Source organism: Pedobacter hiemivivus, assembly GCF_004331685.1.
Classification (GTDB): domain Bacteria; phylum Bacteroidota; class Bacteroidia; order Sphingobacteriales; family Sphingobacteriaceae; genus Pedobacter; species Pedobacter hiemivivus.
Map to the genome: position 1 here is coordinate 57,672 of NZ_SJSM01000008.1, position 57,671 is coordinate 115,342.

The window sequence follows — 57,671 nt, forward strand, 5'->3', positions numbered from 1 at the left end:
GTCAGTCTCGTTCTGAGCTCAATTGGCCTAAGTTTCTTTCGGGCTGCGATCTGGTATTTGACGATTTAAGTGCGAATTGGAACGAAGGTGTTTTTACAGGAAATGGATTGCTTGGCACAATGATCTATAGGGATACCGAAAACGGTTTGCGTATAGATATTGGACGCAGTGATGTGAGAGACCACCAGTCAGGAAATACCTCTCCGCTTTTAGCCAAGGCAAGGTTGCCCATTGGATACTTTCTGGTAAAACCTGTTGGAAAGATTACTAAGGTGAGTGCTAGACTGGATTTATGGAATGCAGAGATTAGAGGTGTTATTTATACCGATAAAGGAAGTATCGAGTTTAGAAATCTTACTTTTTCCGATTCCGATGTGATTTATTACAGTGCGGCCTATAAAGGTGAAGAGCGAGGTTTTACCTGGCAATGGGTACCAGAGGAATCGGTAAGTAGCAGGACTAAATATTCACATATTAAAGTCCCTGATAATTATAAAGGAAATCCGACAGGTCAGCTAGTTAAAAACGGAGAAACTCAGGTGTATGACCAATCATTGAATGCCGGAGGCGGCTATGCTACCGCATGGCAGCAGCAAAATACAGCATTGGGTACTGACTTTCTGATTACTGTTGCCTTTTCAAAGGAAGGCCAGCAATATGTAAATAAAGCAGTTCAAACGCTTAAAAACTTTAAGTCTGTACCAATCAGCAGCCATATTCAACAGCATCAGCAATGGTGGCATAGGTATTATCCTCAAAGCTTTCTGACTATTCCTGATTCAAGGATGCAGTCTTTTTATTGGATGCAGCAGTATAAATTAGCTTCGGGAACAAGAGCGGATAAGCCTGCTCTGGATTTAATGGGGCCGTGGTTTAAGCAAACTCCTTGGCCGGCATATTGGCTTAACTTAAATATACAGCTTACTTATAGTCCACTTTATACGGCCAACAGGTTAAACATCGCTACTTCTTTAATGCGTATTATTGATGAGCAGCAGGTTAACCTGATCAAGAATGTTCCTAAAGAATATCAACACGATGCCGCAGCTATAGCAAGGGCTTCAGGAGCAGATCTTGTAGCGCCGGTCAAATTGCTTGCCGGATCAACTGCCGATATTTCTAATGGTGAAGCTGAATTGAGTAACCTCACCTGGATTTTATATTATTATTGGCAGCATTATAGGTATAGCATGGATAAAACTGTGTTAAATAAGCTGTATCCATTATTAAAACGCAGTATCAACTACCCGCTTCACCTGTTGAAAAAGGAGAATGATGGTAAATGGCATTTTAGTGTTAAGACGCACTCTCCTGAATATCCGGTAGGAAAGGGGACCGACACAAACTATGATCTTGCACTGCTCAATTGGGGCTGTAAAACATTACTTCAGATTAATGATGAATTGAAATTGAATGACCCTCTGGCAGCTAAGTGGAAAGATGTATCAGATAATCTTGTCGCCTATCCACAGGATGAAAATGGATTTCGTATCGCTGCTGATGTGCCCTTTAGTCAATCACATCGCCATTATTCACATTTGTTGATGGTCTATCCGCTATATCTTGTGAACTGGGACCAGCCCGAAAACCAGAACTTAATTAAAAAGTCATTGGCACACTGGCATAGTTTTCCAACCGCTTTACAAGGATATTCATTCACAGGCGGGGCATCTATTTATGCCATGATGGGTAATGGAGATGCGGCCAGAGATTATCTGAACCAGCTTTTCGATAAGTTTGTAAAACCAAATACCATGTACCTCGAAAGTGGGCCGGTTATAGAAACCCCATTGGCTGCTGCGGCAAGTATTCAGGAGCTTTATCTTCAATATTGGAACAATACAGTAAGGGTATTTCCCGCTGTTCCTACAAACTGGGCAAATGCTTCGTTTGAGAATTTACGTACCGAGGGGGCTTTTTTGTTAACAGCGGTTCGTAAGTCTGGCACTACACGCTGGATTAAAATAGAAAGCTTAAACGGAGGAACACTCCACATTAAACCTGGGTTTACCAGCACTTCAAAGTTGAAAGCAAATCCTACTGTTAAAATCCTGGATATGGGTAATCAGGTTTATAGCTGTACCATTCCTAAAGGCGAAACTGCAGTTCTTTACCTCAATCCAGAAGATCTAAAGATCGGCGTGCAGGATGTGGTTACCTATAGCACAAATGACAACAGCTTCGGGAAATTGGCCAAGAAAAAGTAATTGAATATTAATATCTATTTAAAATAACACAAATGAAACTAAATCTCACGAAGAAAAGACGTAACCTGCTGCTGGTATCAGCATTAGCAGTTTCAGTGACCGCATCCTCATTCTTATTGCTATCGCCAAAAACTGAACTGATTAAAAAAGACTTTGCTGTTGCTGAAAACCAGTATAACCAATTGCTTAAAACTTCAACAGATTTGACCCAGTTTCCTCGTACAACGAACAAAGATGGGTCGGTGAGAAGTACAGATATTAAGGATTGGACACAAGGCTTTTTTGCGGGAGGCTTGTGGTATCTTTACGAGTATACTCAAAAACCAGAGTGGAAAGCTGCGGCTACCAAATGGACGGAAGCTTTAGAGCAAGCACAGTTTTTAACGGAACACCATGACGTGGGTTTTGTAATGTATTGTTCTTATGGTAATGCCATCAAATTTGAAAAAGACCCAAAGAAAATAGAATTGTATAATAAGATCCTGATCCAGTCGGCAGAGTCGGCATTGACGCGCTTTGATCCTAAAGTGGGTTTGATTAAATCATGGAATGCTAAAAAGTCATGGGACAATAAAACCATGTGGCAATATCCGGTAATCATCGATAATATGATGAACCTGGAAATGCTTTGCTATGTCTCTAAACTTACGGGTAATCCGAAGTATAAAGATGTGGCGATAAGCCATGCTTTAAATACGATGAAGAATCATTTTAGACCTGATTTTAGTACTTATCACGTGGTTGATTATGCGCCTGATGGTAAAGTGTTGCATCAGCAAACGAATCAAGGTTACGCAGATAATTCAACTTGGTCTAGGGGACAGGGATGGGCCATCTATGGTTTTACCATGATGTACAGAGAAACGAAAGACAAGCGCTTTTTAGAAGCTGCACAAAAGGCAGCAGATTTTTATATCAACCATCCGAATTTGCCAAAGGATAAAATTCCATTTTGGGACTTTAATGCGGAGCAAAAAGGTTACAAGCCAGATTTTGATTATGCTGCCAATAAAGTATCCTATATTCCTCGTGATGCTTCGGCAGGATCACTTACCGCATCAGGATTATTGGAGCTGAGCACCTTTGCTAAAGATGGTAAGAAATATTTTACTCAGGCAGAGCTGATGTTGAAGTCATTGTCGGGTGATAAGTATTTGGCGAAACCAGGTACAAATGCCGGGTTTATCTTAAAGCATTCTGTAGGAAGTCTTCCTCATAAATCTGAAATTGATGTGCCTTTAATCTACGCAGATTATTACTTTTTGGAGGCGTTGTTGAGATATCAAAAGCTAAAATAACCGTTCTCTTCAAGAGCTGCATTGCTTCGCTGAAGAAGCGAAGAACGCTAGGCTCTTTCTGAGAAGGTAATTTTAATCTCAAGCAGGGTAGCCAGGCATGTGTAAATGCTTGGCCACCTTTTTTTATGGTTTTCGTTCTTCTGAATTTATTTTAGGATCTCAGTATATTTCTAGCGCTTGCGTATCTTTAGCTGTTAGTTAAAGCAATGAAGAAACAAATTAGTGTGTTTAATTGGAGTGGTGGTAAGGATAGTACACTGGCCTTACATCATATCCTACAAGATGAAAGTTTTGATGTACGTTATCTGTTGACTACAGTTAATGACGCGTTTAATAGGGTGAGTATGCATGGTGTAAGGGAAAGCCTGTTGATTGCTCAAGCCAAAAGTATTGATATCCCGTTATATCAAATTCGTTTGCCTGAATCACCGGAGATGAAGGTTTATGAAGACCATATGCATAGACACTTAATGCAGCTTAAATCGGAGGGCATTACCCATTCTATTTTTGGAGATATATTTCTGGAAGATTTAAAGGCTTATAGGGAGGCCAAGTTGTCCGAAATAGGTTTGGGAGCTGTTTTTCCGCTTTGGAAAAGAGATACTACGGCTATTTTAAAAGAATTTATTGGCTTGGGCTATAAAACAATTGTGGTATGCGCTAAAGAAGGTCTGGAAGATTTCTGCGGAAGAGTGATTGATGAAACTTTTATTGCTGATCTGCCGACAGGTATAGACCCATGTGGTGAGAATGGCGAGTTCCATACTTTTGTCTTTGATGGCCCTATATTTAAGCAGCCTATAGATTTTACTATAGGTGAAAAGGTTTTTAGAACCTATCCATCTCCTGTTGGGGATGCGCTTGCCGGGTATTGGTATATTGATCTGATTTAATGATAACGGCATGTAAAAATAACTGATTCATTGGCCAATTTACGCTTGGCTTAAAAAGGTAATTTGGTAGCATCATATTTGCCGTAATTTTTTAACACATGATGAAATACAAGTCGCTTGCAGTTATTGCATTGACCCTTTTAGCAGATTCCGCTATTGCACAGCATAAGAATATCTACCATAAAGGCTGGGTAGATTTTAATAAAAATGGGAAGATGGATGTTTTTGAAGATTCTTCAAAACCTATTGATGCCCGGGTAAAGGATTTGTTGAGCCAGATGAATCTGGAGGAGAAAACTTGTCAGACTGCCACATTATATGGCTATGGCAGGGTACTGAAAGACGAAATGCCAACCCCAGAATGGAAAACGAAAATCTGGAAGGATGGTATTGCAAATATAGATGAAGAGTTAAACAGTCTCCCATATAATAAAAAAGCGGTAACCGAATATTCTTTCCCTTCCAGTAAACATGCGAATGCGATCAATACGGTGCAAAAATGGTTTGTTGAGGAAACACGTTTGGGCATCCCTGTAGATTTTAGTAATGAAGGAATTCATGGTTTGTGCCACGACCGTGCTACTCCTTTTCCTGCTCCTGTAAATATTGGCAGTACATGGAATAAAAAGCTGGTGTACCAAGCCGGAAGCATTGTAGGGCGTGAAGCCAGGGCTTTAGGCTATACCAATGTGTATGCGCCAATACTTGATGTGGCCAGAGATCCGCGTTGGGGCAGGGTAGTAGAATGCTATTCAGAAGATCCATTCCTGATTGCCGAAATGGGCAAGCAAATGACCTTGGGTATTCAAGATCAAGGAGCGGCAGCTACTTTAAAACATTATGCGGTATACAGTGTGCCTAAAGGCGGACGAGATGGGCAGGCACGTACCGATCCACATGTCGCCCCAAGAGAAATGCACGAAATGTTTCTTTACCCTTTTAGAAGAGTAATTCAGGAAGCTAAGCCAATGGGGATTATGAGCAGCTACAATGATTGGAATGGAGAACCGGTAACCGGTAGCTATTACTTCCTGACAGAACTATTGCGTAAACAATTTGGCTTTGATGGCTATGTGGTTTCGGATAGCGAGGCTGTAGAATTTCTTTCGGGTAAGCATCATGTTGCTGGAGACTATAAAGAGGCTGTACGACAGTCGATACAGGCCGGATTGAACGTGCGTACGCACTTCACTATGCCGGAAAACTTTATACTTCCATTAAGAGAGTTGGTAAAGGAAGGTTCTATCTCGATGAAAACACTGGATGAACGCGTTGGTGATGTGTTAAGGGTGAAATTTAGATTGGGTCTGTTTGATGATCCGTATGTAAAAGATCCGGCTACAACAGATAAAAAGGTTCACACCAAAGCTGATGAGGAATTAGCTGTTCAATTGAACCGAGAATCAATGGTTTTATTAAAAAATGAAAAGAACCTTCTCCCGCTAGACATCAATAAATACAAAAATATACTGGTTACAGGTCCATTGGCAACGGAAATAGATTACACGACAAGTAGATACGGACCTTCTAATAATCCCATAATCTCTATTTTGGATGGGATTAAAGCCTTTGTAGGTAATAACGCAAAAGTAAATTACAGTAAAGGCTGTGAGGTGATTGATGCCAAATGGCCTGAAAGTGAAATTATCCCTACAGAATTAACTACCGAAGAGCAAGCACAAATCGATAAAGCGGTTGCAGATGCAAAAGTATCAGACATCGTAATTGCAGTTGTGGGTGAAACAGATAATCAGGTTGGTGAAAGTAAATCAAGAACAGGTCTAAACTTACCCGGCCGTCAACTGCTATTATTACAGGCCCTATACGCTACGGGAAAACCTATTGTGATGGTGATGGTAAACGGTCGTCCACTAACCATCAACTGGGAGAACCGCTATTTACCAGCGATCCTTCAAGCTGGATTCCCGGGACCTTCGGCTGGGAAAGTGGTTGCAGAAACCCTATTTGGCGAAAACAATCCTGGCGGTAAGTTAACCATGACCTATCCAAAATCCATTGGTCAGATCGAATTAAACTTCCCTTTCAAACCGGGTTCTCAAGCTGGTCAGGGTAAAAATGATGACCCCAACGGTAATGGTAAAACACGTGTATTAGGGGCCTTATATCCCTTTGGATACGGATTAAGTTACACCACTTTTGAATTCAGCAATCTACAAATCAGCAAAACAGAAATCCACCAACAAGCAGACATCCAAATCAGTGTCCATGTAAAAAATACCGGAACCCGAAAAGGTGATGAAGTAGTACAGTTATATCTTAAAGATCTGGTAAGTAGTGTAACAACCTATGAATCTGTTCTGCGAGGTTTCGATAGAGTAAGTCTTGCTCCTGGTGAGACTAAAACCCTAAAATTTGTACTACACCCTGATGATCTGGCCCTGCTCGATAAAAACATGAACTGGACAGTTGAACCCGGTAAATTCCAAGTCATGATCGGCAACTCGTCAGAAGATATCAAATTGAAAAAGGAGTTTACAGTAATCAACTAAAAACCCTGCTTAGGCACGATCCTAAACCGCTCCAGTTAGCCACCATGCTGTCAGACAAAAATTACCTTCTCAGAAAGAGCCTCAGCGTTCTTCGCTTCTTCAGCGATTAATGCAGCTCTTGAAGAGAACGGTTATTTTTGAGTTGCCGCAGCCGCTTCAGCCTTCGCCTTCTTCTTAAAGAAGCCTCTCAGCAAGAAATTATGTTGAAGTGCTTCCAGATTTTCATCCAGCTTCTTGCTACTTGTTTCCATATTCTGCATAATCACTTTAACCTGGTCGGCAGTGTTTTGATCGTTGATCAACAAACCCACAGCATTATCTGTTTTATTAAATTTAGACGTTGCTTTGTTTAAGTTTTCTGTCATTGCCGAAGCCGATTGAGCGGTTTTCTGTAACTCAGTCACTGCTTGTTGAAGTCTGGCAAACACAGCCGTATCTGTCATTAACTTATCTGCTAAGCCACCCTTTGTATTCAAAGTTTTGCTAAACGTGTTCATTTGTTCAGCCATTCTGTTTGTCGACTCGGTAGTGGTTTTAAGGTTCTCTACAATTGCTTTAAAGTTCTTAGCAATTTGCTCATCAGTAAGTAAAGCCCCTACAGCACCTTTTCCTTCAACAAGACCGCTGGCCAATACCTTAAAATCTGAAGTTACATCTACCAGGTTTTTGTTGTTCACCTGAAAAGTTTTCATGATGTCGTCCGTAGATAGCGTACTCGCTACCTGTAACTGGTCACCATCTTCAACAAAAGGGAATTTCGGACTACCACCGGTAATGACAATAATTTTATTCCCAATCAATCCATCAGAACTGATACTTGCCGATGCATTTTTATGGATGTATTTGTGGGAGTCCTCCTCGATGCTCATAGACACCTGAACCTGTGAGGTGCCATAAAACTGGATTTTTTTGATCGTACCGATTTTAACCCCTGAAAACCAAACATTGCCTCCGGCTTTTAAACCTTGTATATCATTAAAAACAGCGTTTACAGTAAAGCTCTTTACAAATGCTTTTCTTTGGCTTCCTAAAGTGAATACCCCTAAAACGAATATGACTAAGCCGAGGAGTATAAATACACCTACTGTTATCTGTTTACGGTTGTCTGTTGCTTGCATATTTTTTACTGAATAAAATTATAATCGTAAAAAGGTTTAACCCTTTCATCGTTTGTGTTAAATACTTCTTCAAATGTTCCAATATGTTGGAATTGCCCGTCTAAAAGCATGGCTACTCTGTTGCCAACAGCTTTAGCACAGGTAAGATCATGCGTAATTACAATGGAGCTGGTATGGAATCTTTCTTGAACTTGATTGATCAGGCTGTTAATTTCCAGACAGGTAATAGGATCAAGACCTGCGGTTGGTTCATCATAAAGCATGATTTCTGGACGGAGGATCAATGTTCTTGCAATACCAATACGCTTTCTTTGTCCACCTGATAATTCAGAAGGCATTTGGTTGATGGTTTGTAGCAGACCCACGGCATCTAGCATTTCCTCCACAGCGAGGTTAACCTCTGCTTTGGTTAGGTTCCTTTGATTCCTTACCAATGGGAATTCAAGGTTTTGCCTTACCGTCATACTATCATACAATGCACTATTTTGAAAAGAGAAGCCTACTTTTAGTCTTAACGCTAGCAATTCTTTATAGGTAATCTGATCAACGTACTGATTCAATACTTTTACCTCGCCAACGTCGGGCGTAAGTAAGCCTACCAGGATTTTGATGAGTACTGATTTACCTGTACCAGATTTTCCCAAAACAACAAGGTTTTCGCCTTTGTAAAGGTCAAGATCAACTCCTTTAAGTACATGATAGTTGCCAAAGGATTTATATAATCCTTTGATCTCTATTACTTTTTCAGTGTTTTTAAGTGTCGGTTTTTGTTCCATCGTTAAAATTAGGTTCTAAACAGACTAAAAAATTGGACTGAAACTACCTCTTCAATAAAAATGAGGAACATGGCAATTACTACAGCAGAATTTGCTGCCTTACCCACACCTTCGGTTCCTTTTGATGAATTATACCCTTGGTAACAGCCAACCATTCCTATGGTAAAACCAAAAAGAATAGCTTTAATTGTTGAGGCAGTAAAATCAAGAAAGGTGATCTGCTCTAGTGAAGATTGAAAAAAGGCACGTGCACTTGTGTTTTCACTCATGGATACATTCAGTAATGCACCCAGCATCCCAACCATCGCTGTATAAAATGTAAGGATAGGGATGGTAATGGTGGCTGCCAGCACACGGGTAGATACTAAGAATTTGAATGGGTTGGTTGCCGAAACTTCCATCGCATCAATTTGTTCCGTAACCCGCATCGAACCCAATTCGGCACCTATGCTAGAACCTACTTTTCCGGCCGCAATAAGACCAGTAAGCAAAGGAGCAAGGGTTCTTAATAAGGCAATTCCCACTAGAGAAGGTAGCCATGAAGTTGCACCAAACTCTGATAAAGAGGGGCGCGACTGTTTGGTGAATACCACTCCAGTAATAAATCCTGTGGTAGAGATCAGCAGGGCCGAACGGTAACCAATTTCATAACACTGGCGAAATAGTTCTTTTAGCTCGTAGGGAGGCAGAAAGCCTTCTTTAAAGAAGCGAGCTATGAACTTGTAAACATCATATAAAGTTAAAAACATACGTGCTAATTTGCCCGGGCCTTTAACTTCTTCGTTAGGTATGGATGGATTTTCAGCTTTGTTCTCCATGAATAAGGCTTAATATCATAATTGTCTTAGTAGCGGTGCTTAAATGCAAAGGAAGATGTCTCATCTATAACGATGCTATCAAACCCTGAGCCATAATTTTGTAAAGTTACTCCTTGCATTATAAATACAATGTAATATTATGATTGCTAAGCTGCTTTTTTTTTATTTAGAACGATTATAAGTCAGGTGACCTGCAAATTCGGATGGATTGGCAGTAAATATGCGCATCGAAAAATAAAATTATAAAAATACTTCCTGTTGATTTGGAATAAATCTAAATAATAATCACCTTTGTATTAATCAATAGGTATTAATGCAAAATTTAACCATCCAGTCTTCAGTCGATTTTGTCGAGGTGTTTAGCACTAAGGCAGGTGCAATCTATCAATCTGATCTTGAAAATTGCTGGTACGTCGATTTTGCAGGAAAGCTAGCCCGCTTTGACTACCGTAATATTCTGAAGTTAAAAAAGGCTGTCTATCATATTGATATTGAGGATTTGTTGCTCAATAATACCAAATCTCCTGATGTAGAGATTCTCTTCATTTGCGCCTGCGATCATTGCTACGTTTTATCTTTAATAGAGATCATTGCTTTAAAGGAGTTGTTACAAGGGACATTTGTGATGCTGGAACTAAATCACATCATCTACGATCGTCTGCATCGTATAATTAGCTGATTAGGCTAGAATTAGATTCTTTCCATATTATTCTTATTTTGAGTATTGTGAATACTTAGCCGTATTTTTGTATTAGAAAATTGGAACTTAATACATACAATATATGAAAGACATTATGCGTGTTAAGTGTTTACTCTCATCAGATGTAGAGACACTTATAAACCAACAAATAAAAAAAGAAGCACATTCATCGGCAATTTATTTATCTATGGCTTCATGGTGTAATAGGAACGGTTACGATGGTTCTGCTGATTATTTCTTTGCACAAGCAGAAGAAGAAAGATTACATCAATTGAAATTCTTCAAATATGTTTTAGATATGGGTGGTAATGCAGTTTCTCCTGAAATCACTCAGGTTAAAGCTGAATACAACTCATTCCGTGAGGTTTTTGAAGAGGCTTTGGAGCAAGAAATCAGCGTAACACAATCTATCAAAAATATTGCTGCCCGTTGCCACAAAGAGCAGGACTTTGTAACGCTTGAATTCTTAAACTGGTTCTTTAAAGAACAAAGAGAAGAAGAGTACAAAGCTAGAAGAGCTGTTGAATTGTTTGATGTAATTGGTGAAGAAGGAACTGGCAGATGGCAGATCGACAAACATGTTGGTCAAATCACCTACAGCGAAGCTTAAGACACCTGTATTTCCGGTTTTCCGGGAAAAACTATATGAGGTACATACTATGCGAAAAGCAAAACAGTATGTACCTTTTTTTGTTTATTGATTATCCTATCAGGCCATGTCAAAGAAAAAAGATAAAAAGAAAGATAAAAAGAAGGATAAGAAAAAAAAGGTGTGCTGTGAAAAGTACCTCACGGGAAAACGATGCAAAAATTGTCCTAATGGTTGATCACATAAACCGTATTGCCAATAATAAGCTATTCTATGTCTCCAAGATGGTAACAATGCCTGCATCTTGGCTCGTAACTATCCTTTTCGCCTAAGAGCACCCTATTGGCGTTGGCAACAGTTCTGTATGAATAAACCGCAGGACTGCCACATCGCATACATACTGCATTTACTTTAGTGACCAGCTCGGCAATAGCCATGAGGGCAGGAACAGGGCCAAAAGGCTTGCCCATATAATCCATATCCAGGCCGGCGATGATTACTCTTATCCCTTTTTTTGCAAGCTGGTTACAAACTTCCGGTAAGTTGTCATCAAAAAACTGAGCTTCGTCAATACCCACAACTTGAGTGTCAGGTTTTAAGAGTAAGATTGCTGTTGAGGTTTCTACAGGTGTAGACTCCACCGAGTTCAGGTCGTGCGAAACAACAGCAGTCTCATCATAGCGGGTATCTGTTTTGGGTTTGAAGATTTCGACGTTTAATTTCGCGATCTGTGCCCTCCTTAATCTTCTCAATAATTCTTCGGTTTTTCCCGAAAACATAGAGCCGCAAATTACCTCAATACTGCCGCAGTACTCTCCTCGTCTGTAATTTTGTTCGCTGAATAACATTGCTTAATAGGATTTAAGAGCCCGCAATATCAGAATTTTGTAGTACTTTTGAACGTCAAGTTACCAACATAAAGGATCAATTCTTCCGTTATTACATTATGATGAACCAAGAGGATATTTTTAAAAAAGTAGGACAGATATTAATCGAACTTCAGGATCAATATGAGTTTTTAGCTCGAAATCCTAGTCAACTCAATGAGTTAGAATTGGAGCTCTTTCTGGCAAATGCAAACTTTTTATCAGATCATGTTCAGATTGTAAGAAAAATCAATAGCAATAAAGCTGTAAAAGCTATACCAGCACATACGGAAGATCAAAGCCCTGTTGTTGCTCAAGTGGTGGTTATCAAAGAATCGGAAGTAGCAAAAGAACCAGAAGTAGCGAAAGCGCCCGAAATAGCTAAGGAGCCTGAACTGGTTAAAGAACCTGAATTGCCTAAAGAAAAAACACTTGAGGAGCTTGAAGCTGAATATGCTGCCGCTAACGAGGAAGAGATAGCAGAAGAACCTGAACCTTTAAAGTTTGAGTTTTTGCTCAACAGTGAGCCCTTGACGGAGAAGTTTGAATTTGAAGAGCAATCTGTTAGCACGATTTTCGACAGGCCATTAAGCAAAGAGGAAGAAGAGATTATTGCTGCAAAGCAAAGGTTAAGAGACGGCCAGCTGCAACAAAAACCTATTGAAAAAATAGAACCAGAAAAGGAAACTCCCCAGATACAGGAAGCAGCCCCGCGTCCTACACTAAATGATATACTGGCAGGAAAAAGTAACTTTGCTACAAGTCTGAATGAAGAAAACAATAAAACTACCATAACGGATTTAAAACAGGCCATAAACCTAAATCAGAAATTGCTTTACATTAAGGATCTGTTTAACGGTTACAACCTTGCTTACGCAGAAGCGATCGATTTGATCAATAAAATGCCTGATTTTAAAACTGCCGATAATTTCTTGCAACAGAACTATGCTGTGAAAAATAATTGGACATCAAAGCAAAGTACTGTTGATCAATTTTATGAATTGTTAAACCAACGCTTCCCGGCTAAATAAAGCCCATCCGGTTAGAGTCTAACTTTAAAAAGATAAACAGCAATACGGTAAAGCTCCATAATGAAGATCCTCCGTAGCTGATAAATGGCAATGGGATACCGATTACAGGTATAATTCCTATGGTCATCCCTATATTGATAAATACGTGGAAGAAGATAATACAAGCCACACAGTAGCCATAAACCCTCGAGAACGAGGATCGTTGCCGTTCGGCAAGGTTAATCACTCTGAGGAGTAAAAATAGGTATAAGGCAATCACAACAAAACAGCCTACAAATCCCCATTCTTCTCCAATAGTAGAAAAGATGAAATCGGTACTTTGTTCCGGGACATAACCGTATTTGGTTTGTGTACCTTCTAAAAATCCACGACCGGTAAGTTGACCTGAGCCAATGGCTATTTTGGACTGATTTACATTGTATCCAGCACCTTTAGGATCAGTTTTAAGGCCAAGTATCAACTCAATACGCGTGCGCTGATGAGGTTGCAGTACATTTTCGAAGATAACCTTAGCAATAAACAGATAACCGATGGCAGCAAAAGTAATCACGCCAATCATAATCATCCGTTGCTGTTTCTTCTTATTAAAGTAGATAAACAATCCACCAATTGCCAAAATAGACGATATCAATACCCATGGCGCAAGAAAAAGGTTAAGGATGAACAAAAGTACCATTCCCCAAAATACAACCAGTAAATAGCCTGGTAAACCTTCCCTGTATAATGGGAACATAAAGGAAAGAAATACCAACATAGAACCTGCATCTGGTTGTAGCATGATCAGGCACATCGGAATCACAATGATTAGGGCGGCAATTAATACAGGCTTTAAAGTGTTTAGCTTTGGGTTAAAGGAGCTGATGTACCTTGCCAGCAAAAGAGCTGTACCAAATTTAGCGAGCTCGGAAGGTTGTAAACGAAAGGATCCTATAGGTATCCATGCCTGGTTCCCACCAACATTACGCCCAACAACGAGTACGACAATCAATAAGAGCATCGTAACACCATAAATGATGGGAGAAAATATGCTGAAAAATTTAGCGTCCAGTAATAATATAGATAAGCCCAGTACCAATCCAGTAATGATAAAAATTAGCTGCTTACCGTAATTGGTTGTGAAATTAAAGACTGTCGACTCCTCAGGATTATAGATAGAAGCATAAATATTCACAAAGCCAATGCCGCATAATGCAACATAGATCAGGATCGTAATCCAATCAACATTAAAGAAAAACCTGTTGCTGTTTTGCTGATTGATCATTGTGGAGGCGGAATAGGTGTGCTTGTTGTCGTTGTGTTATTTGTCGTAACCTGAGCTGGCGCAGGAGCTGCAGTTGCTGGTGCAACCGAATCTGTATCTTTCGCTTTTGGTTTAACTTTAGGCTTAGGTGGTGCCGGCAAAATTACTTGCTTCTTCATCCATTCAACCTCGGCAAGTTTGTTTTTAGGTAACTGACCTCTTAAATATTGTTCGGCAATATAGCTGGCCATAGGCGCAGCATATGTACTACCATAGCCAGCATTCTCTACAATTACGGCAATAGCGATTTTAGGATTGTCTCTTGGGGCAAAGCCAATAAACACAGAGTGGTTTTTACCACGTGGATTTTGTACAGTACCGGTTTTACCACACATCAGAATACCATCTATCCTGGATTGAATTGCTGTTCCCCATGGCGCATTTACAGCGTCCTGCATCCCATCAATCACTGATTCAAAATGTCTGGCTTCTACGTCAACATAATTCCTTTTAACGTATTCTTTTTTAATCACCCTGTTTTTACCAATGGCTTTTACCAGGTGGGGCTTAATATAATAGCCTCGATTGGCAATAATCGCCATGATATTGGCCATCTGCAATGGGGTAGCATCCATCTCACCTTGTCCAATGGCCAGGGAAATAACCGTACCATAATTCCAGTATTTACTGTATTTGCCAGAGTAGTAGGCTGCATCGTACAACCTGCCATTACGCTCAGAAGGAAGGTCGATTCCTAATTTTTCTCCAAGTCCAAATTTTTTGACCATCTTTTGCCAGGCATCATAAGCTACCCGTTGGTTTGGGAATTTACGCTGTGTAAGTAGTTTTTGAAACACATAACAAGCGTAAGTATTACAAGATCTGGCCAAGCCTTTCCGCAAGGCGATATTTCCATCTACGTGTTCGCATTTTACCGTATGGCCACCTACTTTGAAGTATCCTGGGCAGTTAAAGGTAGTGTTTGGATCAATTACACCTTCCTGAAGTCCCAGTAGCGCGTCTAAAGGTTTAAAGGATGAACCTGGTGAATAGTAACCCTGTATAGGCCTGATGTTGAACACCCTGTTAGGGTTTTTTAGCAGCTCCATATAGTTATTCCCTTGGTTTCTACCAACCATTAGGTTAGGATCGTAACTTGGGCTGCTTACAAAAGTAAGAATTTCTCCTGATGCAGGTTCTATGGCAACAATACTGCCTACCTTATTGTGCATCAATTCCTCTCCAAGTTTTTGTAGATTCAGGTCTAGTGACGAAATCAGCCGATCTCCAGAAACAGCTGCAGTATCAAATCGGCCTTCAGCATAACTTCCTTTAGGGACATTGCGGGCATCATAAAGCATATTCACTACACCTCGTTCACCTCTTAACAAAGTTTCGTAAGATTTTTCTACACCTGATTTACCAATATAATCGCCCGAACGGTAATAGCCTTCGGAGTTTTGTATGTCGAGCTTAGTTACCTCTTTAATATACCCAAGGAAATGAGCAGCTACACTATCAGGATAATGTCTAATGGTTCTACTTTGTACAAAAAAGCCCGGAAAGCGGGATAATTGCTCCGATAAGGTCGCATAAACTTGTATAGATAATTGACGCTCAAAAATACTTGGCTGATACCTTGACTGGGCACTGGCTTTATTGAAGTTTCGGTTAAAGCGTTCCATGTCGATGTTTATAATGCGACAAAGAGCAGCCGTATCAAAGCGCTTTACCTGGTTGGGAATAACCATGAGGTCATACACCGCTTCATTTTGAGCGAGCGCCTTTTCATTTCGGTCGAAGATAACACCACGGGCTGGAAAAGTATAAATCTTACGCAATACATTACTCTCCGCAGAGATGAAGTATTTATCGGTAGCTACCTGTATGTAAAAAAGTGTTCCAAGTAAAATTAAGCCAATAACAATGAATAATCCTTGTATAGTATATTTCCGATTAAACAGATTATCCATTAGCGCATTTTTCTATTATAGAATATAAACTCTATCAATACAACAGTAAACAAGGTAAATATAATGCTAAAAAAGCACCTCAACAAAGTGTAAGAAAACTCTGCTAATCTAAAAGTTTCTAGAAAGAAAAGTACCAGATGATGGGCTGTAGTACATAAAAGCGCATAAATGATAAACCATTTAAAGCCCATATTACCCAATGTAGGTTCGGGTTCATCAAAACCATCCCGGCTCATCGTTACCGAAATAAACAAAATCCTTACAAAGGCCAGTGCTACACAGGCGGCTGTATGTACACCAAGTGTATCATAAAAAGCATCCAGCGTTAATCCAGTCACAAAAGCAATTAGATATAACAACAGATTTGGGGTGCTAAACGGAACCAGTAAAAGGAAGATAATGTACACAAAAGGGGTGGCCATATTATAAAAACTCAAATTCCTTAGCAAAAGGATTTGAATCAAGAGTAGCACAAACCACCTAACTATATTTACCAATACTAATCTGCTATTCATGTGGCAACTTTGCTTCTAATTCTTTTTGTTCTACGGCGTATTTATCAAGAATAACGTACACATATTGCAAAGTACTGAAATCATTGAAAAGTTTTATTTCTATGGACATGAAATTGTCGCCGGTTGCTACCGCAGTATTGGTTACCACTCCCACAGGAATACCTGGAGGAAAGGAAGAAAAACCTGAAGTAATGATGGTGTCCTTAAGATTAATCTTAAAGTGATTTGGAATTTCTTTTACAAAGGCTTTTCTGTAATCTGAATTGCCAATACCCCATACCAAAGATCCCAGTGCATCGCTCTTTTTAATGTTCACACTGACTTTAGTGTCTTTATGCAATAAAGAGCGGATGGTGGAAAGATGTTCAGAAACATCCATCACAAAGCCTACAACACCTTTACCTGGTGATATGACAGGCATATCAGGTGCAATTCCATCTGCACTTCCCTTATTGATCGTGATGACATTATTGCGCAGCGTAATTGAGTTTTTGATTACCCGGGCGGATAAATAAGTGTACTGTGGATTATTAAGCGTGTCTTTAACTACAATTTTCTTCGCGCTATCAATATTTTTAAGGGTAAGCAGTTCCGTTTTCAGTTTGGCATTTTCAGCTGCGAGACTGTCGTTTACAGTTCCTAGCGTAATATATTTCTTTAAAACATTCAGGTTCTGATATACTTCACCTACGACCTCATTGGTAGAATTTACGGTTACACTGCGCTGATAGGCATTATTTTTTACAGTAAGGACAATGCCAATAGTGAAAAATATAATGAAAAAGAAAAATGCGTTATATCTGTTTAAGAAAATCCAAAGGTTACGCATATTCAGATAGATGTAAATAATGAAGGTTTCTAATATTCTTTAGAAACCTTCATTAAACTATTATTCATTTAATTATTGCATTAAAAATTTAAAACCGCCAATGTTCTTTAAGGCGATACCTGTTCCTCGAACAACAGCGCGAAGAGGATCTTCGGCCACATGCACAGGAAGCTTAGTTTTAGCAGCTACACGTTTATCTAATCCACGAAGTAACGCACCACCACCAGTTAAATAAATACCAGTTTGGTAAATATCAGCTGATAACTCAGGAGGAGTGATCTCTAGAGCTTTAAGGATTGCTTCTTCGATTTTCGAGATAGATTTATCCAGGCAATGTGCAATTTCAGTATAAGAAACGGTGATCTGTTTAGGAACACCTGTCATCAAATCCCTTCCTTGAACTGCAAAATCAGCAGGTGGATCAGCCAATTCAGGTAAGGCGGCGCCGACTTCAATTTTAATCTTTTCAGCTGTACGGTCACCAATCATGATGTTGTGCTGACGACGGATGTAGTTTACAATATCCGAATCGAAGTTATCTCCGGCAACGCGGATAGATTGATCACAAACAATACCAGACAAGGCAATTACTGCAATTTCAGTAGTACCACCGCCGATATCGATAATCATATTACCCATAGGCTCTTCCACATCAATTCCAATACCTACCGCAGCAGCCATTGGTTCGTGGATTAGGTATACTTCTTTCGCACCAGCAATTTCAGCTGAATCTCTTACTGCACGTTTTTCAACCTCAGTAATGCCTGAAGGAATACAAATCACCATTCTTAATGAAGGAAACATCCAACCTTTACCGCCGTTCAGCATCCGAATCATCCCTTTAATCATGGCTTCAGCAGCATTAAAATCTGCAATCACACCATCTTTCAAAGGTCTTACGGTACGAATATTATCATGGGTTTTACCTTCCATTTGCATGGCTTGCCTCCCAATCGCAATAATTTTATTTGTTTGTCTGTCAAAAGCAACGATTGACGGTTCATCAACTACTACTTTGTCATTATGTATAATCAAGGTGTTTGCCGTACCTAAATCGATAGCAACCTCCTGTGTAAACCAATTAAATAGACCCATCTATAGGTGATAATTTAAGTATTAATAATTCTATGTACTATATTAATGTAAAACTACGGCTTTTTATTGTATTCGTGGATAAATAAATTAGTGTTTGAAATGTCTAACACCAGTAGTAACCATGGCAATTCCTTTTTCATTAGCCATATTTATCGAGTCAGCATCTTTAATTGAACCACCTGGTTGTAAAACAGCAGTGATGCCAGCTTCGGCAGCAATTTCAACACAATCCGGGAAAGGGAAAAATGCATCAGAAGCCATAACTGAACCTTTTAAGTCGAAATTGAAAGCATCAGCTTTAACAATTGCTTGTTTTAAGGCATCAACTCTGGAAGTTTGACCAACACCACTTGATAATAACTGATCATTTTTAACAAAAACGATGGTGTTTGATTTGGTATGTTTTACAATTTTATTAGCGAAATATAGGTCTTGTAATTCTTGTGCGGTAGGTGCTTTTTCAGTTACAGCTGTCATTTGTTCAGGACCTTCGATAATTAAATCTTTATCCTGCTCAATTACACCATTTAATAAAGTTTTAAACTGTTTTTTGCTCAGCTCAATCTCGTTACGTTGTAAAATTACTCTGTTCTTTTTAGCGCGGAAAAGCTCAACAGCCTCTGGTTGATAAGAAGGAGCGATCAAAACTTCAAAGAATAATTTGTTGATCTCAGTAGCGGTAGCTAAATCAATCTCTCTGTTGGCAATCAATACACCGCCAAACGCTGAAACTGGGTCGCAAGCAAGTGCAACGTTCCAAGCTTCTAAAATGGTTGCTTTTGAAGCTACACCACAAGCATTGGTATGTTTTAATATCGCGAAAGTTGGTGCTTCAAACTCATCAATTAAAGCGACAGCAGCGTCCACATCAACCAAATTGTTGTATGAAAGTTCTTTTCCGTTTAATTTGGTAAACATGGCATCCAGATCACCATAAAATACACCTTGTTGGTGTGGGTTTTCACCGTATCTTAAAGATTGTGCCTGGTTGATACTGTGTTTAAATACGTTTAACGGCTCTTCATTGTTGAAGTAATTGAAGATCGCAGTATCGTAATGAGAAGAAGTATGGAATGCTTTTTTAGCAAAAGCTTTACGTTGTGCTAAAGTTGTTTCTCCATTTTGCGCCTCTAACTGTGCTTGTAAAGTCGAGTAATCATCTTTAGATGCCAAAATTACTACGTCATTAAAGTTTTTTGCAGCAGCTCTGATTAGAGAAATACCACCAATATCTATTTTTTCGATGATGTCTGATTCAGAACCACCGGCTTTAACAGTTTCTTCGAAAGGATACAAATCAACAATTACTAAGTCAATTTCAGGGATTTCATATTGTGCAATCTGCTCCTGATCTGATCCTAGCGCTCTACGGTTTAAAATACCACCAAAAACTTTAGGGTGTAATGTTTTTACTCTTCCACCTAAAATTGATGGGTAACCTGTAAGGTCTTCAACAGCTGTAACAGGAATATTCAAGTCTTTAATAAACTGTTCGGTACCTCCGGTAGAGAATAATTGTACACCTTGCTCGGCAAGTAAGCGAACTAATGGTTCTAAACCATCTTTGTAATAAACTGAAATTAAAGCGTTTTTGATCTTTATAGATTGACTCATTGGAGGAAAAAATTTGAGCCGCAAAGTTACCGGTTTTTCTTTTATTGTCAAATGTTTATTTATGGTATTGCTAACTAGGTTTTGTGGGGCCTAATTGTCCGACTAGTAGGCTTCTGTATCGGCTTTACTATGCTTTGTATACTCCTTTATTTTCATCCAACTTAAATATAGAATAACTTTATTTCAAGTCCATGTTTTTACGTAAATACATGGACTTGAAATGGACTCACTATGGACTTACTATGGAGTTTGATAAAAGCGTCTACGAACGATTTCCCATGTGTGTATAGCGAAACCCGTATTTGTCTTATACTTGTCTTATTCCTTTTTTACGTAAAAAATGATTAAATTCATGAAAGTATTTAATATCTGGATATAAATTGTGCACACTGTCATACTAAAGGCGGCGATGCTTACAATACAGGCTTGTTTTAGAATAGGAGCAAACTAATCCCAATCATTTGGGAATAGGAAAAGTTCCCGTTTCTGCTGGTGGTGGTGCAGGTGGACTTGATTATGATATTATACCAGGGGATGCCACTCATTCTATGTTATTTTATAGCATGAATAGTACTGAGCCTGGCACTGCAATGCCAGAACTGGCACGCACAGTAATTCATAAAGAGGGAGTTAAACTGATCCGCGACTGGATAAACAGTATGCCGAAGTAGTTTTTACTTCTTTATCTTTTTCAAAATGCTCTCTACCACCTTTGGGTAGTGGAGGTGCTCTAATTGTTGACCTTTAAATTTGATCATCTCCAGATTGTCGTCTTTATCGATGCGGTATTTAGCCTGATAAATGTATTCCCCTTCATCATAATGTTCGTTTACATAGTGAATGGTGATACCACCTTCCGTTTCTTTGGCTTCCAGTACCGCGTTGTGCACGTTGTCGCCGTACATGCCTTTACCACCAAATTTAGGTAAAATAGCAGGGTGGATGTTGACGATGCGACCAGGGTATTCAGCGATAAGATTTTTAGGGATCAACCATAAAAATCCTGCAAGTACAATTAGATCTATTTCCAGGTTTTTTAGCAGGTCGATGATGTTATCTGTCTGATAAAATTCATGCCTGTCAAACACATGAGAAGGAATTTCGAAGTTGTCGGCGCGTTGTAAAACATAAGCGTCAGGGTTATTGGTCAGCACCAAAGCGATTTCAACTTCCGTGCTTCGTTTAAAATGCTCCATTATTTTCTGGGCATTGGATCCTGATCCTGAGGCAAATATGGCGATGCGCTTCTTCATGAGGTTTTCAATTAGTATGATGTTTTTTGCAATAAAGCTATAATATGCCTTTTTATTGATGATCAAAGATAAAAATTTATCATTAGGTTCAAAGAGGTCGAGGGTATAGGAAAGCCTGAAGATATTGAGATTTATCAAGGTATTGTTGGGGTTTATTATTGTTGTTTTAGGTTTTGTTTTAAAAATAATTGGCTGTAATACAGGTGATTAAGTTAGGTTTTGCTTCTTTTTAAATAAATACTACTAAATTAGTAGATTATATTGTATGTTTGTATTGTAATAGTTCTTTAAGTTTTATTAAAACGACTACTATGATAGCTGAATATGAAATTACTTTATCGAATACCAGACCACTGTTGTGCCAGGGCGTAATGAACAAGGCATTTAATATAAATCCCGGATACCCTGATGCTTTAGATCAGAGAATATTATGGTGGTCGTGTATTCAAAAATCAAATGGCATCAGGCTATGCAGGAAAACATAAAATAAAAGATTAAGCTATTTCGTGTTTCAATCTAATTAATCACCACCATTAATTAGTTGATTTATAAAGGAGGATGAACGGAGTTCGGCATGAACCCGGTATCAGCCAGATTGAATATTATAAATTAACAGTATTAATTAAACCCAGGTGAGATGATTAACTCTACTTTTATCCTAACAGCTACGATAACTCATATGTGTGCTGTTCGATGTTGCCTTTTTATGGCTGCATAATTTTGCTCTGATCCAAATACCACCCCGGATCTTTTACCTCCACCGAGCAATACTTATTCATGAATAACCCCAAAAAAATTAACCTATTCACAATTAACTATTTTAAAAAATGGAGACTAAAAATTATTTGAAGGAGTTTAAGACCCTTACGGCTGCTCTTTTGTTTGGTGGTGCCGCCTTTGCAGGCACGGTAAAGCCCTTTCCTAAACAGGGGGTGTGGCGTGGTGTATTTAATGTGAGCGAATCGCAAGTCCCTTTTAATTTTGAACTTAAAGGGAAGGATACTAAAGATGCCGTATTTACTTTAATCAATGGCTCACGCCGTGATGACTTTCATGTAGAGCGTCGCGGGGTAGATTCTATCTACATTAAAATGAATACTTATGATGCCGCATTGGTTGCTAAAATAGAGACTGATGGTACATTAAGCGGTGAATACCGTAGCCTGGTTCCTGGTTTCAGAGGCAATTCTCTGCCTTTTACTGCAGAGCATGGTAAAACATACCGCTTTGTTGAGCCCGGTAAGGATGTTGCCCCTACACATAATATTTCGGGCAAATGGGAAATAAAAACTTATACAAAAGAGGCTGTTCCCGCTTCTATCGCTTTACTGAAACAGGTAGGGAATAAGTTAACCGGCGTAGTGATGACTGTAGTTGGTGATACCCGCGAATTGGAAGGCACTGTTCAGGGAAATGAATTTCAACTTTCAGGCTTTACAGGCCCAAGTCCTTTTATCATTAAAGGAATAATTAATGATGACAACAGTATTTCGGGTGAGCAGGGTTTCGGCATCTATAAAAACCTGAAGTTTGATGCCGTAAAAAATGAAAAGGTAGAACTGCCAGATCCTTATGCGCTTACCTTTCTGAAGCCTGGTGCCAAATTCGGATTCACTTTTCCTGACCTGAATGGTAAACAAGTGTCCTTAAGTGATGATAAATATAAAGGGAAAGTAGTCATCATCGAAACCATAGGTACCTGGTGCCCTAACTGTACGGACCAGACTGTATTTCTTTCTCCATGGTTTAAAAAGAATCAAAAACGTGGAGTTGAGGCTGTAGCCATAGGTTTTGAGCAGAAAGATGACCTTGAATATGCTAAATATACGCTGGGTAAGCTGAGAGATAAATATGAAATCACTTACGATATTCTGTTTGGTGGCATAGCCGATAAAAAAGTGGTTGCTGAAAAGCTACCGGCTTTAAATAAATTTATTGCCTTCCCTACTACGATTATCGTGGATAGAAAGGGAGAGGTAAGAGAAATTTATACCGGCTACACGGGGACAGTAACGGGAACTTATTACGCAGACTACGAGAAGAAATTTAATAAAGTACTGGATGAGCTGCTTGCGGAACCTGTACCAGCTGAATTTACCTCTTTATCTACTACTAAAAGCAAATAAATTATGAACTCAAAACTAATTAAACTGTCGGGCATTGCCATGGCGGGCCTGATCACTGTGTCTTCTTTTGGCGAAGAAAAACATTTCATCAAAAAACCGAAAGCTACATTTATTAAACAAGGCGTTTGGCGTGGTGTGTTTAAAGTAAGTGAATTTGAAGTGCCTTTCAACTTTGAGGTTAAAGGCAAAGATGCTGCGAGTGCCACTTTTACCTTACTGAATGGTACACGCCGGGATGATTTTCATGTGAAGCAGATAGCGCCAGATTCTATTTTTATCAAGATGAACACCTATGATGCGGCTTTGGTTGCTAAGATAGAAAGTGACGGGACTTTGTCTGGCGAATACCGTAGCCTGGTGCCGGGACTAAGAGGGAACTCCCTGCCTTTTACTGCGGAACAAGGAAAAACTTACCGGTTTGTAGCGCCAGGAAAGGACGTTGCACCAGTAACCGATCTTAGCGGGAAATGGGAGCTTAAAGGTTTTTCTAAAGAAGCCGTGCCTAATAAAATCGCGATTTTAAAACAAAAAGGGAATAAACTTACCGGTGTAATCTTGCAGGTTACAGGTGATAGCCGCGAACTTGAGGGGACTGTACAGGGCAATGAATTTGTACTTTCTGGATTTACCGGCCCAAGTCCGAAGATTTATCGTGGAAAGATCAATGAGGATGGAACACTTTCGGGTGAGATCAGTCAGGGTATTTATGACAACCTGAAATTTACAGGTGTAAAAGATCCCAATGCTGAACTGCCAGATCCCTATAAGCTGACTTTTTTAAAGGAAGGATACAAGAAACTGGACTTTACATTCCCGGATCTAACCGGTAAACCAGTTTCTTTAACAGATGATAAATATAAAGGTAAGGTGGTGATTGTGGAGCTGGTGGGTACCTGGTGCCCTAATTGCACGGATCAGACTATTTTTCTCTCTCCATGGTTTAACAAAAATAAACAGCGTGGTGTTGAAGCGATTGCTATAGGTTTTGAGCAAAAGGATGACCTCGAATATGGGAAATATACATTAGGTAAGCTGCGCGATAAGTATGATGTTAAATACGATATTTTATTTGGCGGACTGGCTGATAAAAGACTGGTGGCTGATAAACTCCCAGCATTGAACAAGTTTGTTGCTTATCCAACCACGATCATCATCGACCGCAAAGGCGAGGTGAGGGAAATTTATACCGGTTATACAGGGACTGTTACAGGTAAGTACTATGAGGATTACGAGAAGAAATTTAATAAGCTATTGGATGAGCTGATTGCGGAGCCTATTCCAACATCAACGGCTGCGGTATCACTAGGTAAATAACCATAAAATCACAATTAATCATAATTCAAACCACCAAAACAAAAAATCATGAATCGTTTACAGTATTTAGTTCTTATCGTTTTTGCAGTTTCATTAAGTGCGTTCCGCTTCAGTGCTGATCCGAAGCCTGCTAAAATTAACCGCGTGGCGGGCAAAGCCATTACCTATAAGGTAGATGAGCAGAATAGCAAGTTGACCTGGCTGGCTAAAAAGGTTACCGGCGAACATTCTGGCAATGTTAAAGTAACTGGGGGTTCGCTGGTGCTTGACAAGAATGTGTTAAAAGGCGGAAGTTTTGATATCGATACGCGAACCATTTCTGTTACGGATATTACCGATCCGGAAACAAATGGTAAGTTGTTGGGGCATTTAAAAAGTGATGATTTTTTTGCAGTAGAAAAATTCCCAGCTGCGAAATTTGTAATTACTTCCGTTACACCAACAGGGGCGGGGAAATACGATGTGAAAGGTAAACTGACCATTAAAGGTATTACCAATGATGTTGCTTTTCCGGCAACAGTTAAAGTTGATGGTAATAAAGTGCAGGCAGATGCAAAAATTACAATAGACCGCACTAAATATGGCATCAAGTTTAGATCGAAAAACTTCTTTGAAAATCTGGGCGATAAAACCATCTATGATGATTTTGACCTGAATGTAACATTGGCTGCCAATAAACAGTAAATATTGAGGAAGGGTATCTGAATTAAAACAGATACCCTTTTCAACTCAAACCACAAGAATGATGAAGAACAATAAAATACCTGTACTTCTTTTTTTAAGTCTATTGATCCTATTTCTGGTTGGTTTTCAGTCGGATGATCCTCGCGAATTGACAAGTAAAGAGAAGCTGGGAGAGAAGTTGTTTTTTGATCCCATTTTATCGAAGGACCACTCCATAAGCTGCGCTTCTTGTCACCGGCCAGAGTTTGCATTTGCGGATACTTCGGCAGTCAGCTTGGGGGTGTCGGGGACTAAAGGTGAACGCAATACGCCTAGTGTAACGAACCTGTCGGGCCGGCCAAACCTTTTTTGGGATGGCAGATCTGCATCACTCGAACATCAGGCGCTACAGCCCATTCAAAATCCTATAGAAATGAACTTGTCCATCGTTGAAGCGGTTAAGCGTTTAAATGACAATAACATTTATTCAGCAGCTTTTCAGCGAATTTTCAAAGGTCCTGCATCTGATAAAAATTTGTCTGCAGCCCTGGCGGCATACCAGCGTACATTAGAAACCGCCAATAGCCCTTATGACCATTATATTAATGGTGATGATCATGCCTTATCAGCTGCTGCCATTCGTGGCAGGATGTTGTTCATCGGCAAAGCCAACTGCAATACCTGTCATTCAGGTGAAGATTTTACGGCCGACAGGTTCAAGAGCATTGGTTTGTATAATGGTAAAGACCTTAATGACCCCGGCCGGTTTGCTGTAACTAAAGACAGTACTCACCTGGGGGATTTCAAAATACCAGGATTGCGTAATGTAGCACTTACAGCTCCATATATGCATAATGGGATGTTTAAGACACTAAAAGAAGTGATTACTTATTACAATGATCCTGATGCCATAGTGAAAAACGGTAAAAACCGTGACCTGGCACTGAGCAAGCCACTAGGTTTGAATGATCAGGAGATCTTGGATATTGAGGCTTTTCTTAGAACGCTTACCGATGATCGTTTTACCAAACTTAACTGATAATATATGCGCATAAACCTTTACATTTTCATGCTCCGCTTTATCTCTCAATACCTGTGTCCCCCTCAGGGGAAATCGTAAACTGACCGCCCGGCCATTTGTAATGGCTGATCATTAACACTTATTAAATCTTGTTGCATTGCCTGTATTGCAGGCAACGGCTACTCCTTTGCCTTTTTTTATTCCAACACTAAACCTCAATTAAAAGAAATGAAAATAAATATATATCTGCTCTTGCTGCTTGCCATCCTTATACCCGGAAGCCTGCTGGCACAGCAGCGAATCCTCACAGGAATCGTTACTTCGGCTGAAGATGGTCGGCCCATTCCAGGTGCATCTGTAATTATTAAAGGACTAAGCGGAGGTGCCATTACGAAGTCAGATGGTACATTTAAACTCATTGTCCGCAATGCAAAATACCTCGTTTTTTCCTTTGTTAGTTTTGAAACAAAGGAGGTGGAAATCGGTTCTGCCACTGATTTAAAGATCAGTCTGAAGCCAGTACACAGCGATCTTGATGAAGTGCAGATTGTCGGTTCACGTAATGCAGGGAGAACTAAATTGAACTCCGCAGTTCCTGTGGATGTGATCGATATTAAAAGTTTGCAGGAATCTGCACCTCAGGTAAGTATTACGCAGCTGCTGCAATATGTGTCGCCCTCTTTCCATTCTTCGGTCTCTGGAGGTGGCGATGCTGCTTCTGCAACTTCTACAGTACAGTTGAAAGGGCTGGGCGTTGATCAGGTGCTGGTGCTGATTAATGGTAAAAGGAGACATAAAAGTTCCAATATCAGTTGGGGTGGCCTGGGTAATGGTGCGACAGGATATGACCTGAATTCCATTCCGACTGGTTCCATTGATCGCATTGAGATTCTTCGTGATGGTGCCGCTGCGCAATACGGTTCTGATGCCATTGCAGGGGTAATCAATATTGTCCTTAAAAAAACTACAGACGAGCTCGCCTTTAATGCCACTGCAAGTACGCGCAGAAGGGGTGATGGTACAACTACCCGGACCAGCAGTAATTATGGCGTTAAGCTTGGTAGTAAGGGCGGCTTTTTAAATGTTACCGGTGAGTTTGCCACCCAGGCGGTTTCTCTGCCGGTAGGTAATGATGAGGCGGGACTATACATTGGGCCAGCTTATGGCGGTGGAGCAAATACAAGAGGTTTTGATCAGATCTACACGCGGGAAATAGATGATGTTATTTTGGCTGGCCGGGGTATTGATCGTCACTTTTTCGATCAGCGGGGTAGCACCAATAAAGCGATTGACGGTTTGCTCTTTTACAATGCTTCGGTTCCCCTGAAAGAAGGAGTTGAATTGTATTCGTTTGGAGGGATCAGTCATCGAAATTCACAGTTTACTGCGGTTTATCGCTTACCTGGCTGGACGGAGCGAAACAATACCTTCATCTATCCAGATGGTTTTTTGCCCGCGATGGATAATATCATCACCGATAAATCCTTTGCCTTTGGTTTAAAAGCGAAAGTGAAGGAATGGAATGTAGATCTTTCCAATGTATATGGAATCAATAGTTTCGGTAATGTGATCACCAATACGCTAAATGCCAGTCTGGGATTAAAAACACCCCGTAAATTTGATGCAGGAAGTTATAACGCCAGTCAGAATACCGCCAGTTTAGATTTTAGCCGCTATTTTGATAAAGTCCTAAAAGGCTTGAATGTCGCATTTGGTGGACAATACCGGGTGGAGACTTATCAGATCATTGCTGGCGAAGAAGGCTCGTATATCAAAGGCGACCTGCGGTCAATTTATGGTGTTGATTATACCACAGGTGGTATCCCGTATCTTACCAATCAGGGCAGTACACCACTTAATGGCCTTTCACCGGGATCCCAGGTTCATGCTGGTTTTAGACCAAGTAATGAAGTGAATGTAAATCGGTCTATCGCTGCTGGATATATTGATGTAGAATTAAATGTGACCAGTAAATGGTTGCTTTCGGGTGCTTTGCGTATAGAGAACTATTCTGAGTTTGGCAGTGTAACCACTTATAAAGGAGCAACACGGTATAGTTTTGCGAACTGGCTTGCGTTGAGGGGATCCATTAATACTGGTTTCAGGGCCCCGGATCTGGCGCAGTTTTATTATACAGAGACTTCGACTACATTCCAGAACGGAGTAGCTATAGATCAGGTAACCGCTAATAATGTTAACCCGGCCACAAGGGCCTTGGGCATCCCTGCGCTTAAGCCTGAGAAATCAAAAGGCTATACCGCTGGTTTTACTTCACAGCCCATCCCTAATGTGGGGCTGACCGTAGATGCTTATCAGATTGAGGTGGAAGATCGTGTGGGTAATACAGGTCGTTTTTCCGCTACGGATACCAATTTACCTGCTGATGTGAGAGCCTTATTTGTACAGACCGGAACAGTACAGGCTAAGTTTTTTTATAATTCGTTTAGTACAAGAACTAAAGGTGTAGAGCTTACTGGGAGTTATAAGTTTTTATTTGCCAATGGCGCCAATGCCAGTTTTGTGGCGGGGGCTAACTTTCAAAAGTCGGAGTTAACTAAAGTAAATACCCCAAAGGGGCTGGAGGCTTATCGTTATATCATTTTTGATGAATCTGAAAAGGCCAGGGTAACCAGTAACATCCCTGCTCAGAAGGTTACACTTCAGGGGACTTACAACTATAAGAAGTTTAATGCGCTGCTGCGGACAGTGTACTTTGGTAAAGTAACCAGTGTTTCGCAGCTGAATGCCAAATTCCCACAGCCGGATTATTATTATCAGACCTTCAGTCCGATATGGATTACAGATCTTTCTTTAGGGTATAAGATTACACCAACGCTGCTAGCTACTGTTGGTGCCAATAATTTATTCAATGTACTGGGAGATTACACCATTCCTGCACCAGGAAGTAACATTACCCGTAATCCTAGTCCAGGTGGTACACAGGCTGGTACAACTACAGGGATTCAGCCATTTGTAAGATTATCAGCAAGATTATAATAAAAACATAACCAGAGAAATGATGAAACTAAATTCTATAAAAACCGCATTGTTTGTTATTGCTTATTTGCCCTTGTTAATGGCTTGTGGCAAAAATGATTACCTCGATATTGATGCTTCGGAGAGGCCTGCACTAAGTGCGAAAGTTAAATTTGTAAATGCCCGCCCTTCAGCAAGCGCAGTGCATTTCTGGGATTTTACCAGACAGGTAACCAGCGCAGCGCTAGTCCGCAATGGTAGTACGGCATATCTGGATACCCAATATGGTAAGGTGCAATTTAACCTAACGGAAGGGACGGGGACGACTTATAAGGCTTCTTATTTGTTTGGCGGGAGTGCCAATTTTGTGCAGGAGAGTAATACTGCATCTTTTTCCGGGCCAAATGGTCCTATTGCTACATTTTATCATACGCTGTTTGCAGTAGCTAAATTAAAACCAAGCACCTTGAACCCTGGAAACACCGATAGTCTGATATTGGTATACGACGATCTTACTGCACCTTCGGCAGGAAAGGCCAAATTGAGGTTTGCGAATTTTGCTGTTCCGGCGCGCGCCGTTGATCTTGCTTATGCAGCGGGCACTTCAATCTTTACCGGTGTTGGCTATGGCTCATTTGGTGACCAGGTTATTATCCCCTATACTAATGGGAAATCGTCTGATAATATTCCCGGTTTAACCTGGAAAACTTTAGGGCCTTTCAAAGAGCTGAATGCAGGAACTAATCAAAATCTGGAAATCCGTAACACTACAGGAGGGGCGGTTGTCCCGGTGACAGGTTTAACTGGAATTAATCTGGAAGCTGGTAAGCTGTATACGATTTTTATCAATAATCCTGTTGGCGATTCCAATTTAAGTGCAACGGTAATTGTTCAGTCTTTGTAAAAATAGTATCAGCAAAGAACATTTTACTGTTAAATCAGTTAGTTTATTGAAAAGGTAGATGTACTTTTCATTATTAATTGTTTAAATCCCACAAATATCCGTAATCATGGAAACAAACACCCGAAGAGATTTTATTAAAACTACGTTGACGGCCTCATTGGCAGTTGCTATAGGTACCCCAGTTTTGTTAAACGGAGGGGCTGCATTGGCTGCTGCTGTAACTACTGAAGGGAGTACTGGTCTTTTGCACCATTGAAATTTACTCAAGTGCCTTTAAAATATGCTTTTAATGCATTAGAGCCTAATATAGATGCGCTTACCATGGAGATTCATTACACAAAGCACCATGCGGCCTATGTTAAAAATGTAAATGATGCAATTGCAGCCGAAAATATACCTTATAAAACAGAGGCTGAGTTTTTTAATAATGCCTCGAAACTTTCGGCCAAAGCCCGTAACAATGGTGGTGGTGCATGGAATCATAATTTCTTTTTTGAGACTTTAAAGCCAGGTGCTTCGGCTGGGCCACAAGGGAAGTTAAAAGAGGCTATTGTTAAATCATTTGGATCTGTTGATAAATTTAAAGAACAGTTTTCTGCTGCTGCGGCGTCACGCTTTGGTTCAGGATGGGCATGGTTGGTAAATGACAAGGGTACTTTGAAGATTTGTTCGACTGCCAATCAGGATAATCCTTTGTTTGATAATGCGGAAGTGAAGGGTGTGCCTTTGTTGGGACTTGATGTGTGGGAACATGCTTATTACCTTAAATATCAGAATAAACGTGCAGATTATATTGCCAACTGGTGGAATGTTGTAGATTGGGATGTGGTAAGCAAAAGGGCGTAGTCATCACGTTTGCATCTAAAACCTGGAGAAATTGACAACTGTTAATTGAAATAATTGGACAAAAAGCAATTATGTGAAAAATATTTGCATAATGCTTTTGTATTTTAAAAACATTAATTCTATATTTGCAGTCCGAAAAACAGAAAGAATAACAGAGCTTTGCTCTAACTATAAAATACTTTAATAACAAAAAATGGCAAATCATAAATCTTCATTAAAAAGAATTAGAGCAAACGCAACTAAACGTTTACGTAACAGATATCAGGCAAAAACAACTCGTACGTTTATCAAAAGATTGCGTGGTGCTGAAGATAAAAAAACTGGATTAGAATTACTTCCTAAAGTAATCTCTATGCTAGATCGTTTAGCCAAAAAGAGTGTTATCCACAAAAACAAAGCAGCTAACAACAAATCTAAGCTGACTAAATTTGTTAATGGCTTAAAATAACAATAGCTTTACAATATTATAGACGGGATATGCATTGCATATCCCGTTTTTTTTTGTCCAAAAAAAACGAACTGATCTTGTAAAAATGAACCCATACCAGGAAAAAATAGGCATAAAGATGTGGGCGGAAGCCGACAGGCCCCGCGAAAAACTATTGCTGAATGGCAGGAGGCATCTTACAGATGCAGAGCTGATTGCTATTTTAATAGGTTCGGGCAATAAGGATGAAACTGCGGTAGATCTAAGTAAGCGCATTCTTGGATTTTATAACAATGATCTGGATGCGCTCGGAAAAGTATCTGTTAAAGATCTTTCGAAGTTTAAGGGGATCGGAGAGGCTAAGGCGATTGCGATAGTAGCCGCATTGGAGCTTGGGAGGAGAAGGAAAGAGGCCGATGGTCCTGATGTGTTGAAGATCGTAACATCGGCAGATGCATTTGCTGTGCTGCAACCTGTTTTTGCTGATCTGAATCATGAAGAGTTTTGGATACTGATCTTGAATCAGGCCAATTATCTAATCGGGAAACAATTGATCAGTAAAGGTGGGATGGCTGGTACCGTGGCCGACCCGAAGATTATTTTTAAAACGGCATTGGAACACAATGCAGCTTATGTGATTCTGGCGCATAATCACCCCTCTGGGAGTTTAAGGCCAAGTCAGCAGGATATAAATATTACCAAAAAAATGGTTGAGGCAGGGAGGATGCTTGATCTGTATGTGCTGGATCACCTGATTGTAACAGATAAATTATTTTATAGTTTTGGTGATGAGGGGTTAATTTAACATTAGAATTTTAACTTGGCAGTATGAAAATAATGATTAAACTATCTATAGCAATGTTGTTGGTTGTGACAACAGCAAATGCCCAAAGAAAGCCTGCGAATTATATCAATGTAATGAGTTATAACATCCGTTATAACAATACTCATGATGGGGAGAATGCCTGGCCGAATAGAAAAGATAATGTAAAAGCTTTAATCAAATATCATGATGCAGATATTTTATGTGTACAAGAAGCGCTGGCTTTGCAAGTTGACCAATTATCTGAAAACACGAATTATGATCGAGTTGGTGTAGGGCGTACAGATGGGAAACGCGAAGGAGAGTTCTCTGCGATCTATTTCGATAAAACAAGGTTTGTTAAAAAGGACGGTGGTACCTTTTGGTTATCCGAAACGCCAGAAAAACCATCTAAAGGTTGGGATGCTGCTATCGTAAGGGTTTGTACCTGGGTGAAATTGCATGATAAATGGAATAAGAAGGATTTTATAGTTTTCAATACGCATTATGATCATGTGGGTGTTCAAGCTCGAATTGAATCGGCTAAACTGATTAAAAAGAAGATCATGGAAATTGCGCCTACATTGCCGGTTATTTTAACAGGTGATTTGAATGTTACCCCTGAAACGGAAGCTGTAGCTACGATAAAAACCTTTTTAACTGATACCAAAGAAGTAACTGTTGAGCCTGCATATGGACCTGAGGGTACTTTTAACGGGTTTAAATTTAATGCGCCGCTAAAAGAAAGAATAGATTACATTTTTGTAAATAAAGGTTTTAATGTGCAGAAGTTTGGTGTGCTTACTGACAGTAAGGACCTGCGGTACCCTTCAGATCACCTACCTATCCTAGCACGATTGTTCTTTTAATCGTTATTTTTCAAAATTAACTGGTAAGACTTGTCCTTGGCTTTCCGCTTTCAGCATTAAATAATATCTTTGCGTTTTATAGAATTAAGATGAAGATATCATACAATTGGCTAAAACAGTTCATTCATACAGATAAAACACCACAGGAACTTTCCTTAATATTAACCAATATTGGTTTGGAGGTAGAGAGCCTGGAGACAGTACAACCTGTTGCAGGTGGCTTGGAAGGATTAGTTATAGGCCATGTATTGAGTTGTGTGCAACATCCTAACGCTGATCGTTTGCGCGTAACAACTGTTGATGTTGGTAGTGCTGAACCTATACAGGTGGTTTGTGGTGCACCTAATGTAGCCCAGGGACAAAAAGTTGTGGTTGCAACTGTGGGTACCACGGTTTATCCAAATGAAGGCGAGCCTTTTAAAATCAATAAATCAAAAATAAGGGGTGAAGCATCTGAAGGGATGATCTGTGCTGAAGATGAGATTGGCTTAGGCGTATCTCACGACGGCATTATGGTATTACCTGAAGATACTGTAGTAGGAACAACTGCGAAAGCTTATTTCAAGTTGGAAGATGACTATCTTTTTGAAATTGGTCTTACCCCAAACAGAGCTGATGCGGCTTCGCATTTAGGTGTGGCAAGGGATTTAGCAGGTTATTTCCGTACCCATATTCAGATGCCTGATATTTCGGGTTTTAAAACTGAGAATGAAAGTCTGCAGATTGATGTTAAAGTAGAAGATACAGTTGCTTGCCCAAGATACAGTAGTGTTACCATTAGTGGCGTTACGGTTAAGGCTTCTCCAGACTGGTTGCAAGATAAATTGAAAGTGATCGGCATCAGGCCAATTAACAATGTCGTAGACATTACCAATTATGTATTGCATGATTTAGGTGTGCCACTTCATGCTTTTGATGCAGATCAGATCAAAGGTGGACAAGTGCGTGTTAAGAAATGTGCAGAAGGAACTCCTTTTGTAACCCTTGACGGTGTAGAGCGTAAGCTTTCGGCGGAAGACTTGATGATCTGTAATGCGGAAGAGCCTATGTGTATTGCCGGCGTATTTGGCGGTAAGAGCTCTGGTGTAAGCGAAACTACAACGAACATATTTTTAGAAAGTGCTTACTTTAATGCGGTGTCGGTTCGTAAAACTTCGAAAAGACATGGATTAAAGACCGATGCCTCATTCAGATTTGAGCGTGGTACCGATCCTGATATGACTGTTACTGCTTTAAAGCGTGCAGCCTTATTGATTGCAGAACTTGGTGGTGGAAAGATCGCTTCACAGGTGTCTGATATTTATCCTAATCCGGTACAGCCTTTTGATGTTGAAGTCAACTATCAAAATATCAATAGGTTAATTGGAGTTGATATTGCCGCTGAAGAAATTAAAGCGATCATAGTGGCGTTAGGTATTGATGTTGCTGCAGAAACTGCAGTAGGGCTAAGCTTAAAGGTGCCTGCGTTTAAAGTAGATGTAACGCGTGAGTGCGACATCACGGAAGAAGTGCTGAGGATTTATGGTTATAACAATATCGAAATTCCGAGTAAAGTAAATGCTTCTTTATCGTACAGTTCAAAACCTGATAAGGAACAAACACAGCACGTGATTGCGGATATGCTTACTGCTAATGGCTATTTAGAGATTTGGTGTAATTCATTAACCAAAGGTGCTTATTCAAAAAATCCTGAAGAAGCGGTTCAAATCTTAAATCCATTAAGTTCCGACCTAAATGTAATGCGTCAGGAGCTATTGATGCCAGCTTTGGAGAGCGTTGCCTATAACCAAAACAGAAAGACTGCTGATATTAAGTTTTATGAGTTTGGTAAGACCTATCACTTGATTAATGAAAAGTACGTAGAGCGTCCGCGCTTATTGGTTGTGCTTTCGGGAAGTAACCAGTCAGAGCAATGGAATCAAAAGCAAGTTCCAGTTAGTTTTTATCATTTAAAAGCAGTAGTTGACGCGGTGATTGGCCGATTAGGGATTACGAGCTATCAATCTGAGGAGTTAAAAGATGAAAGCTTTGCTTTCGGATTGAAATACTTTAGAGGTGATAAGGTGATTGTAAGCTTTGGTGCAGCAACTGCAGCTGATAAAAAGAAAGCTGATGTGGATAAAGATGTTTATTATGCTGACTTTGATTGGGCTTTGTTGCTTGACATGGTAAGAAAGAATAAAATTATCAACAAAGAGGTGCCTAAATATCCTGCGGTAAGAAGAGATTTATCTATGTTGGTGGATACCAATGTAACTTTTGAGGAGTTGAAAACTGTTGCTTTTAAAGCAGAGAAGAAGCTGATTAAAAATGTACAGGTATTTGATGTGTATGTAGGCGATAAATTACCTGAGGGTAAAAAGTCATATGCACTGAACTTTACGATACAGGACGAGGAGCAAACCTTAACCGATAAGCAAATTGATGCCGTTATGCAAAAGATTATTCATAACTTAGCACAAACGGTAAAAGCAGAAATTAGAAAATAAGAAATAAAAAATACTATTCATGTCATCAGTTGCAGATCAATTAACCTCCGTATTGCAGAAAACAGCTCGTTTAATAGAGCTTTGTGGTGCATTACAAGAAGAAAATGAGCTGCTGAAGCTGGAAAATGAATCGATAAAAGTTGCGCTTGATGCGTCAAAAACCAAGAATGCAGACCTGGAAGAGAAGTTAAGGGTTTTGAAATTGGCGAAAAGTATTGAGGGTACAAGTGAAAAGACACTTGATATAAAGCAAAAAATTAACGATTTTGTGCGTGAAATAGATAAGTGTGTAGTATTGCTTAAGAAATAAGGAATACATGAAAGTGAAACAAAGCTAAGAAATGGGAGAAATCTCGATAAAAATAACTATTTCCGACCGTATCTACCCCTTAAAGGTGAGTACTGAAGAGGAAGAAATTGTAAGGCGAGCAGCCAAGATTATTAATGAGCGCATAAAGGACTATCAAGAAAATTATGCGGTTAGGGATAAGCAGGATTTGCTTTCTATGGCAGTATTGCATTATGCAACGGCAGTATTGAGGGTAGAAAACAAAGTCCAGAATCAGGACACTGCAGTTGCCGAGAAGGTGGAGGAATTGGATAGTTTATTAAACGATTTTTTTTCAAAATAAGTACGTTCTTTGCATAAGTTAAGATTAGCACGAAGATATAGCCGCAGCTACGTTTTTGAGTTTCACTATTTTTAAAACTTAACACTTCAATATTTATAGGATTAAGAGGGTGTATTTCATCTACATTTATGTACCTGAAAATGACTTAAATCCTAATTATAATTCGTTGAGGTTTTTAAAACTTGGGGCTTATTAAATTTAGTTGCGGTTTTTTTTTGAAACAAAAATGGGCATTGTTAACAGAAATGAAGTGCTGCTCATTCATAAAATATATAAGTAATCAGATAGGATTAAGATCCCGGAGGGATTGATAGCGATCAAAAGGATTGTATCTGATTAAACAATAAATACAAATAGAGAATGGAAATATTAGGAATAATAGGATATGTACTGGCCGGCCTCGTAATCGGCGTTCTGGTGGGGCGGTTCCTACTAAGGAGCCTGCTGAAAACGCAGGAGATTGCGGCCCAGACCAAAGTGAAAAAGATGCTTAAAGATGCGGAGAGTAAAGCCGAAATCTTAAAAAAGGACAGGTTATTGGAAGCAAAAGAAAAGTTTTTGCAATTGAAGTCTGAACATGAGCAGGAAGTAAATAGTAAAAACAACCAAATCAACCAGCGTGAAAACGCAATTAAGCAAAAAGAACAAAGCATCAACCAGCGTTTAGAGAATTTCAACCGTAAGGAGCAAGAAATTGATACGCATAAAAAGAATCTGGAAAAACAAACTGATCTGGCTGTAAAGAAACAGGAAGAGGTAGATGTTTTAAAGAATCAACATGTTAAACAATTGGAAACTATTGCTGGCTTAAGTGCTGATGAGGCAAAAGACCAATTGGTAGAGAGCATGAAACAGGAAGCCCGTACTCAGGCCATGATCCAGGTAAAGGATATCGTGGATGAAGCTAAGCTTACTGCAACTAAAGAAGCCAAAAAAGTGGTGATTCAAACTATACAGCGTACTGCTGTAGAAGCCGCTATTGAAAATACAGTTTCTGTCTTCCATATCGAAAGTGATGAAATAAAAGGACGTGTAATTGGTCGTGAGGGACGTAATATCCGTGCACTGGAAGCAGCCACAGGTATTGAGATCATCGTTGATGATACCCCTGAAGCGATCATCTTATCAGGATTTGATCCGGTAAGAAGAGAGATTGCACGTTTGGCTTTACACCGTTTGGTAACTGATGGAAGGATACACCCTGCACGTATTGAAGAGGTGGTTGCTAAAACCAAGAAACAAATCGAAGACGAGATTGTAGAGATCGGTGAGCGTACGGTAATAGATCTTGGTATCCATGGTTTACACCCAGAGCTAATCAGAATGGTTGGACGTATGCGTTACCGTTCTTCTTATGGCCAGAACTTATTACATCACTCCCGTGAGGTAGCTAATTTCTGTGCTACAATGGCTGCAGAACTAGGCTTGAATGCTAAAATGGCTAAACGTGCCGGATTATTACACGATATAGGTAAAGTGCCTGATGATAACCCAGAATTGCCTCACGCAATCCTTGGTATGCAACTGGCTGAGAAATATAAAGAGCATCCAGAGATTTGCAATGCTATTGGAGCTCACCATGATGAGATAGAAATGACTTCGATGATCTCACCAATTGTACAGGCTTGTGATGCGATATCAGGTGCCCGCCCAGGTGCCCGTCGTGAGGTTGTTGAAAGCTATATCAAACGCTTAAAAGAATTAGAAGAGCTTGCACTTTCTTATCCTGGAGTAGAGAAAACTTTTGCTATCCAGGCAGGTAGAGAGTTGCGCGTAGTGGTAGAGAGTGAAAGAGTAACAGATCAGCAAGCTGAATTGTTAGCTGCAGACATCTCTAACCGCATACAAACTGAAATGACTTATCCGGGACAGATTAAAGTTACCGTGATCAGAGAAACCAGATCGGTTTCATTTGCGAAATAAAGAGCAACAACGTTGTTATATTTGAGAAAAGCGATAGATTATTCTATCGCTTTTTTTATTTTTACCTAGTAATTAAACATAGACATGAAGAAGGAGCAAAGTAAAGTGAATAAGGCAGAACCTAAGAAGCCGGTAGATGTGCTTTTTGATAGGTATGCAGAAAGTCACCAAAACCATACTAATAAACTTATTCACTGGATCTGTGTGCCCTTAATTGTGTTTAGTTTACTTGGTCTGGTATGGGCCATTCCATTTCCTCATATGGAATTTTTAGGAAAGTATAATGGCTTTCTAAACTGGGCATCCTTTCTGATCGCCTTTTCTTTATACTATTACTTTACCTTATCACCTGTCTTGTCTTTTCTGATGCTATGGGTAGTTAGCTTGATGAGCTATTTTATCGTTCAGCTGGAGTACTGGCAAGCTGCCGGAGGCCCTGCGTTCTGGTTGGTTTGTGTAGTGATTTTTGTGCTGGCCTGGATAGGTCAATTTGTAGGGCATAAAATCGAAGGAAAGAAGCCTTCATTTTTAGAAGATGTTAAGTTCTTGTTAATCGGCCCAATTTGGTTATTACACTTTATTTGTAAAAAAGTTGGGCTAAGCTATTGATCCTAATAGCACTTAACATAGAATTAACATGTTGGTAAACGAATGGTAATTTAGCGCTAACATAGGGCTAACATTGTGGTAATAGCTTTGCTGGAAATTAATATACGGCAAAATTGAAATCACAACTAAACCTTAAAAAAGCAATAATTACTGTATTATTCGTAATTATCAGCGTAACAGTATTTGCACAAACGGGAAAAATTTCAGGTAAGGTATCTGATAAGAAGACCGGTGAAACACTGATCGGTGTAACAGTAAAAATCAAGGGAACTACTAAAGGTTCATCAACTGATGCAGAAGGGAAATATTTGCTAGGTGCATTGGCAGCTGGTAAATATACTATAGAAGCTTCTTACGTAGGTTATAGCACTAAAAGCATAGCAGATGTAGAAGTTAAGGCAAGTGGAACAACAGCTGTAGACCTTATCTTGGAGGAATCTAATTCACAAAAACTTAATGAAGTAGTTGTTACTGGTGTAGCCGGTAAGGAAAGTCAGACTGCAATATTGATGAGTCAGAAAAACTCAGTAGAGATTAAGCAGGGTATCGGAATTCAGGAAATGTCGAGAAAAGGTGTGAGTGATGTTGAAGAAGGATTAACCAAAATCACTGGTATTACTAAAGTAGACGGTAGGGGATTATTTGTAAGAGGCTTGGAAGATAGGTACAATAACTTGTTGATCAACGGTCTTGCCGTTCCTTCAAATAATCCATTCAAAAAGATCATCCCTTTAGATTTATTCCCAACGGACATCGTAAGTGTTTTGGAAACTTACAAAACTTTCAATTCGAGTTTATATGGTGATTTTGCAGGTGGAACGTTTAATATCGTTACTGCAAGAGCCGATAAGAGTATCACCAGGATTAATATTGGAACAAGTTTTATCTCTAACACTACTTTTAAGAAGTTTTTAAGAGCAGAAGATGCAACGGGTTTTGGTAGCTATTTTGGGTTAACGGGTGACGATCGTAAGATTCCCAAAGTTGTGGGCAAAGTTCCGTCATTTTATAGTTTAAGTAGTGATGAAGCGAGAAGTCAGTTCGGATCTGGATTTGATGTTGACAATGGCAAAGCTCCTCTGAATAGCAATGTAGGGATTTTGCATGCCAATAAGATCGAATTGAAAAACAATCGTTTTATTCAGTACTTGTTCTCTATCAATACAGATAACGGTTTCCAGGCCAGAGAAGGGGTTGATCGTTTTTTTAGTACGGCACAAGGAATATACGACAATAACTTTTATACCAAGTCTTATAGGTTTTCTACAAATTCATCAGTTTTAGGGGCTTTAAATTTCGTGAGTAATCGTTTGAATCTTAATTTAAATGCCTTTTATCTTAAGGGAACAGAAAATACGATTCAAGACCAATTGGGATACACCAACAGTCAATCTACTGTTAGTAATGCTTTTATTAGGTTAAATCAATTGCAAAAAACTGATTTGTTTACTGGTCAGTTATTTGCAAACTATAAGCTGACAGCAGATGATGCGCACAGTGTGAGAGCTGGAGTATCTTACTCAAAAACTAAATATCAGCTACCTGACAGAAAATCTTACAGGGGTGCACGAATTGATGAAAATACAACCGCAGTGAGCTATGCTGGTAACAGTATCTATAGACAATATATGGACTTTGATGGTGATTTTTTCGCATCTGGTTTGCTTGAATACAACTGGAAATTTGGGAATGAGGATTTAGCAAAAGCGCATAAATTATCTGTAGGATATAACGGATCCTTTTCAAAAATGAAATCAGATTTAAGATTCTTGGCCTCGCAAAGTTTGGCTTCAAATGGGACAAGTTTCCCAGTTAATAAGCCTGATGCGGCATTAGATTCAGAACTCAAGGCAGGTAACTTTACCTATTATGAAGGAACTAATTCTGGTTATCAATCCAGAATGCAGGAGGGGGTCAATGCAGGTTATTTGGATTTAGCGCTGAGATTCAATGATAAAGTCAATCTTAATGTAGGGACGAGATTTGAGCAGTCACAAAGAATTACAAGGTTTAGAGAGTCAGGTAGTTTTGATGATCCGTTTCAGAAATTAACCAAAGATAATTTTGATATTTTACCTGCTGCCAACTTAAAGTATGCAGTGACTGATCAAGCTAATTTTAGAGTTTCAGCTTCCAAAACTTTAACGAAGCCAGTTGTGATGGAAGCCTTTCCTTTGGAATTCCTTAATCCAGATGGAACTATAGAAAATGGTAATGAGAACATTATAAACAGCAAGAATTATAATTTAGATGTGAAATATGAGTGGTTTCCTACCAGCAAAGAAATGATCTCAATCACTGGTTTTGCAAAATATTTGCAAGATCCGATTGAAAGATTGTTTGCGCCTACAGCAGGTAGTGGTGGCTTGATCGTTAGTTATAACAATTCAAAAAAAGCGGTTCTTTACGGAGCGGAACTTGAACTGTTAGTTGAATTGAGCAGAATCCATGAATCTTTATCAAAGTTCTCATTAGGATTTAATGCCTCACTAATGAAAACCGAAGTGACAATAGATAGGATTAAGAATGCTGGTGAGATTGCGACGCTTGGAGATAAAAGTACTAGAAAGTTGCAAGGTGCTTCTCCTTGGCTAATCAATGCTGATCTCAAATATGATACTGACATTAGTAAAAGATGGAAAAGTACTTTTACAATGGCGTATAATGTATATGGCGAGCGCATTTATGCAGTTGGTACAAGCGGATTGGACAACTATTATGAGAAACCATTCGGTAAACTTGACTTCATTTGGACTAATAAAATTGCCGACAAATGGGATGTGAAATTGGGCTTTGAAAATATCTTAAATCCGACATACCAAATTGAGTTAGGCGATAAAAGTAAAATCAATATTTTGGAAGATGATTTAACGATCAGAGATTATAAACGAGGAGTAGGTGTATCTCTAGGTTTAGGGTATACATTCTAAGCCACCATTGTTAACATTGCCTTAACAAATCAATAATGTAAACATAAAGATATGTTAACGTAGAAGGAATGTTGACTAAGTAAATTTGAAATAACAAATAAAAACGGATAAAATAAATCTATTTAAGATGAAAAAAGTATTTTACGCAATTGCGATCTCAGCTTCAATTTTTACTGGTTGCTCAAGCAATGACGATGAGCCGATCGTAAAGGCTCCAGTAGAAGGAGAGATCAGTGGAGATATCACTTCCAATAAAACTTTTGCTTATGGAAACTATACGTTGAAAGGCATGGTTAAAATAGCAGCTGGTGTTACAGTAACTATCGAAAAAGGCTCTACTATTACCGCTGATAAAAGAGATGGTGAAGATGGTCTTGTGGTGTTGAAAAATGGAACTCTGATTGCTAATGGTACTGCTGATGAACCTATTGTTTTGACTGAACAGTCAAAAGTAGCTGGATCATGGGCTGGTATCATTATGTATGGTGACGCACCGATGATTGGTACTGGTGGTGTAATAAGTGCTGATTCTGAAGATGGTTTGAAATTACCTTACGGTGGTGCCAATGAGAATCACAGTAGCGGTTCACTAAAATTTGTTAGAGTTGAATATGCTGGACTAGTAATTACATCAAATCAGAAAGAGCATAACGGTTTTTCATTTTACGCAGTAGGTGCAGGAACAGTTCTTGAAAACTTAGTGTCATATAAAGGTAATGATGATGGCTTCGAATTTTATGGTGGTACAGTTAGCGGTAAAAACCTAATTTCTTACGGTAACTCTGATGATGCTTTTGATTGGCAAGATAGCTGGAAAGGTCAAAACAATACCAATTGGTTCGCTTATCAAACTGGTAAAGCAAATTATGGAATGGAAGTTGAAGCAAAAGGCAACAATAATGCATTTTGGCCTAAAGTAACTAATATCACCCTAAAAAGAGCGGCTGGTACGACTACTGAGGCGCCTTCAGGTGAAGTTCAGTTGGATGCTATTCAATTCAAATCCAATGGAAATGGCGACTTCAGTAATATCGTGATTGATGGTTATGTTAACCAAACTACACCAACAAGTGTTACAGGTGGTGCTGTTCAGGTCTTAGATTTAAATACGTATACGAATCAAGTTGTTGGAGGAAAAATTAAATTGACAAACGTTAAAATTTCTGGTACTCCAACGTTATTCATTTCTGGTGCTGGCACTTTCACTTTAAGTGCTGCTAGTTTCCCTGGAACCAACTGGGGTGTATCTACCACCGCAACAGGTGCTGCTCTAACTAGTGGAAAATGGGCTACAGTTGACGGTGTAAATTTGTTGGCTAACTTGTAGTATTATAATTGCTCCATAAGGAGTTATAAAGGAAGCGACTGTTCTACATTGGAACAGTCGCTTTTTTATTTTAACACCGGCTCATAGGCATATACAACCTTGTATGGTATATTTTTAAGATTTACTGAGATCTGTCCAATATTTAAGTTCTCCTTTTGGGGCGTTGGCTCACAGAAAGAATAGGTTTTTCCTTTGTATACGATAGGCTGTCCTATTGGCTTATCAAATTGTACGGCCATTGTGATATGGGTAGGATAGAGTAAAGCAATCATAGGTAAATTGTATATCTCTTTTACGAGGAAAAAAAACAATGCTGCCCTGTCATCACAATCACTATACTTAGAAAACAAAGTCTCTTCAGGGGAGAGCCGCTTTTCTTTGCCAAAGTTTTTGTCGTCATCTTCATATAAAAACGCATAGCGGGTAAAACGCATTAGGTAATCTATGCCCTTCTTCTGGCTCATCCCGTTTAAGTTCTTTTTTAATATAGGAATTAGGGAACCGTAAGTTTCGTTGCTTAATGGGATGTTAAAGTATGATTCAAAATCAACCACCGGGTAATTGGCAAAGATCGCTTCGACGGCTGAATTGAGTTTGATGTTAAAGTGATAGGTTTTATGTTTATAGTTGAACTGTACTTGTTTTTCGTAATAGTCCTCAGGTTTAAAATCGGGCATCCGGGTTACTTTATAAGAGAAGGCTCCTTTCGCTTCAGGGATGCTTATCATCTCCTGTGCCGGAACTTTGTTTAAGTCGGCATAGGCATAGTCGTGACGGTTTAAACACATGTACTTTTTATGCTGATAGTTGACAAATGGTATGTCAGAGATATCTTCATCATTGTATACATAAAATATCATTCTGTTATCCGCCAGCGTTAGTCGTGCATCGTAGCCTGATTTGCCCAGAAAAAACCATTTGTAAAAAGTATAACGCTCGTAGTTTTCTTTTTTCGGGCTGATGGCTTGTGCTGTTTTTCTGATCAACTGGTAATAGAGCCAGTCGTTTAATTCATGTGCTTTTTTATAGGCTAGTAGTTTATCTAGGATTGTGTTGTATTTGCCCTGGTTTACCTTGTCATAGTAGGCTATAACCGCTAGTTTGGACAATGTGGTGTCATTACCCACAATGATAGAGGAATCTACCTCAATATTAAATGTGTCATTATAAAACTCGAAGCTGATGTTATACCCTTTGGGCTGACCATAGGATTGTTCCATGATCAGAAGTAGGCAGAGTGTACCGAATATTTTGAGCAATCGGTTCATAGGTATTTAACATTATGTTCATATTAAATATACATATAATTAACATAGCTTGCATATTAAGCTTTCAGCCTTATTCGTTTGTGGAAATGCGAGTGTTTAACAATTGCTTAACAGGGTTGTTTTCTTTCTGAAAAATAAATGTTTAGTAAGTAATTTGTTGTGTTACATTTGTTGTTCAAACTATCGCTTTAAGGATAAAACATTCAAGCGAGCGAATGACCGAATGAGAGACTTAAACTATAAGGGAATTTTCCTACTTCTGTTCTTTGTGTATTTTTTTATCCTTATGCTGCGAATTACGTTAAGGTATATTCCTTTCGGTAACGATGTGGCCTTTCTCCAGATTAAACAAACAGAAGTTAGCAGCATAAAATCTTATCTGCCGATATTTTATCTGCATGTATACAGCGCGATCTTTGTGCTTCTTGCAGGTATTACTCAGTTTAACTCAACAATACTGGCCAAGTATAAAAGGGTTCATAAGGTTTCGGGCTATTTTTATTCGGGGGTGGTAATTTTACTGGCTGCCCCATCCGGAATATTTATAGGATGTTTTGCCAATGGGGGACTGATCGCTAAAGTTTCTTTTGTTTTACTTGGTGTACTATGGTTTTATTTTACTTTAAAAGCGATCATTTTAATTCTGAAAGGTGAGGTCATTGATCATAAAAAATATATGTGGCGCAGTTTTGCTCTGGCTTGTTCCGCAATTTCGTTAAGACTTTGGAAAGTGATCCTGGTATATTTATTCCATCCGGCACCCATGGATGTATATCAAATTATTGCTTGGTTGGGTTGGATTCCTAATTTGTTAATCGCCGAATGGCTTATTAAAAGAAAAATATGAAAAAAATAATAATGTTAAGTTGTGTAGTTCTCTTTTTATTCTCGTGCAGAGAAAAGAAATCTGGAACAGAAGATGTCGAAACGGCGCAAAAAGAGACTCATAAGGATTTATATGGATCCTGGGTTGGCGATTTTATTGTCGCTGGCAGTGATGAGTATGAAGGGGATATGAGTTCTGCTAATGACAAGATCAATATTATTATTAAAAGCATAACAAAGGACGGAGTGATTGGCCAAAGTATTGTTTCTGGAAATGTTAGACCCTTATCAGGGAAGATTTCTGCAAATGGGGATCAAATAAGTTTTATTCTTGATGAACCCGGAACAGATAAATATGATGGACGATTTGAATTTAAACTTAAAGGCGATACCTTAATAGGCGTTTGGAATGCATACAAAACGGAACTGAAATGGCCGGAAAAATCATACAAATTATTAAGAAAAGCGTTTGTTTATAATCCGAACCTGATGCTGTCAGCAGATTATGGCTACGTAGACTGGTCTTCAGAAAAAGTTAAATCGCAACTTGATACATTAGAAGATGGCACTATTGATACCACTTCGATTAATTCGTTTTATAGAAGTGCTTCTGATAAGATTTTTAAAATAAATGCATCAAATACCGCACTTAAGGAAAATGACTTGAAGAATTTAAGAAAACTTGATCTTCAGATTTTAAGAAATACAATTTTTGCCCGTCACGGTTTTACTTTTAAAAAGCAAACTTATAAGGACTTTTTTAATCCGATAGATTGGTATGTCCCAATTTCGGGCAATGTTGATAAGGAATTAACGAATTTAGAAAGACAGAACATAAAGCTTTTACTTCGTTTTGAAAAATATGCCGAGGATAACTATGATACTTTTGGACGCTAATGAAACTTTGAAAAAAATATTTATCATAATTGCTAATTAACAAGCTCTTAACATCACGACCTTACTTTTGTGACATAAATATTTGGTTAGTATTTATAAAGTTTAGGTTTAGTTGATAACAAAAAGCCACGATGGATGTCGTGGCTTTTTGGTTTAAAAGTTCTTTCCAACTTTCTCTAACATTTCTGGTGGGATATTCTGCATATCAACCACTAAAAAGCCATCCAGACAATCAGAAAACTTAGGGTCTATATTGAAACATATGATTTTTGCATTCAGGTTCATGTATTGTCTTAGCAACACAGGAATCTTGATGTGTGAGTTTTCAATGTCAGAAATCAAACTATCCAAATCTTTTAGGGATTCACTACTTTCTATGAGCAGGTCTTTATCAATGGCCGACAAGTCCGCCTTAAATTTGTTTTTAGGTTTTACGTAATGTGCCAATTCATAATCGAAATGGTTTTTGGTGATGTAATCAACAATCAGCGATTTAGAAAACTTAGAAAAGTTATTGCTGATACTTACAGGTCCAAACATATACCTGTACTGTGGATTATCTAACAGGTATTTCAAGATACCTTTCCATAGTAAAAACAGGGGCAATGGTTTTTGCTGATATTCTTTTCTAATCCATGAACGACCAAGTTCTATTCCTTTTCTGAGCAATGGGTAAAATGGCTCTTTAATTTTGAACAGCTCCGACAGGTAAAAACCTCTGCGGCCCATCGTATTTAATATTTCATCACCTTTACCAATACGGTAGGCGCCTACAATATTTTGTAGTTCTTTATCCCATATAAATAAGTGACTGTAGTAAATGTCGTAATTATCAAGGTCGATCTTTTTGTTGGTTCCTTCGCCAACCTCTCTAAAGGTGATTTCCCTTAAACGGCCAATTTCTCTCAATACATTTGGAATAGCTATGGTTGGCGCAATGTACACTTCGTAATTTTTTTCCTGCCATACCCTAAAGCCTTCCAACTCTTCAATTTCTTGAACCATTAAGTTGCGGTCTGTCTCTTCGATAACCGGCTCTGGTTTTTTCTTAATCTTGAAGAGGTTGATCGGATTAAACATTTTTTTCTCTTCTTCCAATCCGGTGCCTAGCGCATAGGTGCGGGCGCGTAAAAAGTCGAGTAGTTTATTGGTGTTGTTCCGATAAGAGATGTCTTCGATATTGATCGGTTTACCTATCCGAACCTTTATTTTAAGTCCTTGTTTATTTAAAAATTCAGATGGCAATTTGGCCGTTCTAAGAGTAGGATGAATAAAACTTAGGATATTAAACAATACTCCATTGTTGCCATGGAAGTAAATTGGTACAACAGGTACTTTAGCTCTTGCTATTAATTTACCCACTACAGGGTGCCATATACGGTCTGTAATCTCTTGTTTATCTAAGCTAAAGGTAGAAACCTCACCCGCAGGAAAGATCCCAATAGGAGTCCCACTTTTCAATAAGTCGAACGTAGCTTTTAAGCCACTGATGCTGGACGTATGTTGGACGTTTTCGAAGGGGTTTACTGCTACAAAGAACTCGCTCAGGTTAGGGATCTTTTTAAGGATAAAATTAACCATCACCTTGGCCTCTGGCCTTACTGTGCATAACAATTTTACGAGGGCGAGTCCTTCAATACCACCGTAAGGATGATTGGCTATGGCAATAAAACCGCCTGTTTTAGGTATGCTTTTAAGATCATCTTCATCAAAATCGATGCTTACACCTATTGTTTCTAATATTTTGTCAACAAACTCAAGTCCGTTAAAGTGTTCATTTTGAGAAAAAACCTTGTTGATGTCATTCAGTTTCATCATCTCCATGAGTAAAGCTGCTAAACCCGGTACACCTAACTTATCTATCTTCGTGGCCTTTGCAAACTCTTTAGTAGTTATAATCTTCATTTAAATTGGATTAATGAATTGTAAAGCAAGTTCAAAAATAAGATTTATATTTTTAAAGCGAGTTACAAGCTAGAAATATAAGCAATTAACTATTGCTATAATTATGTTCAAAACGGTATTTTATACACGGATTTAAGGCTAGGAAACGCTGTGGGGATGGCTTATAATTGCCGGGACATTGCTGGGGCCTTGCTGGCGCCCAGGCCTTATAAAGGGAGGAGCAACGTTCTGGTATATCCTTGGTTATTAACTACAGCTTCTTTTCTGCTGTTTGGTTGATGAATTTTGTGGAAGCCTGCCGGATTGAATGCAAGTTAATAAAATGATAACAATTTAATAAATGTGATTGCAGTATCGATTGTAGGTTGGTTAGTCTTAAGTAAGTTGGTTAAATTAGCTGATGAAGAAATGGTTGGCTGTTTATTTTGGATTTACCAAGAGAGAGTTTAATGGATTAATGACGCTTTTTGTCCTTATTGGGCTAATGATGAGCTTTCCTTATTTATATGGTTTAGTGAAAGAGGAGGAACAGGTAACCGAAGCTGAGCAACAAGCAGTTTTGACATTAGCCTTGCTGGATAAGAAAAAGTTGAGCGATAAAAAGGAATATAATTTTGAACAACCTACAGTTAAAAGGAAAGTCAGCCTATTTGCTTTTGATCCGAATAGGATAGGCGTGGAGGAATGGATAAAGCTAGGGCTATCAGCCAAACAAGCTGGGGCTATTTTAAAATACCGGGCAAAAGGTGGTCAATTTAGAAAGAAAGAAGACTTACGTAAAATGTACACGATAAGCTTACATATGTATCAACAATGGGAGCCCTATATTAGGATTGCGAATGATTTAGAAAACAGCCCGGCGCTTAATTCGAAAACATATCCCAAGCAAGTGCATATAAAGTTGGCGCCTGTCGTTGTTGAAGTTAATGGGGCCGATACTACAGCGCTCGATCAAATAAGGGGGATTGGGATGACCTTTGCCAATCGCATCATTAACTATAGAGAACGCATTGGTGGCTTTTATAAAAAAGAACAACTGATGGAAGTTTTTGGCCTGGATTCCGTAAAGTACGAAGAGATTAAAGACCAGGTTGTAGTTGATGTGACTAAATTAAAAAGGATAAATGTGAATACTGCCGAGTTTGCTGATTTTAAAAATCACCCATACATTAGGTATAAACAGGTAAATGCACTGATACAATATAGAAAACAGCATGGAAATTATAGTAATATTGCAGACTTAAATAAAGTGGCTATTTTAAATCAGGAAACAATTAACCGTTTGGCTGCTTATCTTGAATTTTAATCATGATAGAATCAAAAATAAAATCAACTGTACGCGATGTAAATGATTTTCCTAAAGCTGGGATCGTTTTTAAAGACATTACCCCCATATTAAAAGATCCTCAGTTGTGTATGGAGATTACCAAAGCATTAGCGGAGCAACTCAAAGATGTGGGAATAGATGTAGTCGCAGGTATTGAAAGCCGGGGTTTTTTATTTGGTCCGACATTGGCGCAACTTTTAAATGTTCCTTTTGTGCCGATTAGGAAGGCGGGTAAGCTGCCTTATAAAACGGTAAAGCAGTCGTATGACTTGGAATATGGAACGGCAACGATAGAGCTACATGAGGACGCATTAATTGCGGGACAAAAAGTTTTGATACATGATGACTTGCTAGCTACCGGAGGAACCGTTGTTGCAGCTTCTAAATTAGTGATGCAGCTGGGCGCTGAGGTTGCGGGTTATTCTTTCATTATTGCTTTGGATTTCTTGAATGGAAGAGTCAGATTGGCGCCTTATAACACGCAGATATTTTCACTTGCCTCTTATTAGAATTTGGCTGATTTGTTGTTTTTTGTAGCTTTTGGCTATTGAGTGCAAGATTTTTGAAAAAAAATAACAGTAAAATTTCTGGCCTTATTCATTTGTCTAAAATGATAGGGTAAGGTTAATGAACTAAATACCATTTCGTTCTATGTTTTGGCGAATTTTTAACTGGTGATGCTGTTGTTTTATTTGTTTATCATTGCCCAAATTCAAACAATAAAATATGTTAGAAACGATGGATAATTCTGTGGGATACAACTTTAGTATCTCAGAAAATCAGGAGATGGTCAGAAGCATGGTGAAAGATTTTGCCGAAAAAAATATCAGGCCAAAATTGATGGAATGGGACGAGGCACAACATTTCCCTGTCGAAGTTTTTAAGCAATTGGGTGAACTGGGTTTGATGGGCGTACTTGTTCCAGAAACTTATGGGGGATCAGGTTTTGGTTATCAGGAATATGTAGATGTAATTGTTGAAGTCGCAAAAGTTTGTGGTTCTATCGGTTTATCTCTGGCAGCGCATAATTCGTTATGTACCGGACATATTCTTGCTTTTGGAAATGAAGCGCAAAAACAGAAATGGTTACCTAAGTTGGCTTCTGCTGAATGGATAGGTGCCTGGGGTTTAACGGAAGCTAATACTGGATCGGATGCTTTGCGGATGATGACCACGGCTACGTTGGATGGGGATGAATATGTAATTAACGGAGCCAAAAATTGGATCACACACGGTAAAAGTGGTGATATTGCAGTGGTAATGGTACGCACTGGCGAAAAGGGAGAAGCTAAAGGTATTTCTGCGATCGTAGTTGAACGTGGTACACCAGGTTTTTCGGCTGGTAAAAAAGAAAATAAACTAGGTATGAGAGCCTCGGAAACTACAGAGATGATTTTTGACAATTGTCGCGTTCCGAAGGAGAACCTTTTAGGTAATGTTGGAGACGGGTTTAAACAGGCCATGAAGGTGTTGGACGGTGGAAGGATCTCTATTGCAGCGCTGGCGCTCGGTATTGCTAAGGGGGCTTATGAGGCGGCTGTTGCCTATTCTAAAGAGCGTCATCAGTTTGGACAGCCAATAGCTAGCTTTCAGGGGATAAGTTTTAAACTTGCGGATATGGCTACGGAGATTGAAGCTGCTGATTTGTTGATCCGACAGGCGGCTGATTTAAAGAACCGTGGTTTACCTATGACTAAGGAGTCGGCTATGGCCAAGTACTTTGCATCGGAGGTTTGTGTAAGATGCGCTACTGAGGCTGTACAGATTTTTGGTGGCTATGGCTACACTAAAGATTTTCCGGTTGAGAAGTTCTATCGTGATAGTAAACTATGTACAATAGGAGAGGGGACCTCTGAAATTCAAAAAATAGTCATCGCACGTGAAGTGTTGAAGGATTAGTGCTCCCCATTTAAGACGAGATATTCTAACCAAATATAAAACTGGTAAATCCGGCCCATCGAAAGATAGCCGGATTTATTTATTTTATGGATATGATTTTATCGACCACAAATGGGCTATAACCTCTCCAAGGCAAGCGATTTACATATTCTTTATAATGCAGTTCGAACGTTTTTCCACTATTTAGCATCATTTTCTCAGCAATAGAATCATTGGTCACCGAAAACTCAAACTCATTCGATTGGATGGCTCCAGGCTGTCCGGTGCGGAATCCCGTTTGGATTAGTTTGCCTTCATATGTTTTAAATAGGTATCCCTTTTTAACTACATAATTAAGTTGTCCGGCTTTAACACCTTCTCCAAATACAAAATAGTAATTGTAATAAACGAAGCCACTAAGGCCGAGGATTACGATCGCAAGGATAATGTAAAGTGTTTTTTTAGATTTCATAGATATGATTATTGATGATTAAAGGTAATTAAATAACATTCTGGTTTGAGTTTAGGCTCATTAATAATTAAATATAATATATTGTTTTGATTATCAAATGAAAGCTCTATCTTTGCAGTCCTAAAAACAACGAGAGGAGGTATTTTACGTTATGATCATTATTAATATTAAAGACGGCGAATCATTAGATAAGGCGTTAAAACGTTTCAAAAAGAAGTTTGAAAAAACTGGAGTTTTGAGAGAATTGCGTAGCCGCCAAGCTTATGAGAAAAAATCTGTAGCTCGTCGTACACTAGTGAAACACGCTATTTACAAGCAAAATATGCAACTTGAAGGAACAATCTAGTTCTAAAAGTTTAATATGATATTAAAGCGCCATCGATTATTCGGTGGCGCTTTTTTATTTTTCAATGCCGATTAAATGCCATTTCTCTAGTCTATTCATCAATTCTTCTAGTTTAAAGGGTTTACGGATATAGTCGTTCATCCCGGCATTTATACATGTTTCTTCGTCGTCTGTCATTACATTAGCCGTTAGTGCAATAATGATAGGCTGCTTTTTAAGTGTTTTGCGAATGATCTGGGTGGCTTCCAGTCCGTCCATGACAGGCATTTGGATGTCCATTAAAATTATCTCATACTCTTTCTGCTTAACGGCTTCAATCGCCTCTTGTCCATTTTTAGCCAGATCTGGTGAATAGCCCATCTTACGCAGGATATTCAGAATCACATGTTGGTTCATTTGGTTATCTTCTGCTATGAGTATGGTGAATGGGAATTTCTTGCTAAAGTTTGTTGACAATTTACTCGGAATCAGCTTTTCATCCTGAAAGGGAGCCTGTCTGTTCAGATTTCCTATATAAGTGGTTATCGTAAACGAAAATGTAGAGCCTAGGTCAGGTTTGCTTTCTACCCAGATTTGTCCCCCCATTAAGTCGACTAGTTTTTCTGAGATGGCGAGGCCCAGTCCTGTACCTCCATATTTTCTTGTGGTAGATGAATCTATCTGGGAAAATGCTTTAAATAATCGATTTAATTTGTCTTCTGGTATACCAATCCCCGTATCCCGTATATCAAATCTTAATGTTACTTGTCCGTCTGGTTTGGTATTTTCTAAGTGAACGAATACGCAAACTTCCCCTTGTTCTGTAAATTTCATTGCGTTACCTACCAGGTTGGTTAAAATCTGTTTCAATCTTAAATGGTCCCCAACAATCTGTAGGGGTACGTTTTCCTGGATATCATAAATCAGGTTTAAATGGGTTTGTGCTGCTTTGCTGGCGAAAATATAAAGCACATCCTCAATTAAACGACGCAAATCAAAGTCTTCTCTTTCGAGTTCGAGGTTTCCTGATTCGATCTTTGAAAAATCCAGAATATCGTTAATTACATTGATCAGTGTTTCTCCACAGGTGTTGATTGTTTCGTTGAACATTCGCTGCTCTTCTGTCAAAGGTGTTTCGCCCAATAGGGTAGACATCCCAATCACCCCATTCATTGGGGTTCGTATTTCATGGCTCATTGTAGCTAGGAATATGCTCTTTGCCTGGCTAGCCTGATCAGCATCCTGACGGGCTTTTTCTAGTTCTAAATTAAATTTTCTTAATTGTTGATTTGATTTGTCAAGGGCTTCTTCATTCTGCTTGCGCATTGCACTATATTTTTCCAGCTGATATGCCCATAATCCACAGATAAAGAATATTACGGCGGCGAGGAGGAGGTGGATTAGAAGAGTTTGGAGATCAATGTGGTCCTGATTGCTGAAATAAACTTTATTGAAGCCGATGTTCTGAAGGTGGCTGAAGATGGTATGGTGAAGAACCACAATAATTAATATGGGAATCTGCAATTTCCATTTCTGATAAGTGATGAGTAAGGCGCTACCGATAAAAGCGAAAAAATGCATTTCAAACATCCCGTGCATCTGGTAGATAAACTGGGCCATAAAAATGCCTAGTACGGTGCTTAAAACATACTGATATAAGGTTGAGTCGGGTAATGCTATTTTTGCCGAATAGTAGGCGAGTAAGGAAATTCCACCAACTCCAAATGCAATTAACCAGGTGTCATAGTATGAGGCGATTAAAAGTCCGACTAAAAAGAAACAAATCAGGAAGTAATTCATTAACCGATCTGATCTTTCCTTAACTTCAAAAAAGAAAGTCTGGTTATTGGAGGCATTAATGTCTTTATTCATATTTGATTCGCATTATTTTGTGCAATTCTTCATTCAGTTTGTGGTTATAAATGCTTTAAATACGACGGTGAGCGCTTAGTGCAAATTCTTTTTTTGAGATTTTAAATGTGAAATTAAATTAGGCAATATTTTATTAAAAATATAAAAATTAATTACGCTGGTATATGGTGTTCTTTTTAATTATAGTTAAGATAGGTGAATAATTTGAAGATTAGTAGGTTAGCTTATGTTACTACCTTATTTTGTGGGTTAGTTTAAATTTTATGTTAAAATAAACACAAAAAGTTGAACTATGTTTTGTAACTTGACTCAACCGAGCACGTAAAGATTTTCTATGACTGTTGAGCAATTTTTAACCTATCTGCAGCACGAGAAGAGATATTCTTCGCATACCATTCAGTCTTACCAAACAGATCTGATTCAGTTTGAAGATTTTATAAGGAAAACATTCGACTTACCTTTAGTCGAGGTTAAGCATGTGCATGTAAGAGATTTTATGGTGTACATGATGGATAATAAGGTTGGTGAAAATTCTGTCGGCAGAAAATTATCTACGTTGCGCAGTTTTTATAAGTTTTTGTTGCGTCAGAATATAATATCCGCAAGTCCCATGACGCTGGTTAAGGCGCCTAAGGTGCCGAAAAAATTACCTGTATTTATAGATGATGCGAAGTTAGATCTGTTACTGGATTCGGATGAGTTTTTCGATGATAGTTTTCCTTCGGTAAGGGACAAGTTGATCATAGAGACGTTTTTTGGTACTGGAATGCGTTTGGCTGAGTTGCTATCGCTGAAGGAGGGGGATATTAATTTTTATGATTCAACGATTCGGGTAATGGGGAAAAGGAGTAAGGAGCGGGTCATTCCTATTAGTAAAATACTTGCCGAACAATTGAAAGATTATGTAAAGCTTAAAACATTACAAAATTTTGATAACAAAACGGGGGGCTTAATCGTTACTAACAAAGGAGATGAAGCTTATCCTGCGTTTGTGAGAAGCATAGTTCAGCGTTATTTGACTTATGTGTCCACCCAGGATAAAAAAAGTCCACACGTGTTGCGCCATTCCTATGCAACAAGCTTGCTGAATAGGGGTGCTGATTTAAATGCAATAAAAGAGTTGTTAGGACATGCCAGTTTAGCTGCTACGCAGGTTTACACGCATAATTCAGTAGAGAGATTAAAAACAATATATAAACAGGCCCATCCAAAGGCATAAAAAAGGAGGAAAATATGAAAATTACAGTTCAATCGATTCATTTCAATGCAGACCAGAAGTTGTTAGATTTTATCCAGAAAAAAGTCGATAAGCTAGATCAGTTTTTTGATCAAATCATTAGCGGGGAAATATATTTAAAATTAGAGAATGTAGATGACGAGGCCAATAAGATAAGTGAGGTTAAGCTTATCGTACCAGGGGTTACAATGTTTGCAAAAGAGCAATGTAAAACCTTTGAAGAGGCGACAGATTTGGCAATCGAATCATTAAGAAAGCAAATTACTAAACATAAAGATAAGACGAGAATTAAGTTGAGTGAACACAAGGTTCTTTTGAATGCGAATGAAGTATCTGATTACTAGGTACATATTTTTTAGGTTTTTGATATGAAATTGGCAGATTTACTTCTGCCAATTTTTTTTTGAAAATAATTTTGCATCGTATTAAAATTCTTGTAGATTTGCATTCCCATTCAGAGAGGGCGTTGGCCCGGTAAGAAAGAGGGATGTTCTGTGAAAGATTAATATTGTAGAAAACATTGCTTGATTTATAAGTAATGTGATATATAAGCCTCCTTAGCTCAGCTGGTAGAGCAACTGACTTGTAATCAGTAGGTCATTGGTTCGATCCCGATAGGAGGCTCTTTTAAGATTACGTAGTGATATGTGATGATTAAAAGCGGGGGGATACCAGAGTGGCCAAATGGGACAGACTGTAACTCTGTTGTCGCAAGACTTCGAAGGTTCGAATCCTTCTCCCCCCACCATGATTTAAGATCGAAAGATTGAAAATCTAAAAGCGAAAGTAGCTCAGTTGGTAGAGCGATAGCCTTCCAAGCTATAGGTCGCGAGTTCGAACCTCGTCTTTCGCTCAAAAATGGAAAAAGCTGGGCGGTCTGCAGTCCTGAAAGTTTAACCCTTGTTTCGGTTAAATGGAATGCAGGTTAAGATTAAAAGCCGAAGTAGCTCAGCGGTAGAGCACTTCCTTGGTAAGGAAGAGGTCGTGGGTTCAAGTCCCATCTTTGGCTCAAAAAAAAGAGATGCTTTGTGAAACTGTTGTAGAGCAGCTGAACAAGGTTTTTCGTGTTGAAATAGTATCAAAACAAATAATAAATAAAAAGTTAACCTACTAATAAGTATAAAAACATGGCAAAAGAAAAGTTTGACCGCAGCAAGCCGCACTTAAACATCGGCACAATCGGTCACGTTGACCACGGTAAAACAACCTTAACAGCAGCTATCACTAAAGTGTTATCTGATGCTGGTTTATCTGAGGCGCGTTCATTTGATTCTATTGACTCTGCTCCAGAGGAAAAAGAAAGAGGTATCACTATTAATACAGCACACGTTGAATATTCAACAGCTAACCGTCACTATGCTCACGTTGACTGTCCAGGTCACGCGGATTATGTGAAAAACATGGTTACTGGTGCTGCACAAATGGATGGAGCTATCATTGTTGTGGCTGCAACAGATGGTCCAATGCCACAAACTCGTGAGCACATTCTATTGGCTCGTCAGGTAGGTGTTCCTTCATTGGTTGTATTCATGAATAAAGTGGATATGGTTGATGATCCTGAGTTATTAGAATTAGTAGAGATGGAAATTCGTGAATTGTTATCATTCTATGAATTCCCTGGTGATGATATCCCTGTAATTCAAGGTTCAGCTCTTGGTGGCTTGAACGGAGATCCGAAATGGGTAGGTAAAATCATGGAATTAATGGATGCTGTTGATAACTACATTCCAATTCCTCCACGTTTAACTGAGCTTCCATTCTTAATGCCTGTTGAAGATGTATTCTCGATCACTGGTCGTGGTACTGTTGCAACTGGTCGTATTGAGCGTGGTGTAATCAACTCTGGTGATCCAGTTGAGATCTTGGGTATGGGTGCAGAAAATCTTAAATCAACTGTAACAGGTGTTGAGATGTTCCGTAAGATCCTTGATTATGGTGAAGCTGGTGATAACGTAGGTTTATTGTTACGTGGTATTGAGAAAACTGATATCCGTCGTGGTATGGTTATCTGTAAACCAGGTTCGGTAAATCCTCACACTGATTTCAAAGCTGAGATCTATGTATTGTCAAAAGCAGAAGGTGGACGTCACACTCCATTCTTTAACAAATACCGTCCACAATTCTATTTCCGTACCACAGACGTAACTGGTGAGATCTCACTAGCTGAAGGAACTGAAATGGTTATGCCAGGTGATAACGTTACAATTACAGTTAAATTGATCAACGCAATCGCAATGGAAAAAGGTCTACGTTTCGCAATCCGTGAGGGTGGTAGAACAGTAGGTGCTGGTCAGGTAACTGAAATTTTAAAATAATCAATACCTCCTTCGGGAAGTAGTGAACAATAAAGCAAAGTACTTAGGCTTTATCACCTAAGTACTTTGTTCTAAAAGATGCCGATTCTTAAGATAAGAATCAAATATACACGGGAATAGTTCAACGGTAGAATAGAGGTCTCCAAAACCTTTGATCAGGGTTCGAA

At 39.0% G+C, this 57,671-nt stretch carries 51 protein-coding genes and 5 tRNA genes (2 of these 56 cut by a window edge); 41 read left to right on the plus strand and 15 right to left on the minus strand.

Translation table 11 applies throughout. The annotated features are described in order from the left end of the window. From EZ444_RS14170 to EZ444_RS14185, 4 genes are all read left to right on the plus strand, one after another. A protein-coding gene (locus EZ444_RS14170) for a glycosyl hydrolase family 95 catalytic domain-containing protein (RefSeq protein WP_131609835.1) crosses the window boundary here: on the plus strand, positions 1-2,207 show its 3' portion. It extends 70 nt beyond the left edge of the window; only the last 2,207 of its 2,277 coding nucleotides appear in the window; the start codon falls outside the window, past its left edge; its stop codon occupies positions 2,205-2,207. Positions 2,208-2,239: 32 nt separating this feature from the next. Continuing rightward, positions 2,240-3,505, plus strand: coding sequence for a glycoside hydrolase family 88 protein (locus tag EZ444_RS14175; RefSeq protein WP_131609836.1), 1,266 nt, complete (start codon positions 2,240-2,242; stop codon positions 3,503-3,505). 206 nt (positions 3,506-3,711) lie between these two features. Then, on the plus strand, positions 3,712-4,398 hold the full coding sequence (locus EZ444_RS14180) for a Dph6-related ATP pyrophosphatase (RefSeq protein WP_131609837.1): 687 nt from the start codon (positions 3,712-3,714) through the stop codon (positions 4,396-4,398). Positions 4,399-4,496: 98 nt separating this feature from the next. After that, positions 4,497-6,908 (plus strand): glycoside hydrolase family 3 N-terminal domain-containing protein, encoded by a 2,412-nt coding sequence (locus EZ444_RS14185; protein ID WP_225874737.1) that lies wholly within the window; start codon positions 4,497-4,499, stop codon positions 6,906-6,908. Between the two features lie 131 nt (positions 6,909-7,039). Here EZ444_RS14185 and EZ444_RS14190 read toward each other — a convergent pair whose 3' ends face one another. The 3 genes from EZ444_RS14190 to EZ444_RS14200 are packed head-to-tail and all read right to left on the minus strand — an operon-like array spanning position 7,040 to position 9,620. Next, entirely contained in the window at positions 7,040-8,026 is a 987-nt protein-coding gene (locus tag EZ444_RS14190) for an MlaD family protein (RefSeq protein WP_131609838.1), read from the minus strand. Between the two features lie 5 nt (positions 8,027-8,031). Continuing rightward, positions 8,032-8,802, minus strand: a complete 771-nt coding sequence (locus tag EZ444_RS14195) for an ABC transporter ATP-binding protein (protein ID WP_131609839.1) — start codon at positions 8,800-8,802, stop codon at positions 8,032-8,034. 8 nt (positions 8,803-8,810) lie between these two features. Further along, positions 8,811-9,620 carry an MlaE family ABC transporter permease gene (locus EZ444_RS14200; protein ID WP_131609840.1) on the minus strand — a complete coding sequence of 270 codons (810 nt, stop codon included), beginning with the start codon at positions 9,618-9,620 and terminating at the stop codon, positions 8,811-8,813. A gap of 313 nt (positions 9,621-9,933) precedes the next feature. On the opposite strand from EZ444_RS14200, the gene EZ444_RS14205 reads away from it, so the two are divergent. Beyond that, positions 9,934-10,299 carry a hypothetical protein gene (locus EZ444_RS14205; protein ID WP_131609841.1) on the plus strand — a complete coding sequence of 122 codons (366 nt, stop codon included), beginning with the start codon at positions 9,934-9,936 and terminating at the stop codon, positions 10,297-10,299. A gap of 103 nt (positions 10,300-10,402) precedes the next feature. After that, positions 10,403-10,930, plus strand: a complete 528-nt coding sequence (locus EZ444_RS14210; RefSeq protein ID WP_131609842.1) for a ferritin — start codon at positions 10,403-10,405, stop codon at positions 10,928-10,930. A 245-nt stretch (positions 10,931-11,175) separates the two neighbouring features. On the opposite strand, the gene EZ444_RS14215 is transcribed toward EZ444_RS14210, so the two are convergent. After that, entirely contained in the window at positions 11,176-11,757 is a 582-nt protein-coding gene (locus EZ444_RS14215) for a thymidine kinase (RefSeq protein WP_131609843.1), read from the minus strand. 98 nt (positions 11,758-11,855) lie between these two features. Here EZ444_RS14215 and EZ444_RS14220 point away from each other — a divergent pair, with 98 nt between their 5' ends. Then, positions 11,856-12,806 carry a hypothetical protein gene (locus tag EZ444_RS14220; protein ID WP_131609844.1) on the plus strand — a complete coding sequence of 317 codons (951 nt, stop codon included), beginning with the start codon at positions 11,856-11,858 and terminating at the stop codon, positions 12,804-12,806. Here the strand turns inward: EZ444_RS14220 and rodA are convergent. The 6 genes from rodA to purH form a co-directional block, all read right to left on the minus strand. Beyond that, on the minus strand, positions 12,799-14,064 hold the full coding sequence (rodA, locus tag EZ444_RS14225) for a rod shape-determining protein RodA (RefSeq protein ID WP_394347789.1): 1,266 nt from the start codon (positions 14,062-14,064) through the stop codon (positions 12,799-12,801). The two genes, EZ444_RS14220 and rodA, sit on opposite strands and share 8 nt — an antisense overlap. Then, positions 14,064-16,019: a penicillin-binding protein 2 gene (gene mrdA / locus EZ444_RS14230; RefSeq protein WP_131609846.1), complete on the minus strand. Its 1,956-nt coding sequence runs from the start codon at positions 16,017-16,019 to the stop codon at positions 14,064-14,066. The genes rodA and mrdA overlap by 1 nt, the downstream gene beginning before the upstream one ends. Next, positions 16,019-16,534 (minus strand): rod shape-determining protein MreD, encoded by a 516-nt coding sequence (locus tag EZ444_RS14235; protein ID WP_131609847.1) that lies wholly within the window; start codon positions 16,532-16,534, stop codon positions 16,019-16,021. The genes mrdA and EZ444_RS14235 overlap by 1 nt, the downstream gene beginning before the upstream one ends. Then, a complete protein-coding gene (gene mreC, locus EZ444_RS14240) occupies positions 16,527-17,363 on the minus strand; it encodes a rod shape-determining protein MreC (RefSeq protein WP_131609848.1) in 837 nt (278 codons plus the stop codon). The genes EZ444_RS14235 and mreC overlap by 8 nt, the downstream gene beginning before the upstream one ends. 72 nt (positions 17,364-17,435) lie before the next feature. Further along, entirely contained in the window at positions 17,436-18,458 is a 1,023-nt protein-coding gene (locus EZ444_RS14245; protein WP_012780976.1) for a rod shape-determining protein, read from the minus strand. 87 nt (positions 18,459-18,545) lie between these two features. Further along, on the minus strand, positions 18,546-20,072 hold the full coding sequence (gene purH / locus EZ444_RS14250; protein ID WP_131609849.1) for a bifunctional phosphoribosylaminoimidazolecarboxamide formyltransferase/IMP cyclohydrolase: 1,527 nt from the start codon (positions 20,070-20,072) through the stop codon (positions 18,546-18,548). A gap of 461 nt (positions 20,073-20,533) precedes the next feature. Here purH and EZ444_RS14255 point away from each other — a divergent pair, with 461 nt between their 5' ends. Then, positions 20,534-20,743: a hypothetical protein gene (locus EZ444_RS14255; protein ID WP_131609850.1), complete on the plus strand. Its 210-nt coding sequence runs from the start codon at positions 20,534-20,536 to the stop codon at positions 20,741-20,743. Positions 20,744-20,746: 3 nt separating this feature from the next. On the opposite strand, the gene purN is transcribed toward EZ444_RS14255, so the two are convergent. Continuing rightward, the gene (gene purN, locus EZ444_RS14260) at positions 20,747-21,325 is read right to left on the minus strand and encodes a phosphoribosylglycinamide formyltransferase (protein WP_131609851.1); all 579 of its coding nucleotides are present in this window, start codon (positions 21,323-21,325) and stop codon (positions 20,747-20,749) included. 311 nt (positions 21,326-21,636) lie between these two features. On the opposite strand from purN, the gene EZ444_RS27230 reads away from it, so the two are divergent. The 19 genes from EZ444_RS27230 to EZ444_RS14350 all read left to right on the plus strand — a co-directional run bounded on the left by EZ444_RS27230 (position 21,637) and on the right by EZ444_RS14350 (position 43,183). Further along, complete coding sequence (locus EZ444_RS27230) at positions 21,637-21,810, plus strand: hypothetical protein (RefSeq protein WP_165503618.1); 174 nt, start codon at positions 21,637-21,639, stop codon at positions 21,808-21,810. A gap of 342 nt (positions 21,811-22,152) precedes the next feature. Next, the gene (locus tag EZ444_RS14265) at positions 22,153-23,451 is read left to right on the plus strand and encodes a peroxiredoxin family protein (protein ID WP_131609852.1); all 1,299 of its coding nucleotides are present in this window, start codon (positions 22,153-22,155) and stop codon (positions 23,449-23,451) included. Positions 23,452-23,454: 3 nt separating this feature from the next. Next, positions 23,455-24,765 carry a peroxiredoxin family protein gene (locus EZ444_RS14270; RefSeq protein ID WP_205945270.1) on the plus strand — a complete coding sequence of 437 codons (1,311 nt, stop codon included), beginning with the start codon at positions 23,455-23,457 and terminating at the stop codon, positions 24,763-24,765. Between the two features lie 48 nt (positions 24,766-24,813). Continuing rightward, complete coding sequence (locus tag EZ444_RS14275) at positions 24,814-25,449, plus strand: YceI family protein (protein WP_131609853.1); 636 nt, start codon at positions 24,814-24,816, stop codon at positions 25,447-25,449. A gap of 58 nt (positions 25,450-25,507) precedes the next feature. After that, a complete protein-coding gene (locus EZ444_RS14280; protein ID WP_205945271.1) occupies positions 25,508-26,467 on the plus strand; it encodes a cytochrome-c peroxidase in 960 nt (319 codons plus the stop codon). 210 nt (positions 26,468-26,677) lie between these two features. After that, the gene (locus EZ444_RS14285; RefSeq protein ID WP_131609854.1) at positions 26,678-29,446 is read left to right on the plus strand and encodes a TonB-dependent receptor; all 2,769 of its coding nucleotides are present in this window, start codon (positions 26,678-26,680) and stop codon (positions 29,444-29,446) included. A 19-nt stretch (positions 29,447-29,465) separates the two neighbouring features. Beyond that, entirely contained in the window at positions 29,466-30,329 is an 864-nt protein-coding gene (locus tag EZ444_RS14290) for a DUF4397 domain-containing protein (protein ID WP_131609855.1), read from the plus strand. Positions 30,330-30,435: 106 nt separating this feature from the next. Continuing rightward, complete coding sequence (locus EZ444_RS14295; protein WP_131609856.1) at positions 30,436-30,585, plus strand: twin-arginine translocation signal domain-containing protein; 150 nt, start codon at positions 30,436-30,438, stop codon at positions 30,583-30,585. After that, positions 30,582-31,175, plus strand: coding sequence for a superoxide dismutase (locus EZ444_RS14300; protein WP_131609857.1), 594 nt, complete (start codon positions 30,582-30,584; stop codon positions 31,173-31,175). The genes EZ444_RS14295 and EZ444_RS14300 overlap by 4 nt, the downstream gene beginning before the upstream one ends. A gap of 193 nt (positions 31,176-31,368) precedes the next feature. Continuing rightward, complete coding sequence (gene rpsT, locus EZ444_RS14305; protein WP_090785043.1) at positions 31,369-31,623, plus strand: 30S ribosomal protein S20; 255 nt, start codon at positions 31,369-31,371, stop codon at positions 31,621-31,623. Between the two features lie 85 nt (positions 31,624-31,708). Next, on the plus strand, positions 31,709-32,407 hold the full coding sequence (gene radC / locus EZ444_RS14310) for a RadC family protein (RefSeq protein WP_131609858.1): 699 nt from the start codon (positions 31,709-31,711) through the stop codon (positions 32,405-32,407). 23 nt (positions 32,408-32,430) lie between these two features. Next, the gene (locus EZ444_RS14315) at positions 32,431-33,273 is read left to right on the plus strand and encodes an endonuclease/exonuclease/phosphatase family protein (RefSeq protein WP_131609859.1); all 843 of its coding nucleotides are present in this window, start codon (positions 32,431-32,433) and stop codon (positions 33,271-33,273) included. A gap of 89 nt (positions 33,274-33,362) precedes the next feature. Next, positions 33,363-35,762, plus strand: a complete 2,400-nt coding sequence (gene pheT / locus EZ444_RS14320) for a phenylalanine--tRNA ligase subunit beta (protein ID WP_131609860.1) — start codon at positions 33,363-33,365, stop codon at positions 35,760-35,762. 19 nt (positions 35,763-35,781) lie between these two features. Beyond that, positions 35,782-36,072, plus strand: a complete 291-nt coding sequence (locus EZ444_RS14325) for a hypothetical protein (RefSeq protein WP_131609861.1) — start codon at positions 35,782-35,784, stop codon at positions 36,070-36,072. A gap of 31 nt (positions 36,073-36,103) precedes the next feature. Next, positions 36,104-36,394 (plus strand): cell division protein ZapA, encoded by a 291-nt coding sequence (locus EZ444_RS14330; protein ID WP_131609862.1) that lies wholly within the window; start codon positions 36,104-36,106, stop codon positions 36,392-36,394. Positions 36,395-36,754: 360 nt separating this feature from the next. Beyond that, the gene (gene rny / locus EZ444_RS14335) at positions 36,755-38,317 is read left to right on the plus strand and encodes a ribonuclease Y (RefSeq protein WP_131609863.1); all 1,563 of its coding nucleotides are present in this window, start codon (positions 36,755-36,757) and stop codon (positions 38,315-38,317) included. Positions 38,318-38,401: 84 nt separating this feature from the next. Continuing rightward, complete coding sequence (locus EZ444_RS14340; RefSeq protein WP_131609864.1) at positions 38,402-38,926, plus strand: Mpo1 family 2-hydroxy fatty acid dioxygenase; 525 nt, start codon at positions 38,402-38,404, stop codon at positions 38,924-38,926. A 113-nt stretch (positions 38,927-39,039) separates the two neighbouring features. Then, positions 39,040-41,856 (plus strand): TonB-dependent receptor, encoded by a 2,817-nt coding sequence (locus tag EZ444_RS14345; protein ID WP_131609865.1) that lies wholly within the window; start codon positions 39,040-39,042, stop codon positions 41,854-41,856. A 127-nt stretch (positions 41,857-41,983) separates the two neighbouring features. Further along, positions 41,984-43,183, plus strand: a complete 1,200-nt coding sequence (locus EZ444_RS14350) for a hypothetical protein (RefSeq protein WP_131609866.1) — start codon at positions 41,984-41,986, stop codon at positions 43,181-43,183. A gap of 65 nt (positions 43,184-43,248) precedes the next feature. Here the strand turns inward: EZ444_RS14350 and EZ444_RS14355 are convergent, their stop codons facing one another. Then, a complete protein-coding gene (locus tag EZ444_RS14355) occupies positions 43,249-44,451 on the minus strand; it encodes a hypothetical protein (RefSeq protein WP_131609867.1) in 1,203 nt (400 codons plus the stop codon). Positions 44,452-44,737: 286 nt separating this feature from the next. On the opposite strand from EZ444_RS14355, the gene EZ444_RS14360 reads away from it, so the two are divergent. After that, positions 44,738-45,298, plus strand: coding sequence for a DUF2306 domain-containing protein (locus EZ444_RS14360; RefSeq protein WP_131609868.1), 561 nt, complete (start codon positions 44,738-44,740; stop codon positions 45,296-45,298). Continuing rightward, the gene (locus EZ444_RS14365; RefSeq protein ID WP_131609869.1) at positions 45,295-46,173 is read left to right on the plus strand and encodes a YARHG domain-containing protein; all 879 of its coding nucleotides are present in this window, start codon (positions 45,295-45,297) and stop codon (positions 46,171-46,173) included. The genes EZ444_RS14360 and EZ444_RS14365 overlap by 4 nt, the downstream gene beginning before the upstream one ends. 153 nt (positions 46,174-46,326) lie before the next feature. On the opposite strand, the gene EZ444_RS14370 is transcribed toward EZ444_RS14365, so the two are convergent. Further along, the gene (locus EZ444_RS14370) at positions 46,327-48,078 is read right to left on the minus strand and encodes a lysophospholipid acyltransferase family protein (RefSeq protein ID WP_131609870.1); all 1,752 of its coding nucleotides are present in this window, start codon (positions 48,076-48,078) and stop codon (positions 46,327-46,329) included. Positions 48,079-48,478: 400 nt separating this feature from the next. Between EZ444_RS14370 and EZ444_RS14375 the strand changes: the two genes are divergently transcribed. From EZ444_RS14375 to EZ444_RS14385, 3 genes are all read left to right on the plus strand, one after another. After that, on the plus strand, positions 48,479-49,384 hold the full coding sequence (locus EZ444_RS14375; RefSeq protein WP_131609871.1) for a ComEA family DNA-binding protein: 906 nt from the start codon (positions 48,479-48,481) through the stop codon (positions 49,382-49,384). A gap of 2 nt (positions 49,385-49,386) precedes the next feature. After that, a complete protein-coding gene (locus EZ444_RS14380; RefSeq protein WP_131609872.1) occupies positions 49,387-49,914 on the plus strand; it encodes an adenine phosphoribosyltransferase in 528 nt (175 codons plus the stop codon). Positions 49,915-50,131: 217 nt separating this feature from the next. Then, entirely contained in the window at positions 50,132-51,304 is a 1,173-nt protein-coding gene (locus EZ444_RS14385) for an acyl-CoA dehydrogenase (RefSeq protein WP_131609873.1), read from the plus strand. A gap of 79 nt (positions 51,305-51,383) precedes the next feature. Here EZ444_RS14385 and EZ444_RS14390 read toward each other — a convergent pair whose 3' ends face one another. After that, complete coding sequence (locus tag EZ444_RS14390; RefSeq protein ID WP_131609874.1) at positions 51,384-51,755, minus strand: hypothetical protein; 372 nt, start codon at positions 51,753-51,755, stop codon at positions 51,384-51,386. A 151-nt stretch (positions 51,756-51,906) separates the two neighbouring features. On the opposite strand from EZ444_RS14390, the gene rpsU reads away from it, so the two are divergent. After that, positions 51,907-52,101 (plus strand): 30S ribosomal protein S21, encoded by a 195-nt coding sequence (gene rpsU / locus EZ444_RS14395; RefSeq protein WP_008243148.1) that lies wholly within the window; start codon positions 51,907-51,909, stop codon positions 52,099-52,101. A 54-nt stretch (positions 52,102-52,155) separates the two neighbouring features. Here rpsU and EZ444_RS14400 read toward each other — a convergent pair whose 3' ends face one another. Further along, on the minus strand, positions 52,156-53,952 hold the full coding sequence (locus tag EZ444_RS14400) for an ATP-binding protein (RefSeq protein ID WP_131609875.1): 1,797 nt from the start codon (positions 53,950-53,952) through the stop codon (positions 52,156-52,158). Between the two features lie 334 nt (positions 53,953-54,286). Between EZ444_RS14400 and EZ444_RS14405 the strand changes: the two genes are divergently transcribed. The 8 genes from EZ444_RS14405 to EZ444_RS14440 all read left to right on the plus strand — a co-directional run. Continuing rightward, the gene (locus tag EZ444_RS14405) at positions 54,287-55,171 is read left to right on the plus strand and encodes a tyrosine-type recombinase/integrase (protein WP_131609876.1); all 885 of its coding nucleotides are present in this window, start codon (positions 54,287-54,289) and stop codon (positions 55,169-55,171) included. Positions 55,172-55,185: 14 nt separating this feature from the next. Beyond that, positions 55,186-55,533, plus strand: coding sequence for a ribosome hibernation-promoting factor, HPF/YfiA family (gene hpf / locus EZ444_RS14410; RefSeq protein WP_131609877.1), 348 nt, complete (start codon positions 55,186-55,188; stop codon positions 55,531-55,533). A 207-nt stretch (positions 55,534-55,740) separates the two neighbouring features. Then, positions 55,741-55,813, plus strand: a tRNA-Thr gene (locus EZ444_RS14415). Positions 55,814-55,851: 38 nt separating this feature from the next. Continuing rightward, positions 55,852-55,937: transfer RNA gene (locus tag EZ444_RS14420), tRNA-Tyr, on the plus strand. 32 nt (positions 55,938-55,969) lie between these two features. Beyond that, positions 55,970-56,042, plus strand: a tRNA-Gly gene (locus tag EZ444_RS14425). A gap of 84 nt (positions 56,043-56,126) precedes the next feature. Next, positions 56,127-56,198, plus strand: a tRNA-Thr gene (locus EZ444_RS14430). Positions 56,199-56,316: 118 nt separating this feature from the next. After that, positions 56,317-57,504: an elongation factor Tu gene (gene tuf, locus EZ444_RS14435; RefSeq protein WP_131609878.1), complete on the plus strand. Its 1,188-nt coding sequence runs from the start codon at positions 56,317-56,319 to the stop codon at positions 57,502-57,504. A 110-nt stretch (positions 57,505-57,614) separates the two neighbouring features. Then, positions 57,615-57,671: transfer RNA gene (locus tag EZ444_RS14440), tRNA-Trp, on the plus strand; it runs 14 nt beyond the window's last position.

Coding starts and splice junctions, on each gene's coding strand:
- EZ444_RS14180 (WP_131609837.1), top strand. CDS start 3,712: ATGAAGAAACAAATTAGTGTGTTTAATTGGAGTGGTGGTAAGGATAGT.
- tuf (WP_131609878.1), top strand. CDS start 56,317: ATGGCAAAAGAAAAGTTTGACCGCAGCAAGCCGCACTTAAACATCGGC.
- EZ444_RS14220 (WP_131609844.1), top strand. CDS start 11,856: ATGATGAACCAAGAGGATATTTTTAAAAAAGTAGGACAGATATTAATC.
- EZ444_RS14190 (WP_131609838.1), bottom strand. CDS start 8,026: ATGCAAGCAACAGACAACCGTAAACAGATAACAGTAGGTGTATTTATA.
- hpf (WP_131609877.1), top strand. CDS start 55,186: ATGAAAATTACAGTTCAATCGATTCATTTCAATGCAGACCAGAAGTTG.
- EZ444_RS14330 (WP_131609862.1), top strand. CDS start 36,104: ATGGGAGAAATCTCGATAAAAATAACTATTTCCGACCGTATCTACCCC.
- rny (WP_131609863.1), top strand. CDS start 36,755: ATGGAAATATTAGGAATAATAGGATATGTACTGGCCGGCCTCGTAATC.
- EZ444_RS14315 (WP_131609859.1), top strand. CDS start 32,431: ATGAAAATAATGATTAAACTATCTATAGCAATGTTGTTGGTTGTGACA.
- EZ444_RS14245 (WP_012780976.1), bottom strand. CDS start 18,458: ATGGGTCTATTTAATTGGTTTACACAGGAGGTTGCTATCGATTTAGGT.
- purH (WP_131609849.1), bottom strand. CDS start 20,072: ATGAGTCAATCTATAAAGATCAAAAACGCTTTAATTTCAGTTTATTAC.
- EZ444_RS14390 (WP_131609874.1), bottom strand. CDS start 51,755: ATGAAATCTAAAAAAACACTTTACATTATCCTTGCGATCGTAATCCTC.
- EZ444_RS14290 (WP_131609855.1), top strand. CDS start 29,466: ATGATGAAACTAAATTCTATAAAAACCGCATTGTTTGTTATTGCTTAT.
- EZ444_RS14365 (WP_131609869.1), top strand. CDS start 45,295: ATGAAAAAAATAATAATGTTAAGTTGTGTAGTTCTCTTTTTATTCTCG.
- EZ444_RS14385 (WP_131609873.1), top strand. CDS start 50,132: ATGTTAGAAACGATGGATAATTCTGTGGGATACAACTTTAGTATCTCA.
- EZ444_RS14285 (WP_131609854.1), top strand. CDS start 26,678: ATGAAAATAAATATATATCTGCTCTTGCTGCTTGCCATCCTTATACCC.
- rpsT (WP_090785043.1), top strand. CDS start 31,369: ATGGCAAATCATAAATCTTCATTAAAAAGAATTAGAGCAAACGCAACT.
- EZ444_RS14205 (WP_131609841.1), top strand. CDS start 9,934: ATGCAAAATTTAACCATCCAGTCTTCAGTCGATTTTGTCGAGGTGTTT.
- purN (WP_131609851.1), bottom strand. CDS start 21,325: ATGAAGAAGCGCATCGCCATATTTGCCTCAGGATCAGGATCCAATGCC.
- EZ444_RS14405 (WP_131609876.1), top strand. CDS start 54,287: ATGACTGTTGAGCAATTTTTAACCTATCTGCAGCACGAGAAGAGATAT.
- EZ444_RS14210 (WP_131609842.1), top strand. CDS start 10,403: ATGAAAGACATTATGCGTGTTAAGTGTTTACTCTCATCAGATGTAGAG.
- pheT (WP_131609860.1), top strand. CDS start 33,363: ATGAAGATATCATACAATTGGCTAAAACAGTTCATTCATACAGATAAA.
- EZ444_RS14280 (WP_205945271.1), top strand. CDS start 25,508: ATGATGAAGAACAATAAAATACCTGTACTTCTTTTTTTAAGTCTATTG.
- EZ444_RS14195 (WP_131609839.1), bottom strand. CDS start 8,802: ATGGAACAAAAACCGACACTTAAAAACACTGAAAAAGTAATAGAGATC.
- EZ444_RS14270 (WP_205945270.1), top strand. CDS start 23,455: ATGAACTCAAAACTAATTAAACTGTCGGGCATTGCCATGGCGGGCCTG.
- EZ444_RS14200 (WP_131609840.1), bottom strand. CDS start 9,620: ATGGAGAACAAAGCTGAAAATCCATCCATACCTAACGAAGAAGTTAAA.
- EZ444_RS14275 (WP_131609853.1), top strand. CDS start 24,814: ATGAATCGTTTACAGTATTTAGTTCTTATCGTTTTTGCAGTTTCATTA.
- EZ444_RS14370 (WP_131609870.1), bottom strand. CDS start 48,078: ATGAAGATTATAACTACTAAAGAGTTTGCAAAGGCCACGAAGATAGAT.
- EZ444_RS14400 (WP_131609875.1), bottom strand. CDS start 53,952: ATGAATAAAGACATTAATGCCTCCAATAACCAGACTTTCTTTTTTGAA.
- EZ444_RS14185 (WP_225874737.1), top strand. CDS start 4,497: ATGATGAAATACAAGTCGCTTGCAGTTATTGCATTGACCCTTTTAGCA.
- EZ444_RS14265 (WP_131609852.1), top strand. CDS start 22,153: ATGGAGACTAAAAATTATTTGAAGGAGTTTAAGACCCTTACGGCTGCT.
- radC (WP_131609858.1), top strand. CDS start 31,709: ATGAACCCATACCAGGAAAAAATAGGCATAAAGATGTGGGCGGAAGCC.
- EZ444_RS14215 (WP_131609843.1), bottom strand. CDS start 11,757: ATGTTATTCAGCGAACAAAATTACAGACGAGGAGAGTACTGCGGCAGT.
- EZ444_RS14340 (WP_131609864.1), top strand. CDS start 38,402: ATGAAGAAGGAGCAAAGTAAAGTGAATAAGGCAGAACCTAAGAAGCCG.
- mreC (WP_131609848.1), bottom strand. CDS start 17,363: ATGCGTAACCTTTGGATTTTCTTAAACAGATATAACGCATTTTTCTTT.
- EZ444_RS14380 (WP_131609872.1), top strand. CDS start 49,387: ATGATAGAATCAAAAATAAAATCAACTGTACGCGATGTAAATGATTTT.
- mrdA (WP_131609846.1), bottom strand. CDS start 16,019: ATGGATAATCTGTTTAATCGGAAATATACTATACAAGGATTATTCATT.
- EZ444_RS14360 (WP_131609868.1), top strand. CDS start 44,738: ATGCTGCGAATTACGTTAAGGTATATTCCTTTCGGTAACGATGTGGCC.
- EZ444_RS14375 (WP_131609871.1), top strand. CDS start 48,479: ATGAAGAAATGGTTGGCTGTTTATTTTGGATTTACCAAGAGAGAGTTT.
- EZ444_RS14350 (WP_131609866.1), top strand. CDS start 41,984: ATGAAAAAAGTATTTTACGCAATTGCGATCTCAGCTTCAATTTTTACT.
- EZ444_RS14355 (WP_131609867.1), bottom strand. CDS start 44,451: ATGAACCGATTGCTCAAAATATTCGGTACACTCTGCCTACTTCTGATC.
- EZ444_RS14175 (WP_131609836.1), top strand. CDS start 2,240: ATGAAACTAAATCTCACGAAGAAAAGACGTAACCTGCTGCTGGTATCA.
- EZ444_RS14235 (WP_131609847.1), bottom strand. CDS start 16,534: ATGAATAGCAGATTAGTATTGGTAAATATAGTTAGGTGGTTTGTGCTA.
- EZ444_RS14325 (WP_131609861.1), top strand. CDS start 35,782: ATGTCATCAGTTGCAGATCAATTAACCTCCGTATTGCAGAAAACAGCT.
- EZ444_RS27230 (WP_165503618.1), top strand. CDS start 21,637: ATGATAGCTGAATATGAAATTACTTTATCGAATACCAGACCACTGTTG.
- EZ444_RS14295 (WP_131609856.1), top strand. CDS start 30,436: ATGGAAACAAACACCCGAAGAGATTTTATTAAAACTACGTTGACGGCC.
- rpsU (WP_008243148.1), top strand. CDS start 51,907: ATGATCATTATTAATATTAAAGACGGCGAATCATTAGATAAGGCGTTA.